53 protein-coding genes, 1 rRNA gene and 2 pseudogenes (1 of these 56 running past the window's edge) are annotated in these 55,499 nt (G+C 70.2%); 37 read left to right on the top strand and 19 right to left on the bottom strand.

Going from position 1 to position 55,499, the window contains the following annotated elements:
- From DAERI_RS20380 to pcaB, 19 genes are all read left to right on the top strand, one after another.
- Positions 1-474: the end of an ABC transporter substrate-binding protein gene (locus DAERI_RS20380; RefSeq protein ID WP_103131279.1), read on the top strand. Its footprint begins 774 nt before the window's first position; only the last 474 of its 1,248 coding nucleotides appear in the window; its start codon lies off the left edge, out of view; its stop codon occupies positions 472-474.
- 70 nt (positions 475-544) lie between these two features.
- Entirely contained in the window at positions 545-1,486 is a 942-nt protein-coding gene (locus tag DAERI_RS20375) for a carbohydrate ABC transporter permease (protein ID WP_201262795.1), read from the top strand.
- On the top strand, positions 1,483-2,307 hold the full coding sequence (locus DAERI_RS20370; RefSeq protein ID WP_103131278.1) for a carbohydrate ABC transporter permease: 825 nt from the start codon (positions 1,483-1,485) through the stop codon (positions 2,305-2,307). The genes DAERI_RS20375 and DAERI_RS20370 overlap by 4 nt, the downstream gene beginning before the upstream one ends.
- A gap of 165 nt (positions 2,308-2,472) precedes the next feature.
- Entirely contained in the window at positions 2,473-3,474 is a 1,002-nt protein-coding gene (locus DAERI_RS20365) for a sugar phosphate isomerase/epimerase family protein (protein WP_103131277.1), read from the top strand.
- Complete coding sequence (locus DAERI_RS20360; RefSeq protein ID WP_103131276.1) at positions 3,467-3,844, top strand: C-glycoside deglycosidase beta subunit domain-containing protein; 378 nt, start codon at positions 3,467-3,469, stop codon at positions 3,842-3,844. Before DAERI_RS20365 ends, DAERI_RS20360 begins: the two co-directional genes overlap by 8 nt.
- Positions 3,844-5,391, top strand: a complete 1,548-nt coding sequence (locus DAERI_RS20355) for a GMC oxidoreductase (RefSeq protein ID WP_103131275.1) — start codon at positions 3,844-3,846, stop codon at positions 5,389-5,391. Before DAERI_RS20360 ends, DAERI_RS20355 begins: the two co-directional genes overlap by 1 nt.
- A gap of 103 nt (positions 5,392-5,494) precedes the next feature.
- Positions 5,495-6,526 (top strand): VOC family protein, encoded by a 1,032-nt coding sequence (locus DAERI_RS20350; RefSeq protein ID WP_103131274.1) that lies wholly within the window; start codon positions 5,495-5,497, stop codon positions 6,524-6,526.
- A 9-nt stretch (positions 6,527-6,535) separates the two neighbouring features.
- On the top strand, positions 6,536-7,294 hold the full coding sequence (locus tag DAERI_RS20345; RefSeq protein ID WP_103131273.1) for a cyclase family protein: 759 nt from the start codon (positions 6,536-6,538) through the stop codon (positions 7,292-7,294).
- 72 nt (positions 7,295-7,366) lie between these two features.
- Positions 7,367-8,368, top strand: a complete 1,002-nt coding sequence (locus DAERI_RS20340) for a fumarylacetoacetate hydrolase family protein (protein ID WP_103131272.1) — start codon at positions 7,367-7,369, stop codon at positions 8,366-8,368.
- 14 nt (positions 8,369-8,382) lie between these two features.
- Positions 8,383-9,540, top strand: a complete 1,158-nt coding sequence (locus DAERI_RS20335; RefSeq protein WP_103131271.1) for an alpha/beta hydrolase family protein — start codon at positions 8,383-8,385, stop codon at positions 9,538-9,540.
- Between the two features lie 14 nt (positions 9,541-9,554).
- The gene (locus DAERI_RS20330) at positions 9,555-10,682 is read left to right on the top strand and encodes an FAD-dependent oxidoreductase (protein WP_103131270.1); all 1,128 of its coding nucleotides are present in this window, start codon (positions 9,555-9,557) and stop codon (positions 10,680-10,682) included.
- Positions 10,679-11,698 (top strand): SMP-30/gluconolactonase/LRE family protein, encoded by a 1,020-nt coding sequence (locus DAERI_RS20325; protein WP_103131269.1) that lies wholly within the window; start codon positions 10,679-10,681, stop codon positions 11,696-11,698. The genes DAERI_RS20330 and DAERI_RS20325 overlap by 4 nt, the downstream gene beginning before the upstream one ends.
- Positions 11,691-12,461 (top strand): SDR family NAD(P)-dependent oxidoreductase, encoded by a 771-nt coding sequence (locus tag DAERI_RS20320; RefSeq protein WP_103131268.1) that lies wholly within the window; start codon positions 11,691-11,693, stop codon positions 12,459-12,461. Before DAERI_RS20325 ends, DAERI_RS20320 begins: the two co-directional genes overlap by 8 nt.
- The gene (locus DAERI_RS20315; protein WP_103131267.1) at positions 12,461-13,378 is read left to right on the top strand and encodes an NAD-dependent epimerase/dehydratase family protein; all 918 of its coding nucleotides are present in this window, start codon (positions 12,461-12,463) and stop codon (positions 13,376-13,378) included. The genes DAERI_RS20320 and DAERI_RS20315 overlap by 1 nt, the downstream gene beginning before the upstream one ends.
- 71 nt (positions 13,379-13,449) lie before the next feature.
- Complete coding sequence (locus tag DAERI_RS20310) at positions 13,450-14,193, top strand: IclR family transcriptional regulator (RefSeq protein ID WP_103131266.1); 744 nt, start codon at positions 13,450-13,452, stop codon at positions 14,191-14,193.
- A gap of 90 nt (positions 14,194-14,283) precedes the next feature.
- On the top strand, positions 14,284-15,444 hold the full coding sequence (gene pcaDC, locus DAERI_RS20305) for a bifunctional 3-oxoadipate enol-lactonase/4-carboxymuconolactone decarboxylase PcaDC (RefSeq protein WP_103131265.1): 1,161 nt from the start codon (positions 14,284-14,286) through the stop codon (positions 15,442-15,444).
- Positions 15,441-16,160, top strand: a complete 720-nt coding sequence (pcaH, locus tag DAERI_RS20300; RefSeq protein ID WP_103131264.1) for a protocatechuate 3,4-dioxygenase subunit beta — start codon at positions 15,441-15,443, stop codon at positions 16,158-16,160. The genes pcaDC and pcaH overlap by 4 nt, the downstream gene beginning before the upstream one ends.
- Positions 16,150-16,767 (top strand): protocatechuate 3,4-dioxygenase subunit alpha, encoded by a 618-nt coding sequence (pcaG, locus tag DAERI_RS20295; protein WP_103131263.1) that lies wholly within the window; start codon positions 16,150-16,152, stop codon positions 16,765-16,767. Before pcaH ends, pcaG begins: the two co-directional genes overlap by 11 nt.
- Positions 16,768-16,774: 7 nt before the next feature.
- Positions 16,775-18,121 carry a 3-carboxy-cis,cis-muconate cycloisomerase gene (pcaB, locus tag DAERI_RS20290; protein ID WP_103131262.1) on the top strand — a complete coding sequence of 449 codons (1,347 nt, stop codon included), beginning with the start codon at positions 16,775-16,777 and terminating at the stop codon, positions 18,119-18,121.
- A gap of 132 nt (positions 18,122-18,253) precedes the next feature.
- On the opposite strand, the gene DAERI_RS20285 is transcribed toward pcaB, so the two are convergent.
- Entirely contained in the window at positions 18,254-19,441 is a 1,188-nt protein-coding gene (locus DAERI_RS20285; RefSeq protein ID WP_103131261.1) for a 4-hydroxybenzoate 3-monooxygenase, read from the bottom strand.
- Positions 19,442-19,606: 165 nt separating this feature from the next.
- Here DAERI_RS20285 and DAERI_RS20280 point away from each other — a divergent pair, with 165 nt between their 5' ends.
- The 4 genes from DAERI_RS20280 to DAERI_RS20265 all read left to right on the top strand — a co-directional run bounded on the left by DAERI_RS20280 (position 19,607) and on the right by DAERI_RS20265 (position 24,363).
- A complete protein-coding gene (locus DAERI_RS20280; protein ID WP_103131260.1) occupies positions 19,607-20,446 on the top strand; it encodes an IclR family transcriptional regulator in 840 nt (279 codons plus the stop codon).
- Positions 20,447-21,402: 956 nt separating this feature from the next.
- Positions 21,403-21,939 carry a TetR/AcrR family transcriptional regulator gene (locus DAERI_RS20275; protein WP_103131259.1) on the top strand — a complete coding sequence of 179 codons (537 nt, stop codon included), beginning with the start codon at positions 21,403-21,405 and terminating at the stop codon, positions 21,937-21,939.
- A gap of 100 nt (positions 21,940-22,039) precedes the next feature.
- A complete protein-coding gene (locus DAERI_RS20270) occupies positions 22,040-23,506 on the top strand; it encodes an FAD-dependent oxidoreductase (RefSeq protein WP_103131258.1) in 1,467 nt (488 codons plus the stop codon).
- Positions 23,503-24,363, top strand: a complete 861-nt coding sequence (locus DAERI_RS20265) for an alpha/beta fold hydrolase (protein ID WP_103131257.1) — start codon at positions 23,503-23,505, stop codon at positions 24,361-24,363. Before DAERI_RS20270 ends, DAERI_RS20265 begins: the two co-directional genes overlap by 4 nt.
- A 22-nt stretch (positions 24,364-24,385) precedes the next feature.
- Here the strand turns inward: DAERI_RS20265 and DAERI_RS20260 are convergent, their stop codons facing one another.
- Entirely contained in the window at positions 24,386-24,733 is a 348-nt protein-coding gene (locus DAERI_RS20260) for a hypothetical protein (RefSeq protein ID WP_133162089.1), read from the bottom strand.
- Positions 24,734-25,399: 666 nt separating this feature from the next.
- Here DAERI_RS20260 and DAERI_RS20255 point away from each other — a divergent pair.
- Positions 25,400-26,632: an LCP family protein gene (locus DAERI_RS20255; protein ID WP_165794308.1), complete on the top strand. Its 1,233-nt coding sequence runs from the start codon at positions 25,400-25,402 to the stop codon at positions 26,630-26,632.
- 99 nt (positions 26,633-26,731) lie between these two features.
- On the opposite strand, the gene DAERI_RS20250 is transcribed toward DAERI_RS20255, so the two are convergent.
- Positions 26,732-26,938 (bottom strand): Y-family DNA polymerase, encoded by a 207-nt coding sequence (locus DAERI_RS20250; protein ID WP_103131254.1) that lies wholly within the window; start codon positions 26,936-26,938, stop codon positions 26,732-26,734.
- A 66-nt stretch (positions 26,939-27,004) separates the two neighbouring features.
- Between DAERI_RS20250 and DAERI_RS20245 the strand changes: the two are divergent.
- Positions 27,005-27,419: pseudogene (locus tag DAERI_RS20245) on the top strand (transposase); the annotation flags it as partial.
- 1 nt (position 27,420) lies between these two features.
- Positions 27,421-27,525, top strand: a pseudogene (locus DAERI_RS22945) (IS3 family transposase); the annotation flags it as partial.
- A 458-nt stretch (positions 27,526-27,983) separates the two neighbouring features.
- Here DAERI_RS22945 and DAERI_RS22495 read toward each other — a convergent pair.
- Complete coding sequence (locus tag DAERI_RS22495; protein WP_165794306.1) at positions 27,984-28,145, bottom strand: hypothetical protein; 162 nt, start codon at positions 28,143-28,145, stop codon at positions 27,984-27,986.
- Positions 28,146-28,216: 71 nt separating this feature from the next.
- Here DAERI_RS22495 and DAERI_RS20240 point away from each other — a divergent pair, with 71 nt between their 5' ends.
- Positions 28,217-28,780 carry a hypothetical protein gene (locus DAERI_RS20240; protein ID WP_103131253.1) on the top strand — a complete coding sequence of 188 codons (564 nt, stop codon included), beginning with the start codon at positions 28,217-28,219 and terminating at the stop codon, positions 28,778-28,780.
- Positions 28,781-28,870: 90 nt separating this feature from the next.
- Here DAERI_RS20240 and DAERI_RS20235 read toward each other — a convergent pair whose 3' ends face one another.
- On the bottom strand, positions 28,871-29,788 hold the full coding sequence (locus DAERI_RS20235; protein WP_103131252.1) for a diacylglycerol/lipid kinase family protein: 918 nt from the start codon (positions 29,786-29,788) through the stop codon (positions 28,871-28,873).
- Between the two features lie 113 nt (positions 29,789-29,901).
- On the opposite strand from DAERI_RS20235, the gene DAERI_RS20230 reads away from it, so the two are divergent.
- On the top strand, positions 29,902-30,840 hold the full coding sequence (locus DAERI_RS20230; protein WP_165794307.1) for an NAD(P)-dependent alcohol dehydrogenase: 939 nt from the start codon (positions 29,902-29,904) through the stop codon (positions 30,838-30,840).
- A gap of 91 nt (positions 30,841-30,931) precedes the next feature.
- Positions 30,932-31,555: an NAD(P)-dependent oxidoreductase gene (locus tag DAERI_RS20225; RefSeq protein WP_103131250.1), complete on the top strand. Its 624-nt coding sequence runs from the start codon at positions 30,932-30,934 to the stop codon at positions 31,553-31,555.
- A gap of 50 nt (positions 31,556-31,605) precedes the next feature.
- On the opposite strand, the gene DAERI_RS20220 is transcribed toward DAERI_RS20225, so the two are convergent.
- The 3 genes from DAERI_RS20220 to DAERI_RS20210 form a co-directional block, all read right to left on the bottom strand.
- A complete protein-coding gene (locus DAERI_RS20220) occupies positions 31,606-32,673 on the bottom strand; it encodes an aldose epimerase family protein (RefSeq protein ID WP_103131249.1) in 1,068 nt (355 codons plus the stop codon).
- A 43-nt stretch (positions 32,674-32,716) separates the two neighbouring features.
- Positions 32,717-33,736, bottom strand: a complete 1,020-nt coding sequence (locus tag DAERI_RS20215) for an aldo/keto reductase (RefSeq protein ID WP_103131248.1) — start codon at positions 33,734-33,736, stop codon at positions 32,717-32,719.
- A gap of 491 nt (positions 33,737-34,227) precedes the next feature.
- A complete protein-coding gene (locus tag DAERI_RS20210) occupies positions 34,228-34,938 on the bottom strand; it encodes a hypothetical protein (RefSeq protein ID WP_103131247.1) in 711 nt (236 codons plus the stop codon).
- Between the two features lie 341 nt (positions 34,939-35,279).
- Here DAERI_RS20210 and DAERI_RS20205 point away from each other — a divergent pair, with 341 nt between their 5' ends.
- Positions 35,280-36,164 carry an intradiol ring-cleavage dioxygenase gene (locus DAERI_RS20205; protein WP_103131246.1) on the top strand — a complete coding sequence of 295 codons (885 nt, stop codon included), beginning with the start codon at positions 35,280-35,282 and terminating at the stop codon, positions 36,162-36,164.
- Positions 36,165-36,186: 22 nt separating this feature from the next.
- A complete protein-coding gene (locus tag DAERI_RS20200) occupies positions 36,187-36,360 on the top strand; it encodes a twin-arginine translocase TatA/TatE family subunit (protein ID WP_103131245.1) in 174 nt (57 codons plus the stop codon).
- 39 nt (positions 36,361-36,399) lie between these two features.
- Here DAERI_RS20200 and DAERI_RS20195 read toward each other — a convergent pair whose 3' ends face one another.
- The 4 genes from DAERI_RS20195 to cphA all read right to left on the bottom strand — a co-directional run bounded on the left by DAERI_RS20195 (position 36,400) and on the right by cphA (position 41,938).
- Positions 36,400-36,888 (bottom strand): response regulator, encoded by a 489-nt coding sequence (locus DAERI_RS20195; RefSeq protein ID WP_103131286.1) that lies wholly within the window; start codon positions 36,886-36,888, stop codon positions 36,400-36,402.
- Between the two features lie 518 nt (positions 36,889-37,406).
- Positions 37,407-38,258 carry a cyanophycinase gene (locus DAERI_RS20190; protein ID WP_103131244.1) on the bottom strand — a complete coding sequence of 284 codons (852 nt, stop codon included), beginning with the start codon at positions 38,256-38,258 and terminating at the stop codon, positions 37,407-37,409.
- On the bottom strand, positions 38,239-39,132 hold the full coding sequence (locus DAERI_RS20185; RefSeq protein WP_103131243.1) for an isoaspartyl peptidase/L-asparaginase family protein: 894 nt from the start codon (positions 39,130-39,132) through the stop codon (positions 38,239-38,241). The genes DAERI_RS20190 and DAERI_RS20185 overlap by 20 nt, the downstream gene beginning before the upstream one ends.
- Positions 39,125-41,938 (bottom strand): cyanophycin synthetase, encoded by a 2,814-nt coding sequence (gene cphA, locus DAERI_RS20180; RefSeq protein ID WP_103131242.1) that lies wholly within the window; start codon positions 41,936-41,938, stop codon positions 39,125-39,127. Before cphA ends, DAERI_RS20185 begins: the two co-directional genes overlap by 8 nt.
- A gap of 382 nt (positions 41,939-42,320) precedes the next feature.
- On the opposite strand from cphA, the gene DAERI_RS20175 reads away from it, so the two are divergent.
- Positions 42,321-44,792, top strand: coding sequence for an ExeM/NucH family extracellular endonuclease (locus DAERI_RS20175; RefSeq protein ID WP_235610486.1), 2,472 nt, complete (start codon positions 42,321-42,323; stop codon positions 44,790-44,792).
- A gap of 60 nt (positions 44,793-44,852) precedes the next feature.
- Here DAERI_RS20175 and DAERI_RS20170 read toward each other — a convergent pair whose 3' ends face one another.
- The gene (locus DAERI_RS20170; RefSeq protein ID WP_103131240.1) at positions 44,853-45,362 is read right to left on the bottom strand and encodes a hypothetical protein; all 510 of its coding nucleotides are present in this window, start codon (positions 45,360-45,362) and stop codon (positions 44,853-44,855) included.
- 374 nt (positions 45,363-45,736) lie between these two features.
- Between DAERI_RS20170 and DAERI_RS20165 the strand changes: the two genes are divergently transcribed.
- Positions 45,737-45,964, top strand: a complete 228-nt coding sequence (locus DAERI_RS20165; RefSeq protein WP_103131239.1) for a KGG domain-containing protein — start codon at positions 45,737-45,739, stop codon at positions 45,962-45,964.
- A 351-nt stretch (positions 45,965-46,315) separates the two neighbouring features.
- Here DAERI_RS20165 and DAERI_RS20160 read toward each other — a convergent pair whose 3' ends face one another.
- Positions 46,316-48,823 (bottom strand): heavy metal translocating P-type ATPase, encoded by a 2,508-nt coding sequence (locus DAERI_RS20160; RefSeq protein WP_103131238.1) that lies wholly within the window; start codon positions 48,821-48,823, stop codon positions 46,316-46,318.
- A gap of 270 nt (positions 48,824-49,093) precedes the next feature.
- Here DAERI_RS20160 and DAERI_RS20155 point away from each other — a divergent pair, with 270 nt between their 5' ends.
- From DAERI_RS20155 to DAERI_RS20140, 4 genes are all read left to right on the top strand, one after another.
- Positions 49,094-49,432 (top strand): ArsR/SmtB family transcription factor, encoded by a 339-nt coding sequence (locus DAERI_RS20155; protein ID WP_103131237.1) that lies wholly within the window; start codon positions 49,094-49,096, stop codon positions 49,430-49,432.
- A 28-nt stretch (positions 49,433-49,460) separates the two neighbouring features.
- Entirely contained in the window at positions 49,461-50,375 is a 915-nt protein-coding gene (locus tag DAERI_RS20150) for a cation diffusion facilitator family transporter (protein WP_103131236.1), read from the top strand.
- Between the two features lie 254 nt (positions 50,376-50,629).
- Complete coding sequence (locus DAERI_RS20145; RefSeq protein ID WP_103131235.1) at positions 50,630-50,839, top strand: CopZ family metallochaperone; 210 nt, start codon at positions 50,630-50,632, stop codon at positions 50,837-50,839.
- Positions 50,839-51,171: a metal-sensitive transcriptional regulator gene (locus DAERI_RS20140; RefSeq protein ID WP_103131234.1), complete on the top strand. Its 333-nt coding sequence runs from the start codon at positions 50,839-50,841 to the stop codon at positions 51,169-51,171. Before DAERI_RS20145 ends, DAERI_RS20140 begins: the two co-directional genes overlap by 1 nt.
- Positions 51,172-51,401: 230 nt before the next feature.
- Here the strand turns inward: DAERI_RS20140 and DAERI_RS20135 are convergent, their stop codons facing one another.
- From DAERI_RS20135 to rrf, 5 genes are all read right to left on the bottom strand, one after another.
- A complete protein-coding gene (locus DAERI_RS20135; RefSeq protein WP_235610485.1) occupies positions 51,402-51,878 on the bottom strand; it encodes a hypothetical protein in 477 nt (158 codons plus the stop codon).
- Entirely contained in the window at positions 51,866-53,041 is a 1,176-nt protein-coding gene (locus DAERI_RS20130; protein ID WP_103131233.1) for a DUF1501 domain-containing protein, read from the bottom strand. The genes DAERI_RS20135 and DAERI_RS20130 overlap by 13 nt, the downstream gene beginning before the upstream one ends.
- A 16-nt stretch (positions 53,042-53,057) precedes the next feature.
- A complete protein-coding gene (locus DAERI_RS20125) occupies positions 53,058-54,338 on the bottom strand; it encodes a DUF1800 domain-containing protein (RefSeq protein ID WP_103131232.1) in 1,281 nt (426 codons plus the stop codon).
- Between the two features lie 9 nt (positions 54,339-54,347).
- Positions 54,348-55,115, bottom strand: coding sequence for a LolA-like protein (locus tag DAERI_RS20120; RefSeq protein ID WP_103131231.1), 768 nt, complete (start codon positions 55,113-55,115; stop codon positions 54,348-54,350).
- 209 nt (positions 55,116-55,324) lie between these two features.
- Positions 55,325-55,441, bottom strand: a 5S ribosomal RNA gene (gene rrf, locus DAERI_RS20115).
- Positions 55,442-55,499: the final 58 nt, after the last annotated feature.

Here is a 55,499-nt window from a genome sequence, read left to right as displayed (position 1 = left end):
AGCGGCCAGGCCCTCGCCTTCGTGATTCCCACGGGCGCCATCTCGGCCCTCAAGAGCATCAACCCGAAGCTGAACCTGGGCGCCTTCGTGCTCCCCGGGCCGACCGCCGCCAGCACGGTCCTCGCCGTGTCGCCGACGGACGCCATCGCCGTCTCCAAGAACTCAAAGAACCTCCCGGCGGCGCTCGCCTTCGCGGACTTCATCGCCACGGGCGGGGGCTCGGAACTCTACACCAAGGTGACGGGGGACATCTCCACCCGGCAGGCCGCCACCGGCCAGAACCTGCCCCCCGAACTGAGCGGGATTGCGACCGCCCTGCGGAACAAGTCGCGCATCGCCCCCCTCATCCAGATCGAGTGGAGCAACCCCCAGGTGTACACCACCCTGGGTGAAGGCGTTCAGGGTTTGCTGACCGGGCAACTCACGGTGGACGCGCTACTCGCCCGCCTGGACGCGGCCTGGAACCGCAAGTAAGACGAGGGGGCGGCGACTGGCCGCCTCCGACCCTCTCCCGGACGAGGTTCGGCCCACCGGAGGACTCCCCGTGACCAGCCACCACTCCCGCAATATCCCAGGGGTTGCCCACCCGGCCACCGGGCGGAAACGCCCGAATCCCCCCCGTCACGTGCCGCCCTGGGCCTGGGCCGTCCCCGCAGTGGTCCTGGTCTTCCTGGCCCGCTACGTCGCGGCCGTCGCGGGCGGCTGGTACGCCTTCACCGACTGGAACGGGCTGACGCCGACCGCCACCTTCACCGGCCTGGAGAACTTCCGCCAGATCTTCACCGACCAGGGGGCCCGCACCGCCCTGCTGAACACCGTCAAGTTCGCCGCGTGCTTCGTGGTGCTGACGAATCTGGTCGGGTTGTTCCTGGCCGTCGCCCTCAATCAACACCTGCGGACTCGCTACCTGCTGCGGACCGCCTTCTTCGCCCCGGTGGTGATGAGCCAGCTCGCCACGGCCTTTATCTGGCGCTTCCTGTTCGACTACTCCGGGCCGATCAACGGGGCGCTGGACGTGCTGGGGCTGGGCGCCCTCAAGAAGACCTGGCTCGCCAACCCCACCTGGTCCTTCTGGGCGGTGGTCGTGGTGCTGGTCTGGCAGTTCTCCGGGCTGGCGATGGTGATTTTGCTGGCGGGCCTCCAAGGCATCCCGCAGGAGGTCGAGGAGGCCGCCGAGATCGACGGGGCGTCCTCCTGGCAACGCCTCGTGCGCGTCACGCTGCCGCTGCTGGCCCCGGCCCTCGCCATCAGCATCCAGCTCTCGGTGATCTCGGGGCTGGCGATCTTCGATCAGGTCATGGCGCTGACGAACGGCGGGCCGCTGGGGGCGACCGAGACGCTGGCGACTCAGGTGTATAAGCAGACGTTCGTGTTCGGGCGCTACGGCTACGGCACGGCGCTCGCCCTGCTGCTGACGGTGCTGATCGCTGCGGCGGCCATTATCCAGCAACTCACCACCCGCGCTGCCGAGCGGAGGAACGCATGAGAAGCCGCAAGAACAGGCTTTTGACCCGCGAGATCGGGCTGTGGCTCCTCGCCCTGATCTGGGCCATTCCCTTCCTCTTCCTGATCGTGATCTCGGTCAAGCCCACCGCCGAACTGTTCACCTCGGCCCTGCAACTCCCCAGCCGCATCGACCTGAGCAGCTACGCCGGGGCGTGGCAGAGCGGGCACCTGGGCTCGGCGCTCGTGAGCAGCCTGATCATCACGGGCGGGAGCGTGCTGGGGATCGTGGCCCTGAGTTCCACCGCGGCCTACACTCTCGCGCGGCGGGAGGGAAACATCGCGGTCATCATGGGCCTGCTCTTCCTGATCGGCATCGTGCTGCCCTCGCAACTGGGCCTGATCCCGATCTACTCGCTGTTCAAGCGGCTGCACCTGCTGGGCACCTACACCGGGCTGATCCTGCTGAACGTCTCCACCTGGCTGCCGCTGGCGATCTTCCTGTACACCGGCTTCCTGCGCCAGCTCTCCCACGAGTACGAGGAGGCCGCGCAGATCGACGGCGCGAGCGTCTGGTACACCTTCCTGCACGTGGTCTTCCCGCTGCTGAGGCCCGTGACGGGCACCGTGGCGATCCTCTCCGGCCTGCTGATCTGGAACGACTTCTTCAACCCGCTGGTGTTCCTGAGCGGCACCGGGAAGACGCCCCTGCCGGTGGCGGTGTACTCCTTCGTGGGCAACTACGCGACCCAGTGGAACTACGTGTTCGCGGCGGTGGCGATTGCCCTGGTCCCCGCGCTGCTGTTCTTCATCTTCGCGCAGCGGCAACTGATTCAGGGGTTCTCGGGTGGGGTGAAGGGGTAGAGGAGCACCTCGGGTAAGAGAAGCTCCGTTTTTCTGGAGCGCCATGCCCGCTCACCCCCTCTGCTGCGCAGCTCTACGAGTCCCAGCCTCCCCCCTCAAGGGGGAGGGGCAGAAACAGGACGCTCTTTATCCCCGTCGTCATTCACTAGCAGAAAGGGAGGAACCATGACCCAGCCACAGATCAAACGCGGCGTCAGTCTCTACAGCTTCCAGGAAGAATTCTTCCTGCGGAAGATGACCCTCGAAGACTGCGTGGCCGCCTGCGCCAGCATGGGCGCTTACGGCATCGAGTCGCTGGCCGAACAGATGATGCCGGGCTTCCCCAACCTGGACGACGCCTTCTATGACGGCTGGCACGCCATGATGGCGAAGTACGGCACCGTGTCCGTCTGCCACGATATGTTCCTCGACACGAAGAAGTTCAGGGGCCGCCTGATGACGCTGGACGAGCAGGTCGAGTCCTTTGTGCGCGACATCCGGCACGCGAGCCGCCTGGGCTGCACGGTGATCCGGGTGCTGAACTTCGTGTCGCCGGAGCTGATGGAGAAGGTGCTGCCCCACGCCGAGCAGTCCAACATGCGGCTGGGGCTGGAGATTCACGCACCCATGCACTTCGAGCATCCCTGGGTGCTGCGGCACATCGAGTTCATGGACCGGCTGGGGTCGCCGCTGCTGGGTTTCATCCCCGACATGGGCATCTTCACCAAGCACTTCCCGCCCGTGATGGCCGAGCGGCTCATCCGGCAGGGCGCCACGCCGCACATCATCGAGTACATCCGGGAGCAGTACGACCGCCGGGTGCTGGCCGAGTACGTGGTGGGCGACGTGCGGAACATGGGCGGCAACCCGGTGGACATCCGCGCCGCCGAGATGCTGCGGCACAACAACTGGTCGAACCCGAGGCGGCTCCTCGAACACATGGACCGCATCTTCCACGTCCACGCCAAGTTCTACGAGATGGACGAGCAGGACCGGGAAACCAGCCTGGGGTACGAGGAAGTCATTCCCGTGTTGAAAGAGGGCGGCTACAGCGGCTACCTCGCCAGCGAGTACGAGGGGAACCGGCACATCCAGGACGCCTTCGAGGTCGACAGCGTGGAGCAGGTGCGCCGTCACCAGCGGATGCTCGCCCGCCTGATCGGGGAGCGGGAGGTCGCCCATGTTTGACAAGTACATCGTCGTGGAGGACAGCCTGAAGCGCGTTCCCGGCGGCGTGCAGTTCGGCGTCCGGCTGCCGTACTACCGGGGGCTGGGCCTCTCGATGGTCGAGACGATGGACGTGACGGTGGACGGCGAGCGCGTGCCGGAGGAAAACCTGACGGTCACGCTGGGGGACAGGACGGTCCCATTTGCCAGGCGCGACGACGAGACCGACACCATCTGGAATTTCGGGGAGATCGCTACCGTCACGGCGCGGCTCCCGCACGAGCTGGGACCGGGCGAGCATCAGGTCGGGGTGAACTTCGGGCTGCGAATCTCGTATTTCCCCGTCCCGATGGTCGGGCAGGACGCCAAGACGCTGAAGCTGGTGGACTGATGACGCCTCGCCAGGAAATCGACGTGCTGATCGTCGGGAGTGGGCCTATAGGGGCTACCTTTGCCCGGGTGCTGGCGGAACGCTCCCCTCAAACCAGCGTGCTCCTGATCGACGCGGGACCGCAGCTCACCCCCCGCCCCGGCCTGCACGTCAAGAACATCCCCGACCCCGCCGAGCGCGAGCGGGCACAGGTGCGCTCCCAGGGGCCGACTCAGTACGTCTACGGCACCCCGACGCCCGCCCAGCGGGCCGAGGCGGGGGAGGAGGCTCACGAAGGAGCGCCCACGCGGCCCGGTCTGCTCGCCCGCCCCGGCACCTTCCTGCTGGGCAGCCCGGAAATGCCCGCCGCCGCCCTGTCCACCAACGTGGGCGGCATGGGCGCGCACTGGACCTGTGCCTGCCCCCCGCCCGGGAATACGGAGCGCATCGGCTTTATCCCCGAGGAGGAATGGCAGGCGGCCTTCGACGAGGCCAACCGGCTCCTCGGCGTGACCCAGCAGGCCTATCCCGAAACCGACGCGGCGCGGGCGATCCGGCAGGCGCTGATGGGGGCGTTCGGGGAGAGGTTGTCCCCCGAGCGGCCCGTTCAGCCGATGCCCCTCGCGGCACGAACGGAAGGCGGCGAGCGGCGCTGGGCGGGCGTTGATGTGGTGCTGGGGCCGCTGGCAGAGGAGGGACACGGCACGGGCTTCACCCTGCACTCGGAGACACTCTGCCACAGGCTGACCGTGGACGGCGACCGGGTCACGGGTGCAGTCCTCGAACATCTCCCCACCGGAGAGCGGTACGAGGTGCGGGCGCGGGTGGTCGTGGTCGCCGCCGACTCGCTGCGGACCCCGCAACTGCTGTGGGCGTCGGGCATCCGGCCCCCGGCGCTGGGGCATTACCTCAATGACCAGCCGCAGGTGCTCGGCGCGGTGCAACTGAACCCGGCGCTCCTGCCCGAGAACGCGGGGCGGGCAGCGGGCGGCGTGTCCTGGGTGCCGTTCCACTCGCCCAGTCACCCCTACCACGGTCAGGTGATGGAGCTGGAAGCTTCCCCCATCCCCATTCCGGTGGAGCATGATACCGGCACCCCCGTCGTCGGCCTGGGCTGGTTCTGCGCGAAGGAAGTCCGGTACGAGGACCACATCGCCTTTTCCGAGAGCGAGACGGACTACCTGGGGCTCCCCCGCATGACCGTTCACCACACCCTGACGCCCGCCGACGAGGCCGTGATTGAGCAGGCCAAGGCTGAAGTGGAACTCGCCATCCGCGCCCTGGGCCGTCCCCTCACGAACGACCGCCCGTTCCTGCTGCCGTCCGGCAGTTCCCTGCACTACCAGGGCACCGTCCGCATGGGCGAGCAAGACGACGGGCAGTCCGTGTGCGACAGCCATTCGCGGGTCTGGGGCTACCGGAACCTCTTCGTGGGAGGCAATGGCGTGATCCCCACCTCGACCGCCTGCAACCCCACGATCACCAGCGTCGCCCTCGCCGTGCGGGCATGCGACGGGATCGCCGCGCTGCTGGCCGGGCGTGCAGGGGAGCCTGTGGTGGCGGGGTGACCGGGCAAGAGGGGTTGCGCCCGGCCCCCTCACGTGCCATATTTGATCAAACATCAAAAGCCGGGTAATGTTGTCGGGGAGTGCCCCACCGGAGAGGACCTTTATGATCCAGTTGCTGTCCCACCTTGCCCACCTGGAGATCACCACGCCCGACCTCGACGCCTCGGTACGCTTTTACGAGGAGCAGATGGGAATGCGGGAAGTCGAGCGCGACGGCGACTCCGTGTTCCTGCGCTGCTGGGGTGACTACTACACCTACAGCCTGGTCGTGACACGGGGCGAGCAGCCTGGCCTCGCGCACATGGCGTGGCGCACGAGCAGCCCGGAGGCGTTGGAGGAGGCCGTGCGCCGCATCGAGGCCAGCGGCGTGCAGGGCGAGTGGCGCGACGCCCAGCACCGCCACGGGCGGGCCTACCGCTTCACCGGCCCCTACGGGCACGTCATGGAACTGTTCTGGGAGGTCGAGAAGCACAGGGCCGAAGGCCAGCACCGGTCCCAGTACCCTGACCGCCCGTCCCGCCGCACCAACCACGGGGTCGCCCCCCGCTTCCTCGACCACGTGACGGTGGCGGCCAGCGACGTGAGGGGCTTTGCGAAGTGGTACCGCGAGACGCTGGGCTTCCGCATCATGGCCTACACCTCGCTGGACGAGGCGCCGGTCACGGTGTTCGCCGTGCTGACCACCAACGAGAAGTCGCACGACCTCGGCGTGGTGCTCGACGGCTCGGGGGTGCCCGGGCGGGTGAACCACATCGCCTTCTGGGTGGACACGCGCGAGGAGCACCTCGTCGCCGCCGACGTGCTGCTGGAGGGCGGGACCGCCATCGAGTACGGCCCCTCGATTCACGGGATCGGGGAGCAGACCTACCTGTACTTCCGCGAGCCCAGCGGCCTGCGGGTGGAGCTGAACACCGGGGGCTACCGCAACTACGTGCCCGACTGGGAGCCCCACGACTGGAAACCCTCGCAGGGGTCCAACAGCCTGTACCGCAACTCCTCCATGCCGCACTCCATGACCGAGAGCTTCCCGCCCGCCCCCGGCCCCAGCGCCACCGAGGAAGGGGCTCTCCCCGGCACCGAGGACGACCTCGCCGCCGCGATCCAGAACCCCTACGCCCGGCAGGGACGCGGCTGAGCCTCCCCCATGCGCATCATCGACCTGTCCGTCCCCATCCAGCCCTCCCCGCCCGGCGTGCCCGAGTTCCAGCGGGTCAGCATCACGTACAGTGGCAATGCCCAGGGCGGCGCCGAGATCGAACAGATGTTCGGCGTGCCCCGAGAGCTGCTGCGGAATGGCGAGGGCTGGGCGACCGAGACCTTCACGAACTTCGGCACCCACTCCAGCACCCACGTGGACGCGCCGCTGCACTACAACTCCACGATTGGGGGCGAGCCCGCGCAGAGCATCGACCAGCTCCCGCTGGAGTGGTTCTTCGCGCCCGGCGTGGCGCTCGACTTCCGGCACAAGGCGGACGGGGAAGTGGTCACCGTCGAGGACCTGATCGCGGAACTCTCCCGCATCGGCCACACGTTGAAGGAACGGGACATCGTGCTGATCCGCACCGGGCGCGACGAGTTCTACGGCCAGCCGGACTACTGGCTGCGCGGGCCCGGCGTGAGCGCGGACGCGACCCGCTGGCTGTTCGCCCAGGGCGTCCGGGTGATGGGCATCGACGCCTGGGGCTGGGACGCGCCCCTGGACCGGCAGGCGGCGGCGGCCCGCGAGGGGAACGCCCCCGGCGTCTTCTGGGCCGCCCATCAGGTGGACCTCCCGTATTCGCAGATCGAGCGGCTCGCCAACCTGGGCGCCCTGCCCCCCAGCGGGTTCCAGGTGGCCTGCTTCCCGCTGCGGCTGGTCGGGGGGAGCGCCGCGCCCGCCCGGGTCGTCGCCATCCTGAACTGATTCCCCTCGCCTCCGGGGCCGCTGGCCGTCTGTCCGGACGCCGCGGCCCCTCCCTTCCCCCTGGAGATCCCCATGCGTATCGCCCGAATCTCTCTCCCCACGCCCGACGGGCCACAGGCGCGGATCGTCGTCCAGGCGACCGACGAATCCCCCCTCGTGGACGTGCGCCGCCACTACGGGCTCACCTTGCAGCGGCGCGGCGCCACCCCCCAGGCCGCCCTCGACGTGGCCGGTCAGGTCGTCCCGGGCAGTCTCGCCGCCGCCCTGACCCACGGCGACCTCTTTCTCGACGCCCTGCGCGCGGCCAGCGAGGACACCAGCGGGGACGCGGTGGCCGGGGAAGGTCCCCTCCTCTCCCCCATCGACCCGGCCTCTTTTCGGGACTTCCTCGCCTTCGAGGAGCACATCGTCAACGCCGCCCACCGCAGCGGCGGCACCGTCGATCCGGTGGTCTACGAGATTCCCATCTCCTACCTGGGGAGTGCGCCCGCCTTCATCGGCCCGGAGGCGACGATGCCCTGGCCGACGTACGCGCGGTCGCGGATGGACTACGAACTCGAACTCGGCATCGTGATCGCGCGGGGGGGGCGCAACATCCTCCCCGGGGAGGCGGACGCGCACATCCTGGGCTTTACCGTCCTGAACGACTTCTCCGCGCGGGACATCCAGCTTCGGGAGATGGGGGGGCGCCTGGGGCCGTCGAAGGGCAAGCATTTCGCCTCAGCCTGCGGCCCGGTCATCGTCACGCCCGACGAACTCGACCCGCACCACCTGACCATGACGGCCCGGGTGAACGGCGAGGTCTGGTCGCGGGGCAGCACCTCCACCCTGATGTGGAGCGTGCAGGAGATGGTGGCGTGGGCCAGCGCCAGCGAGCCGCTCTTGGCGGGCTCCCTGCTGGGGAGCGGCACCGTGGGGCGCGGCTGCGGCATGGAACTGGGGCGGGAGGTCCGGCCCGGGGACGTGGTGGAACTCGACATCGAGGGCATCGGCGTGCTGCGCAACACGGTCGGCCACCCCGACGGGCAGGGCTGGACCCCCACCCGCCGACCAGCCGTTCTGACCGGAGACTGACCCCGAGGAGACCCATGTTCGAATACTTCCCCAAGAACTACGTCTGGAACCTCGCCCTTAACTTGGCGATGGAGATGGGCGCCAAGATCGGCGAACTCGACGAGATGTGCCGCCCCCTGCTCGAAGTCTCCCAGCGCGGCGACGACGAGGGCACCCGGCTCTTCCTCCAGTCCTGGGAACGGATGGGGGACAAGCTGATCGGGCAGGCGCGGGAGGACGAGGCGAACGGTAGGCTGATCAGCGCCGGGAACAAGTTGGGGCGCGCCGCCATCTACCTGCTGATCGCCGAACGGATGCAGGCCAGGGATTATGAGCCGAGGAAGGCGCTGTACGCCAAGTTTCAGGACTGCTTTCAAAGGGGCGTGAAGCTGGCCCACGAGAACTGCGAGCGGGTCGAGATTCCGTATGAGGGGGCGCACCTCGCCGGGCTGTACGTCCGGGCCGAGGGCGTCTCGGGTCCCGCCCCCATCCTCGTGCAGGTCAACGGTCTGGACAGCACCAAGGAGATGCTCTACCGGGTGGGGCTGCCGGGGCACCTCGCCAAGCGCGGCATCTCGTCGCTGTGTCTCGATCAGCCCGGCACCGGGGAAGCCCTGCGCCTGCACGGCCTGACCGCCCGCTACGACTCCGAGGCGTGGGCGAGTAAGGTCGTGGACTATCTGGAAACCCGGGAGGACATCGACCCGAAGCGGATCGGGTTGCAGGGCGTCTCGCTGGGTGGATACTACGCGCCGCGTGCGGTGGCCTTCGAGCCCCGTTTCGCTCTCGGCGCGGTGTGGGGCGCGAATCACAACTGGGGCGAGGTGCAACTGGCCCGGCTCAACCGCGAGGGGGAGCGGCCCGTCCCCCACTACTGGGAGCATGTGCAGTGGGTGTGGGGCACGGGCAGCATGGACGAGTTTATGGCGCTGATTCCCAAGATCACGCTGGACGGGGTCCTCGACCGCATCCGCGTCCCCTTCCTCGTCACGCACGGGGAGCAGGATCGCCAGATTCCTCTGAAGTACGCCCACCAGACCTACGAGGGGTTGACGAACAGCCCGGACCGGGAACTCAAAATCTTCACCGACAAAGAAGGCGGGGTCCAGCACAGCAGCGTGGACAACAGCGCCTACGGGCTGGACTACATCTCGGACTGGGTGGCCGAGCGGCTGGGCGGACACACCGCCTGAAAGGAGAGGACAGCATGAGCGAGGTCAGGCAGGTCCTGATCGTGGGCGGGGGCATCGCCGGGCTGGTGGCAGCCTCGATGCTGCGCGACCGGGGCATCGACGTGGACATGGTGGAGATGAACAAGGCCTGGAATGCCTACGGTGTCGGCATCATCCAGCAGGGCAACGTGGTGCGGGCGATGGCGCAGGCGGGGTTACTCGACCGCTACCTGAGTGCCGGGTTCCCCTTCGAGGACGTGGAGTTCTACAGCCCCGACGGGGTGAGGCGGGCCCGCATCCCGGGTGAGCGCCTGGCCGGGGCTGAGTACCCCGCCAACATGGGCGTGCGCCGCTCCACCCTGCACGAGACGCTGAAGGAGGCCGCGCTGGAGAAGGGCACGAACGTGCGGTTGGGTGTAACGGTCGAGGACTTCGACCAGCACCCGGACCACGTGGACGTGACCTTCACCGACGGCGAGGCGGGGCGCTACGACCTCGTGATCGGGGCGGACGGGGCGTACTCGAAGGTCAGGAAGCTCCTCTTTGGCGATAAATACCGCCCGCAGTTCGTGGGCCAGTCGGTGTGGCGGCACAACTTCCCGCGCACGCCGGACAACGACGCGCTCCAAACCTTCCGGGACACCCAGGGCAACTCGGCGGGCCTGGTGCCGCTCTCCGAGAACCTGATGTACCTGTACGTGACGACCAGGGAGCCGGGCAACCCCTTCCACCCGAAGGAGGAACTGGCGAACCTGATGCGCGACCGCCTGAAGAACTTCGTGGGCCGCATCGCCGAGTTGCGGGGGCAAATCAGCGACCCCGCGGAGGTGGTGTACCGCCCGATGGAGGTGACCTTTATCGACGAGGACTGGTTCAGGGGGCGCGTGCTGCTGATCGGGGACGCCGCGCACACCACGACGCCGCATATGGGGCAGGGGGCGGGCATGGCGATTGAGGACGCCGTGGTGCTGAGTACCCTGCTCGAAAAGGACCAGCCCCTGTCGCAGACGCTGCGGGAGTTCATGGACCGCCGCTACGCCCGCGCCAAGTACGTGCAGGACCAGTCGCTCCTGATCTGCCGGGCGGAGATGGCGAACGACCCGACCTTCAACCACCCCAAGGTCATCGGGGAGATGCTGCACTACACCGCCCAACCGATATGAGCAATCCCCTGAAGGGCTGGCAGGTACGGCGGGGGGACATCCGCTTCCTCGGCCATGATTTGCAACGCCCCGAGTGCATCCTGGCCGAGCGGGATGGCACGGTCTGGACGGCGGACGGGCGGGGCGGCGTGATGCGGCTGGGCACGGACGGCGGGCAGCAACTGATCGTGCCGCCGTCCGCAGCCGTGACCTCACAGGAGTTCGAGACACGCTACGTGCAGTCCCAGGGCTCCCTCCCCAACGGGCTGGCCTTCACCCGGGGGGGAGACTTCATCATCGCCAACTGGGGCACGGACGCCATCGAGATCATGTCCCGCTCGGGAGAGGTGCGGACAATCTGCTCGGAGATTGACGGGCAGCCGCTGGGGAAGGCGAACTTCCCGTTGCGGGACTCGAAAGGGCGGGTCTGGTTCAGCGTGACCACCCGCGAGCAGCCCTGGACGAAGCAGCTCAACTCCCGGGCCAACGACGGGTATGTGGCCCTGCTGGACGAACAGGGAGCGCGTATTGTCGCCGACGGCTTTTGCGGCACGAACGAGATTCGCTTTGACCGGAACGAGGAATGGCTGTACGTGGTGGAGAGCACCGGGCGGCGGATTTCACGCCTGCGGGTTCGGCCCGACGGCTCCCTGACGGACCGGGAGGTGTACGGCCCCTCCGACCTCGGCGGCCACCCGGACGGCTTCGCCTTCGACGCGTACGGCAACCTGTGGATCACCCTGATCTTCGCGGATCGGCTGGTGGCCCTGACGCCCGAAGGAGAACTGCTGACCCTGCTGGACGATGGCGACGCGGAGGCGAATGCCGCCTACGAGCAGGCGTTCGCCGCCCGCAACGTGACGCCCGGGGTGATGGCGGCCAACTGCGGCGCCCTCTGCCCCTGGATGGCGAGCCTGACCTTCGGCGGCCCCGACCTGCGGACGGTGTACCTGGGCAGCCTGCGGGGCACGGCCATTCCCTTCTTTCGCAGCCCGGTTCCCGGGGCGCCGATGATCCATTGGGGCGGGCGTGGCTGACCTCTTCAGCCTGCGGGGGCAGGTCGCCCTGATCACAGGCGGATCGAGCGGGATCGGCCGGGCCACCGCGCGGGCGATGGGGGAAGCGGGCGCGGCGGTGGTGGTGTCCTCCGAGAATGGGGCGGCTTGCCGGGAAGCGGCGCAGGAACTTCAAGATCAGGGTGTCAGGGCGCAGGCTGTCCCCTGCGACGTGCAGGACCGAGACCAATTGGCCGCACTCGTCGCCGAAACGGTCCGCCAGTTCGGGGGGCTGGACGCCGTGGTCCACGCCGCGGGAGTCGCCCCGCACTCCGGGCCGATGGGGGAAGCCTCCCAGGACGAGTGGGACCTCACCATGCAGGTGAACCTGGGGGCGGCGTGGCACCTCTCCACGCTGGTGAGGGAGCACCTGATGGTCAGAGGCGGCAGCCTCACCCTCATCTCCAGCATCGCGGGGGTGCGCGGCAACCGCTCGCTGGGGGTGTACGGGGTGTCCAAGGCGGGGCTCACGCAGCTCGCCCGCAACCTCGCGGTGGAGTGGGGGCCGCAGAACATCCGGGTGAACAGCATCTCGCCGGGCCTGATCCGCACGGCCTTCGCCCGCCCGATGCTGGAGCGGCCCGGGGTGATGGAACGCCGCCTCGCCCTCACGCCGCTCCGCCGGGTGGGGGAAGTCCACGAGGTCGCGGGCGTGGCGGTCATGCTGGCCTCCCGCGCCGGGGCCTTTATCACCGGGCAGAACATCGTCGTGGACGGCGGCACGACCATCGGGGACGGGAGCTGATGACGCGGTATCTGGTGACGGGAGCGGCGGGGTTCGTGGGCCGCAATCTCGTGGATGCCCTGCTGGAACGGCTGACGCCGGGGGACGAGCTGACCCTGCTCGACCGGGAGGTGGGGGCCCGTCACCCCCGGGTTCGGGCCGTCGAGGGGGACCTGAGCGAGGAGGCGGTGTTGGAGGCCGTGCTGGCGGAGCGTCCGGGGGTGGTCTTCCATCTGGCGAGCGTGCCGGGCGCCCTCGCGGAGCGGGAGTACGCGCTGGGACGGCGGGTGAATGTGGACGCCACGCTCGACCTGTTCGGGGGGCTGGCGGACCGAACCCGTCCTCCCACCGTCGTCTATGCCAGCAGCGTGGCCGTCTACGGCACCCTCGGTGCGGCGCCCGTGGACGCGCGGACTCCGCTCCAGCCGCAACTCAGCTACGGCACCCACAAGCGGATGATGGAACTCGCGCTGGAGGACTTCTCCCGGCGGGGAGAGCTGCGGGGCGTGGCCCTGCGGCTGCCCGGGATCGTGGCCCGCCCGGGGCTGGCCTCCGGGTTCGGCTCGGCGTTCATGAGTGACGTGATCCGCTCGCTGGCCGCGGGGGAGCCGTATATCTGCCCGGTGTCGCCGGGCGCGACCGCGTGGTGGATGTCGGCCTCCCGCGCGGCCGGGAACCTCCTGCACGCGGCGTCGCTGGCCACGCCGGGAACGCTGACGCTGCCCGCGCTGCACCTCTCCGTAGGGCAGGTCGTCGCGGCCCTGGGCGGGCTGTTCGGGGCCGACCGTCCGGCGCTCGTGACGTACCGGCCCGACGAGGGCACCGAGGCCGTCTTTGGCCGCTCCCCTCCCCTGCACACCCCGGAGGCCGAGGCGCTGGGGTTCAGGCACGACGGCACTGCGGCGGGGCTCGTTCAGGCGGCCCTGAGGGCGCACTGAGGGGGCGATCCGGGACCCCCGGCGCGGCGGCCGTCTGGCCTCCCCGCCCCCTCTTTCCCTACACTGCCCCCATGCTGGGCACCATCGAGCACGCGGGGCAGGTGCTCGCCCTCTTTACCGCCGAGCACCCGGAGTGGGGCGTGAGCGAGGTCTCGCGGGCCCTGGGCCTGGGGAAGACCCGCTCGCACGCCCTGCTGAGCAGTCTCGCGCATGTGGGCCTGCTGCACCGAATGCAGACCGGGCGCTACCGGCTGGGCTTCCGCGTCCTGGCGCTCTCGCGGGTGCTGCTCGCGCACACGCCCTGGCGCGAGGTGGCCGCCGAGGAAATGCGGGTTCTGGCCGCCCGCGTCGGCGGCAGGGTGGGGCTGGCGGCCTTCGACGGCCTGGAGCTGGTGACGCTCGCCGGGGTGCCCGGGGACGGGCCGCGGGAAAGGGTCGCGCCCCTGGACACCGCCGCGGGACGGGTCATGCTCGCCCACCGCTCCCCCCGCACCGTTCAGGCTGTGCTGGCCGCCCACCCCGGTGAAGCGCCCACGTCCTCGCCGGAGGGGCTCGCCGCCAGCCTCAAGGCGGTCCGGCAGCAGGGCTTCGCGGTCCTCGTGGACGGGCCGGACGGCCAGCGGTGGGGGGTCGCCGCGCCCATCCGCAACCATACCGGGGAAGTGATCGCGGCCCTGAACCTGTCGGTGGCCGCCCCGCATTTCGCCCGGGACGGCGCCGCCCTCCAGCGGGAGGTGGTGGCCTCCGCCGCGCTGGTCAGCGCCCGGATCGGCTACGACGGGCCGCCACGCCGCGCGGGCCGGGATTCCGAATAACGGAACAGGCCCCTTGCCCCCGGGGCCGAAAGCCGGGAAGCTGGGGACGATCCGTTCAGCCCGGTTGCCCCTCACCGCCAGGAGTTCTCTTTGACGTTCCTCCCCGTTGGTCCCCTCACCCTGCACGTGCGAGCCTCCGGCGCCGGGGCCCCGCCCCCCCTGGTCCTCCTCAACCCCATCGGCAGCGACCTGCGCGTGTGGGACGGGGTGGCGAGGGAACTGGAAACCTCTTTTCACGTCATCCAGTACGACCTGCGCGGCCAGGGCCTCTCGGACGCGCCCGGGGGCGAGTACCGCCTGGAGGACCACGTGACGGACCTCCTCGGCCTGCTTGGCGCGCTGGGCCTGGAGCGGGCGTCGCTGGCGGGCTGCTCGCTGGGTGGGGTGATCGCCCAGGCGTTCGCGCTCGCCCATCCGCAGAGGGTGGAGCGGCTCGCGCTGCTGGACACGCTGCCGCAGATCGGGACCCCCGGGAGCTGGCAGGCCCGCATCGAGCAGGTGGAAGCCGGGGGTCTTCCGGCACTCGCCCCCGCCCTCATCCGGCGCTGGTTCGCGCCCGACTTCTTCGGGGCGCAGCCCGCCGCCGCGCACGGGTACACGACCCTCCTCGCCCGCAGCCCCCAGGCCGGATACCTGGGCAGTTGCGCCGCCCTGCGGGACGCCGACCTCACGGGGCAGATTCAGACCCTCCGGCTCCCCACGCTGGTCCTGTGTGGCGAGCACGACATCAGCACCCCCCCCGACGCCTGCCGCGCCCTGGCCGACCAGATGGGCGCCCGCTTCGAGCTCATCCGCGGCGCCGCGCACCTGCCGATGGTGGAGCGCCCGGGGGAAGTGGCCCGGCTTCTCCGGGAGTTCCTCACCGGGGAGTCGAGCCCGGACCGGTACGAGCAGGGGATGGCTGTCCGGCGCCGGGTCCTGGGGGACGCGCACGTGGACCGGGCGAGTAGGAACGTCACCGACCTCGACCGCGACTTCCAGACCTTCATCACCGAGTACGCCTGGGGAGGCCCCTGGTCCCGCCCCGGCCTCGACCCGCGCACCCGTCACCTGCTCACCCTCGCCGTGCTGACCGCCCTTCCCCGCGAGCACGAGCTGGAGATGCACATCCGCGCCACGCGCAACACGGGCGTGACCCCGGAGGACCTGCGCGAGGTGTTCCTCCAGGTCGCCGTGTACGCGGGGGTGCCCGTCGCCAACCGCGCCTTCCAGATCGCCAAGCGAGTTCTCGCCGAAAGGAGCGACCCATGACCCAGTCGCCGCCCAAATCCCAGGGAAGCGTCCACGCGCCGCACCTCTACCCGCCGTACACCAGCAGCGTGAGGCGGGCCCCGCACGAGCGGCTGATCCCGCTGCCCGCCGCCCTGGAGGGTCTGCACGGCCCGGTCTTCGGCGCGGGCCGCCTGCGCCCGGACGACCATGACACCACCCGCAACGCCCGGGTGAACGGCGAACCGCTGGGGGAGCGGATCATCGTGCGCGGACGGCTCCTCGACGGCAGCGGGCGGCCCATTCGCGGGGCGCTGATCGAGACGTGGCAGGCGAACGCCGCCGGGCGCTACGTCCACGGGCGGGATGAGCACGACGCGCCGCTCGACCCCAACTTCACGGGCACGGCCCGGATGCTGACGGGCGGGAACGGCGAGTACGAACTCATCTCCATCCGCCCCGGCGCCTACCCCTGGGGCAACCACCCCAACGCCTGGCGGCCCGCCCACATCCACTTCAGCGTGTTCGGCACCAACTTCACCCAGCGGCTCGTGTCGCAGATGTACTTTCCGGGTGATCCCCTCCTCGCCCACGACCCGATCTACCAGGGCATTCCCGACGAGAAGGGGCGGCAACGGCTGATCAGCCGCTTCGACCTGAACCTCACGCGGCCCGGGTGGGCGCTGGGCTACCGCTTCGACATCGTGCTCGGCGGCGGCGCGCAGACCCCCTTCGAGGAGCCCGGCCATGACGAGTGAGCCCCGCGCGCCCCTCTCCCCGCAGGACTCGAACATCCCGGAAGGGGCCTTCGGGCCCACGCCCAGCCAGACCGTCGGGCCGTACTTCCACCAGGGGCTGGTGGACTTCCAGGGGCTGACCGGCCTCCTGGGGGACCGGACGGTGGAGCCCGGCAGCGACGTTCCCGGCGAGCGCATCACCCTGACGGGGCGGGTGCTGGACGGGGACGGCCGGCCCGTCGAGGACGCCCTGATCGAGCTGTGGCAGGCGGACGCGGGCGGGACGTACGCGCGGAGCGCCGACGCCCCGTTCCCCGGGTACAGCCGCACCCACACCCGAACCCCGGGCCACAGCTACCGCGTCCACACGGTCAAACCGGGCTCGGCGGGCCCCGGCCTCGCCCCCCGGCTGAACGTGTGGCTGGGGATGCGTGGCCTCCTCACCCACCTGCTCACCGCCGTGTATTTCAGCGACGAGGACAACAGCGCCGATCCCCTCCTCGCCCTGGTGCCCGGGGAGCGCCGCCACACCCTGATCGCCCGGCGGGAGGACACACCGGACGGCGCCGTCTACCGCTTCGACATCCGCCTGCAGGGCGAGGACGAGACGGTCTTCTTCGCCCCGTGAGGCCCCGATGCCCCTGACCCCCGCCGACTCGGCCCTCTTCGGCTCCCTCTTCTCCCAGCCGGAGGTCGCGGCGCTCTTCACGGACGAGGCGTACGTGCGCCGGTTGCTGGCGGTGGAGGGCGCGCTCGCCACCGCGCAGGGGCGGCTGGGGATCATCCCCGCCGGGTCCGCCCGGGCGATCCTGGCGCTGACTGGAACCTTTGCTCCCGACCTTGACGCCCTCCGAGGGGGACTGCTCGCGGACGGCGTGCCGGTGAGCGCGCTGCTCGCCCAGCTTCGCCCGGCGCTTCCCTCCGCCGCGCGGGACCACCTGCACTTCGGCGCGACCACCCAGGACATCGTGGACACGGCGTTCGTGCTGACGGCCCGCGAGGCGCTCCGGGTGCTGCGCCGTGATCTGCTCGCGGCGGGCGACCGGCTGGCGGCACTCGCCCAGGGGTATGCGGGGACGCTCATGCCGGGCCGCACCCACTCGCAGCAGGCGCTGCCCGTGACCTTCGGCCTCAAGGCCGCCGGGTGGCTCACGCCCCTCACCCGGCACCTGGAGCGGTTGCGGGAACTGGAGGCCCGGCTGTACGTGGTGAGTTTCGGGGGGGCGGCGGGAACGCTCGCCGCGCTGGGGTCCCGCGGGCTGGAGGTGGCGGACGCCCTGGCCGCCGAACTGGGTTTGGCGGCTCCCCCCACCCCCTGGCACACCCAGCGGGACACGGTCTTCGAACTGACCGCCTGGCTCGCGGGCGTGGGGACCAGCCTGGGCAAGCTCGCCCAGGACGTGATCCTGCTCGCCCAGAGTGAGGTCGGCGAGGTGCGTGAGGGGGGCGGAGGCGGGGGGTCGAGCACCATGCCGCAGAAGCACAACCCCATCACCTCGGAGGTGATCCTGGCCGCGGCGAGCACGAACGCCGGACTGCTGGCCGCCGTCACGCGCAGCGGCGTGCAGGAGCACGAACGCGGCACTCACGGCTGGCAGGTGGAGTGGCTCACTGTGCCGCAGATGCTCGGCCTGACCGGGGCGGCCCTCTCCCATACTCGCCGCCTGCTGGACGGTCTGGAGGTGCACGCGGAACGGATGGCGCGAAATGTCCAGGACTCACGCGGCCTGATGCTCGCCGAGGCCCTGAGTTTCGCCCTGGCCGCGGTCCTGCCGAAGGAGGAGGCGAAAGCCCTGATCTGGGCGGCGGTCCCGCGGGCGCTTGCCGGTGAGGGCCACCTGGTCGCCCTCGTTCGGGAGCGGCTGGGACCCCGGGGGGACCGGGTGGACTGGGCGGCCCTCACCGAGGAACACACGCTGGGCTGCACCACCGAACTGATCATCCGTGCCGTCAGCCACTACCGGCACGTCCGCCGCCCCTAGCCCAGTTCCCTTCGGAGGAAGCGGCCTGGTTCAACCTGCTCGTCACCGGGTCTTCCCCGCCGAACCCGGCGCCGGGGAACGGGGAAGCACAGGCTTCCGCGTTCGTGCCGGTGGGCGGCGGAGATGGCCACCTCAGTCCAGGGGCAATCCGACGTAGTTCTCAGCGAGAGCGGTCGCGGCGGCCCGCGAATGCACGACGTAGTCGAGGTCGGCGAGCCGGATGCGGTGCTCGAAGGGGCTCTCGGCGGGGTTGGTGTGCAGCAGGGTCGTCATGTACCAGGAGAAGCGTTCCGCCTTCCAGATGCGGCGCAGGCAGGTCTCGGTGTAGCGGTCCAGCCCGTCCTGCCGCCCGGTGCGGTAGAAGCAGTCCAGCCCGCGGGACAGGTACACCGCGTCGGCCACCGCCAGATTGAGCCCTTTCGCGCCGGTGGGCGGAACGATATGCGCGGCGTCCCCGGCGATGAAGAGCCGCCCGTGCTGCATGCGGTCACACACGAAGGAGCGCATGCCGATCACGCCCTTCTGGAAGATGCGCCCCTCCGTGAGCGTCCAGCCGTCCACCGTCTCCAGCCGCCGGTGCAGTTCGGACCAGATCCGTTCATCCGGGTACTCCGCCACGTCGTCGGTCGGGCCGCACTGGATGTACAGCCGCTGAATCTCGGGCGAGCGGGTGCTGAGCAGCGCGAACCCCCGCTCGTGCCGGGCGTAGATCAGTTCATGGTGCGAGGGGGGCGCCTCCACCAGGATGCCCAGCCAGCCGAAGGGGTAGAGGTGCCCATACTCGGTCCGGCCCTCGATGGACTGCCGCGAGAGTCCCTGCGAACCGTCGACACCCGCGATGAAGTCGCAGTGCAGGACCTGCGGCTCGCCGTCCCGGGTGGTGTAGGTGAGCCGGGGGCGGTCGGTGGTCAGGTCGTGCAGCCCCACGTCCCGCACCCCGAAGTGGAGCTCTCCCCCATCCGCGAGCCGGGCGGCGACGAGGTCCTTGAGCACCTCGTGCTGCGGGTAGACGGTGACGCGTTTGCCGCCGGTGAGGTCCTCGAAATCCAGGTGGTGGCTCTCACCGGCGAAGCGCAGGGTGATGCCGCGGTGGAAGTGGCCCTCGCGCCGCATCCGCTCCCCCAGGCCGAGGTCCTGCATCAGGTCCACGGTCCACTGTTCCAGCACGCCCGCGCGGATGGTGCCCTCGACCTCTTCACGAGTACGGGTTTCCAGGATGACGCTCTTGATGCCCTGGCGGTGCAGCAGGTGCGCGAGGAAGAGGCCAGCGGGACCGGCGCCGATGATGCCGACCTGGGTGCGGCGGGGTGGGGTGGACATGAGGCCTCCTTCCCCGGCCACAGGGCTGGGGCGCGGTGCGGGACGTGGGGGGGAACCGCCGCGGTTGAGTGAGCCTCACTGTGCGGGATCGGGGCGCCGGGCGCAAGGCGGGTATCCCGGTATAGTGGAAGGAGACTTCGAGAGGGGCGCTTCCGGGGGGACGGGATGCTGGGAACGTTCGAGAAGGCCAGGGCCATCCTGGACCTGTACACCACGGAACGGCCGGAGTGGGGCGTCAGCGAGGTGGCGCGGCAGTTAGGGATGCCGACCTCCAGCGCGCACGTCCTGCTCGCCTCGCTGGCGGGGCTGGGGGTGCTGCACCGCACGGTGGCGGGGCGTTACCGGCTGGGGTTCAAGCTGCTCGCGCTGAGTCAGGTGCTGCTGGCGAACACGCCCTGGCGGGAGGTCGCGCAGGAGGAGATGAACCGCCTGGCGTGGGCTTTCGGGGAGACCCTGCACCTCGCGGCCCTGGACGGGGGCCAGGTCGTGCTGGTCGCGGGGGTGCAGGGCCATCTCCCCGGCAGTGTTCGTCTGCCCCGGGTGGGAACGGTCCTTCCCGCCTCTACCAGCGCGAGTGGCCAGGTGCTGCTGGCCCACCGGCCCCGGGAGGTGGTGGAGGCGGTGCTGGACGCGGCGGGACACCCGTTGACCTGGGACGTGCTGGCAGAGGCGCTGGAGCAGGTCCGCACGGGCGGGTACGCCCGGGAGATAGGCGAGCACTGCCCGGACGGCGGTTCCCTGGCCGCCCCGGTGCGCAACCACAACGGCGAGGTGATTGCCGCGCTGGCCTTCAGTGTGCCCGCTGACCGCTTCCACGACCGGGAAGGGCACTTGCGGGCGGCCCTGGTGCGGGCCTGCGCCGAGGTTTCCCTGCGAATCGGGTATCACCCGGAACTGTCCGGAGAGGGCCTGCTGGTGTGGAGCTCGGTGGGGGGGCGCGAGAAACTGCACCCCGCGCCCCGGCGCTCGGGGGCAAGACGCCGCCCGGGATCCCAAACCCGTTGAGGAAACCTCGGGTGCTCTGCATCAATTTCAAGTGCAGGCCTCCTGGTCACGGGGCCAGCGGCTCACTCCACCGGTCTGACGCTGACCTGCCCGCCTTGCAGCACGTAGGCCAGCCGAGCCGCTGCGCCCTGTGGGAAGCGGTACGACTCGATTCGGTGGTCGTACCATTCTCGCCAGCGGGGGTCCAGCCGTGGGGCCAAGCAGTCGGGCGGCGTGGTGTTCGGCGCCGGGGGCGGCGCACCCCGGGAGCCGTCCCTCCTGGCCCTGGCGCGGCCGGTCGCGCCCACCGAGGTGTTCCGCTTCGCGGCGCCCTGCGCGCAGCCCGGCGAGCTTTCCGCGGGCGTGGGGACCGGGTTCCATCACCAGGTACGCCAGGAGCGCGAGCGCTTTGCGGGACGTGACGCCCACAGGCCCACCGTCCACCCGAACCTTTGGGGTCCCAGCAGGCGGACGGCGAGGCATGCCATGGGCCCCTCACCTTACATGGTTGTGGCGGGTTGTTGGCGTCCAAAAAGCGGGAGTCTTGGAAAGACAGGGAGCCTGACGTTCAGGCCGCCTGCTGTACCGTTGCCCGCCACCTCTCGAAGGCCGCCCATTGCTGAAAGCGACGGTGGCGAGCAGGGACAGTTGAGCGGGCGGGGTGGGTCGCGGTGAGTACACGCACGGCCAAGTGCAGGCGTCGTGGGCCAGGCTCGCCCCCTTCGTGCCGGAGCTGGTCTTCGATGAGGGTGCCGAGCGAAGGCGGCGTTCTACTCCGCGCGCAAGAGTCCGTAGGGCTTGAGTTTGGGGGATGCGGCCTGCTTCGGCACCGCGGAGAGGTATGGGCCGTATGGGCTGACCGCGGAGCAGGGCTGGGCGAGAGTTCCCGACCTTCCTTAGTTCATGAAGGTGTGAGGGAGGCGGGGGTCCTCGAGCGCCCCCTTGACTTCGCCTTGTTAGTAAGTACAAACTAACTTATGACCCGCTCCACCCCTGGCTCCACGCCTCCCGCCCGGCAGTCGGGCGAGGAGCGGCGCGCGGCCGTGATTGAGGCGGCCATCGAGGAGTTCGCCGGGCGCGGGTACGCCGGGGGTTCGACGGAGACCATCGCCCGGCGCGTGGGGATCTCGCAGCCCTACGTCTTTCGCCTCTTCGGGACCAAGCGGGAGTTGTTCCTGGCGGCCGTGGACGCGGTCTTCTCCCACGTCCAGCGGGTCTTCACCGTCGCCGCCCAGTCCACCCAGGGGGACAAAATGGACGCGATGGGACTCGCCTACGAGGGGCTGCGCTCGCGGCGCCACGAGTTGCTGCTGCTGCTCCAGGCCTTCAGCGCCAGCGGGGAGGACGAGATCCGCCAGGAGGTCCGCCGCCGCTACCGGGCGCTGTTTGAGGAGGTGCGCGCCCTGTCCGGGGCCTCGCACACGCAGGTCCAGAACTTCTTCGCGTCTGGCATGCTGATCACCATCGCCTCGGTCCTCGACCTCCCGGAACTGCTGGTCTGGGAGGACCCCTGAGCTTCTTTTTCCCTTTTTGTTAGTGATTACTTACAAACTTCTCCAGGTCCAGCCTTCCGTCGTGTCCATCTTCGCCCCCCCTCACCCCAAGGAGCCGCCCATGACTGACCTCGCCACTGCTGGCCGACACGCCCTCGTCATCGGGGGAAGCATGGCGGGCCTGCTGGCCGCCCGCGTTCTGAGTGAGCACTACGGCGACGTGACGGTGCTCGACCGCGACGTGTTCCCGGAAGCGCCCGATCACCGGGCGGGCGTGCCGCAGTCCCATCACGCGCACGGCCTGCTGCCCCGCGGGCACGAGATTCTGGCCGAGCTGTTCCCCGGCCTGCTCGCCTCCCTGGCCCAGGCGGGCGCCTTTCATACCCGGGAAGGCATCCCGGTCTTGCAGGTCACGCCCGCCGGGAGACTCCCGGCCGCGCCGCTGAGGGGGCAGGGCGAGTACCTCGCCTTCAGCCGCTTCCTGCTGGAGTGGCAGGTGCGGCAGTGGCTGCGCGAGCACACGAACGTCCGCTTTCTTCCGGCCACCGAGGTCACCCGGCTGGTGGGCCGCGAGGACGGGACGGGCGTGTCCGGCGTGCAGGTGCGCTACCGGGATGGGCGGGAGGGCCCCGAGGTCCTGCACGCCGATCTGGTGGTCGAGGCGAGCGGGCGGACCTCGAAGCTGGGCGGCTGGCTTCAGGATCTCGGGTACGGGGCGGTGCCCGAGGAGAGCGTCACCTCCGACATCGGGTACGCCTCGCGCTTCTACCGGCGCCCCGAGGGCTTCCCCGCCCCCTGGCACGGACTCATCATCAACGGGCGCCCGCCGCACAACCCGCGGGCGGGCCTGATCCTGCCGGTCGAGGACGGGCGCTGGCACGTGACCCTGGGCGGCTTCGCGGGGCACCACCCCCCCACCGACGAGGCGGGCTTCCTGGCCTGGGCCCGCGACCTGCCCGACCCCGGCCTGTACGAGGCGATCCGCGTCGCCGAGCCCCTGACCCCCATCCGCGGCTACCGCACGCCCACGAACACCTGGCGGCACTTCGAGCGCCTCCCGCGCTGGCCGCGCGGCCTGATCGCCCTGGGGGACGCCGTGTGCCACTACAACCCCATCTACGGGCAGGGCATGAGCGCGGCGGCCGTGAGTGCCGCGGCCCTGGAGACGAGCCTGAGGACGGGTGGGCCGGACTTCGAGCACGCCTTTCAGAAGGCGCTCGCCCGGGTCGTCGCCGCGCCCTGGCAGGTCGCCACGGGCGAGGACCTGCGCTGGCCGGGAGTCAAGCTCACCGGGGCGAGCGCGGGGCCGGGCCTGCGCCTGCGGCACGCCTACGGAAACCTGGTGCTGGGGCAGGCCGTGCGGGACGAGGTGGTGGCGGGCGCCTTTGTGGACATGATCATGAACCTCCGGCCACCATCGGTCCTCGCGCGCCCGGCCATCCTGGCGCGGGTCCTGGGGGGCAGCCTCGCCCGCGCGCTGGGCGGGACGGTTCAGGACGCGGAGCCCGCCCTCTCCCCGGAGGTGGTCTCGCTCCTGCGCACCCGCCCCGCCGGAGCACCCTTCCACGCCCCCAGGAGGATCACGTGACGCCCTCCACCCCGGACCTCGACACCCAGGTCTCCCACCATTTCGCCGAGAACAGCGGCGTCCGCCTGCACTACGTCACCCTGGGCGAGGGTCCGCTGATCGTGATGCTGCACGGCTTCCCGGACTTCTGGTACACCTGGCGTCATCAGATGCCCGCGCTCGCCGGGGCGTACCGAGTCGCCGCCCCCGACCTGCGGGGCTACAACCTCAGCGACCAGCCCAAAGGGGGCGAGCCCTACGCCATGCGGCACCTGCTGGGCGACGTGGCGGCCATCATCCGGGACCTCGGCGAGGAGCGGGCCATCCTGGTGGGACACGACTGGGGCGGGGCGATTGCCTGGCAGTTCGCCATGCACTTCCCGGAGATGGTCGAGCGCCTGGTGATCCTGAACCTGCCGCACCCGCAGGGCCTGGCGCGCGAACTGGCCCGCAATCCCGAGCAGCAGCGAAACAGCGAGTACGCGCGCGCCTTTCAGGAGGAGGGCGCGCACGAGCGGCTCGACCTGGAGCGATTGACCGGCTGGGTGAGGGACGACATGGCCCGCGAACGCTACCGGGAGGCTCTGGGCCGCTCGGACTTCGAGGCGCTCCTGCACTACTACAAGCAGAACTACCCGCGCCCGCCGTACCGGGAACCCCGGGGCCCGGTCGTCAAGGTTCAGGCCCCCACCCTGGTCATCCACGGGCTGGACGACGAGGCCCTGCTGCCGGGGGGCCTGAACGACACCTGGCAGTGGGTGGAACGCGACCTCACGCTGGTCACGCTGCCGGGCGCGGGCCACTTCGTGCAGCACGACGCGGCGGAGGCCGTCACGCGGGTGCTGACGAACTGGCTGGCCCGGGGCCCCCTCCCCTGAGGGCGCGGGGCACCGTCGGTGCTCAGGGCAGGGAGCCGGTCAGCCCAACCAGGCGGTGTACAGGGGTGATTCCGTGCAGGTGGACCGCCAGGACCGCGGCGGGCAGCTCGGCGGCTCGTGGCAACCGGACGCGCCCCGCCCACTCCGGGTGGGGCGCGACCATTTGCATCAGGTCCAGCCGCCGCTCGTGCCAGCCCCCGAGTTGCCGGTCGAGGAGGACCAGGTGCCGCTCCAGGTCCTCCCGGATCGGCCCGTCCTCGGCCACCCGAAGCCGCTCCTCCTGCGCCCGCATTTCCAGCTCCTGCCGCCGCCGTGAGAGCAGCAGTCGGACCCGCTCGTCGTGCGCCTTAGGCAAGGAAGAAGGCGTCACTCCCCCCATTCTGCGCTCCCCGAGGTGAGCAGTGCGAGCACGGCAGGGACGTTACCACGTCCCAGGAACCCAGACCGCTCGCCAACCATGAGGACTCCTCCCCCCCCCATCCCGCCGTGTCCCTCTCCACGAAGCGCCCCTGAGGCGGCGGTGCGGTCCTGAGAACGAGTCCGCCCAAGGTGCCGTCCACCCTGGCCGATCCCCCGGCTCGTACGCTCATCGACCGAACACGGCAACGGGTTACTGCTGAGTCCACCGCTCTCCCTGAATGGCCCGACCTCTCGCCGCCATAGGAGCATCCGGCAACGCCAGCAATGGGCGAATGACCATCGAGCTGGGACGGGGCCTGAGAAGACGGCCCGGTTCACCGCGAACCTGCGCGGGACTTTCAACGGTGAGCGCACGCTTGGCCCTGATGACCCGCGAACACGGCCTTGGCCCCTGGCGAACCCCTTCCCCGACCCACCACTCCGCACTACCCCCGACGCCGTTCTGCCCTCCCCCTCTTCCCGGCGGGTGGCTGGAGAGGACCCGTCCCCAAGCAGGCGGTCCCGCTTTTGGTACCCTTCGGACAGCTCTTCCTTAAGCCGGAGGTCGAAGGGACCGCACGCTGTGGTCCTGCCTGCCTCACCTGCTCCACCGGCCGCGTCCGCCACGAGGATGAAGATGCCCCCAGTTCCGCTCCTGCTGCGCCCATGGGTCCTCACCGTCGTCGGGTTCCTCGCCCTCGCCCTGCTGCTCTCCGCCGCCAGTCGGGCCGCTCCCCCTCAGGCCCACGGCTTCACACCCGCGCCACGCCCCCCGACCCGGGCGGTCAATTACCTGATCGCGGGCGTCGCGCCCGACTACCGCGCGCACCACGTCCGCGCGCCCGAGACCTTCCGCGGCAACACCGACAGCATGTTGCTGGTGCAACTCGATCCCGTGACCAATACCGTGCGCACCCTGAGCTTGCCACGTGACACCCGCGTGTGGCTGCCCGGCCTGGGCTGGCGCAAACTCAACGCCGCCCTCCCCAAGCTCGGCCCGAACGGTATGGTCCGCGCCGTCGAGACCCTCACCGGCCTGAAGGTGCAGGCGTACGTGCTCGTCAACCTGAACGGCGTGCGTCACCTGACCGACGCCCTGGGTGGCGTGGACCTCTATGTTCCGCAGGACATGAGGTACGACGACCGGGCCGCGGGATTGCACATTCGCCTGAAGAAGGGCTGGCGGCACCTGTCGGGCCAGCAGGCCGAGCAGTTCGTGCGCTTTCGGCACGACGCCATGGGGGACATCGGGCGCGCGCAGCGACAGCAGACCTTCGTGAAGGCGCTGGCCCGCCGACTGCTCACCCCATCCGGAGCGGTCCGGCTGAGCGCCCTTCCCCGATTGCTTCAGAGTGACGTGCGGACGAATGCTCGTCCCCTTGACATCAGCGCGGCCCTCGGCATCGCCCTGCACTGGCCGCGCGTGGAGACGTTCTTGCTGCCCGGGCGTTTTCAGACGGTCAACCGCGTGAGCTACTGGAGTGTGAACGTCGCGGCCGCGCGGCGCACCCTGGCGAACTTCGGCCGGGCGCTCCCGTCCACCCCGGCCGCGCGTGACGTGCGCACCCTGCGGGTGGCGCTGGTCGCCACGGGGGGCACCTCAGCGCAACTGGCGAACGCGAGGGCGCGGCTGTGGCGGGCGGGCTACCGGAACGTGTTCGTAAGTCGGCGCGAGGTGCCGCCCGGGCGGGCGAGCGCGGTGCTGTCGAATGCCAGCGTGAGCGAGGCGGGGCGGGTGCGCCGTGATCTGGGGTTCGGGGAGGCGCGCGTCTCCGGGCAGGGGTCGGTGTTTGCGGACGTGACGGTGTGGGTGGGGTGGGACGCGACCCCAGCCGCGACACTGGGCGCGGGGAAGCTGAAGTCGCCCTGAGGTGTGCCACCGCGAGGAAAGGGCCTGCGGCGGTGAGGGGCCGCCGCTCCCGGGAGTTCTGTGGGCCCCAACCCCAGCGCCCTCTTCGCCCCATCGCCCTCACGCTCCGGCCCGGGGACTGAGGTTAACGGCGCTCACGCCCAGGGGGCGAACCCAGTACCCGGCGGTCAGCTCGGGCGTCAACACCACGCCCCTTCGGCCCAGCACGATGACGGCGACGGGTTTCTCCCTCAGCTCCGGCTGGTCGCGCACCTCGACCGAGACGTAGAAGGCGTTCATGTCCACGTGCACGACGAGGCGGGTCATAGGAGCAGTGCGGGTGACCCGACACGGTGTGGGGGGAGCTAAGCCTGGAAGAGAGGAGGCGCCCTCATGACCAACCGCAGAACGCACAGCGCCGAGTTCGGGCGAGACGCTGTTCAGCTCGCCCGAACCAGCGGCAACGTCACGGGCACTGCCCGCGACCTGGGCCTCAACGTGTCCCTGCTGCGCAAGCGGAGGAACGCCCAGCCGGAGAAGGGGGAGTCAGCTTTTCCTGGACAGGGGAAGCAGGTCCTGACCCCAGGGCAGCAGGAGATCAGGCGGCTCCGCCAAGAGAACGAGATTCTGCGGCAGGAGCGAGAAATCCCGAAAAAAGCGGCGGCCTTCTTTACCAAAGGGGCCACCCGCTGAGGTACCGGTTCATTGACGCTCACCGGGAGCAGTACCGCCTGGACGTGATGTGCCGGGTGCTGGAAGTCTCGGTGAGTGGGACCACCACTGGCGAAGAAGGCCGATCTCGAAACGCATTTGAGAGCCGTGCCGCTGCACGACGGGCCGTGTTCGAGTTCATCGAGATGTTCTACAACCGCCAGCGTCGTCACTCAACACTTGGGAACTTGACACCCCAGGAGGCTCGAACGCCAAGCTACAGCCGCTTAGCTTCAACTACGCACTACCGGGACAGGCCCGCGGTTCAGCCTTCCCACCCTTGCACACTCCCCCTACGTCGCAGGGTGACCGAAGGCGCCCCCCGGATTGAGGCCGCCCAAGTGGTTACAGCAGGAAGCCATCCGGACCAGAAGGCCATCACCGCCCCCTGACACGGGACCCCTACAGTTCCCGTAGTTCAACCCTGCACCAGAAACCTGTCGTGGCCGCTTCCCCTTCTTCCTGGCACCTTGATTCCTTTGGCCTTGGGCGGGTCCTGTTCATCCGCACGGCGGACGGCAACCGGGCCCTGATGGCTGTAGCTCTCCTGGCGCATCACACCTCCTGCATAGAGGCGGCCTGGGCCTACGGCACCCCCCACAGGTGCACCCGCTGACGCTGGTGACCCTGGCCGGACGCGGCGCCCCGTCCGAAGGCGTCATCAGTTACGCCTATTGCGGCGTCCCTCCTTCGCGCCGCACTTGCTGATCCGCACCGCCGCGTACTTGTAGTGCGGCTGCTTGCTCACCGGGTCCCACTCACTCAGGGTGAGCTCGTTCGCGGGGCGGGAGCGGCTGGGGTCGTCCCAGGGCAACGTCGTCACCTATGCCCACACGGGCGTGCTGTGGCGGGTGACCCGCCGGTGAGGAGACCAGCTATGAACAGGAGGGCGGCATGACCGCACCCAACCTCCCCCAGCCCCTCGCCACCGAACTCGATCCGGCGACCTGGGACGAATTCCTGAACCGCTCGGAACGCTGGTTCGGCCAGGTGCCAGCCGCGCAGGCGTCCTTTCGCAAGCTTGCCGAGGACGTGCTGGACCAGCTCCACGGGCCGCACCTCCGGCAACTGATCGGGGAGGTCGTGGACACCGCCCGCCGCCATGAGGCGCAGGTGGACGAGCTGTACCGCGCGATCGGGGGGAAGCCGCCGAGCCCCGGGCTGCTGAGCGTGGGCGGGCAACTCCTCTCCAAGGGCCAGGAGGCGCTGGGGGCGCTGCAAGGGCTGGCAACCGGCGCGCAGGGCTGGTGGGACGACCTGCATCAACTGTTCCTGGCGAGCCTGAACGCCATCCGTGCCTTCTCGGCGGCGGAGCAACTGGGCTACGCGCTGGGCATCCGCGAGATCGTGGACCTCACCTTCCCGATCTCGCTGGAGAAGTTCAAGCACCACCGGATGCTTCAGGAGATCACCAACGAACTTGTGCCGCTCGCCATCCTGTACCGCATGGGGGTGTAGGCAGCGGCTGGGGACAGAGGACGGGCGCTCCTTGGGCGGTTGCAGACGGGGCGCTTCAGGTCGGCACAGAGGGATGGTTTGGGGCCACCCTCACACCCTCCCCGCGTCGAACCCGGCGGGCACCCGCACGCGCAGGGCGGCGGCCTCCACCGAGAGGTCGAGGGTGGTGAGGGGCATCACCTCGCCGTCCACGCTGGCCCAGCGCGGGCCCCCCCTCGTCTGCACGGTCAGGCGCGGGGCGGAGAACTGGAGGGCGGGCCGCCCCAGCGTCCAGCCCACCCCCGCCCGCAGCAGTTGGATGAGCCTGCCCTTGCCAAACACGAGCACGTCGAGCTGCCGGTCGGCCACCGAGGCGTGGGGCGCGGCGCGCAGCGGCCCGGCCACGTACCGACCATTCGCCACGAGCAGTTGGTGAGTCCGCAGCCGCAGGGTGCCCCCCGGCGACGTGAGGGTGAGGTCGAGGGCGTGGTGCCTCCCGAGCACCTGGGTCCCCACGACCGGCCAGGCGAGCAGGCCCAGGCGCCGCTTGAGGGCGGGGGTCAGGACGCGGGCGATCTCGGCGGAGAGGCCCAGGGCCACGCTGTTGAGAAAGGGCCGCCCGTTGAGCAGCCCCACGTCCACCGCCGCCGTCTCGCCCCCGGCGATCACCCGCGCGGCGCCGGCCAGGTCGAGGGGCACGCCCACGCTGCGGGCGAAGGTGTTGCCGGTCCCCAGTGGCAGGACGCCCAGGGCCGTCCCCGTCCGCGCCAGGACCCCGGCGGCGTGCGAGAGCGTGCCGTCGCCGCCCCCCACGATCACGCAGGGGGCGCCCCGCGCCACCTCGGCCCGCAGGATGAGTTCCGCCTCGTGCGGGCCGCGCACGGGGAGTGGGGTCACGCGCAGGCCCTCGGCCGCCAGCGCCTCAGTCGCCGCCGCCAGCGAGGCCGCGCCCCGCCGCGACCGCAGGTTCACGAGCAGCTTGGGGGCGGGGTCCGGCCCGGTGGACCTGTCCTGGAAGGCGCGGGGCATGACTCACTATGCCGCCCGAGCTTGGCAGGAAGAAACCGGGACGGCCCGCGCACATGAACGCACGGCCCGCCCCTCCTCACGCCCGGGAGTCCCGGCCCGTTCTAAGGTGCCCCATGCTGGCGGCGCGTGTTCATTCCTTCGGCGGTCCCGAGGTCCTGCGGCTGGAGGAGGTTCCCTGGCCGCACCCGGACGGGGACGAGGTTCTGATCCGGGTCCAGGCGAGCAGCGTGAACGGCACCGACCTGGGCCTGCGGCGGGGCGGCGGGCCGATCTCACTCGTCGTGCGGCGGCCCTTCACCGCGGGTTTGGACGTGGCCGGGGAGGTCGTGGGGCTGGGGCCGCGAGTGACGGCTTTCGACCTCGGGGACCGGGTGTATTCGCTGCTGGGGCACAGTGGCGGCGGGGCCGCCGAGTACGTTACCGTGCGGCAGTCGCGGGTGGCGCTCGCCCCGCAGGGCATCTCCCCCGCCGAGGCCGCCGCCGTGCCGCTCTCCGGTCTGACGGCCCTTCAGGCGCTACGGGGCGGGGCGCAGTTGCACCGGCGACGCGGGGCACGGGTGCTGGTGATCGGCGCCGCGGGTGGCATCGGCTCGTTCGGGGTGCAGCTCGCCCGGCACTATGGGGCCACGGTCACGGGCACGGCCCGCCCGGAGAAGCACGCCTTCGTCCGGGAGCTGGGCGCGGAGGAGGTCTTGGACCCCGGCAGCGTGGACTTCTCCGGGCGGACCTGGGATGTCATCTTCGACACGCCGCCCGCGCTGCGCTTCTCGCAGGTTCGGGGGGCATTGGCGCCGGACGGAGTGTACGTCTCGACGCGCCCCTTTCCCACCCGTCCCGGGGACGTGCGGGCCATGCTGGGGGGGGCGGGGCCGCGCTTCGCCGGGGTCCAGACGAGGGAGCGGTCGCAGGACCTCGCCTTCCTCGCCCGGCTGATCGAAGGGGGCGAGCTGCGCGTGCCGCTTGACCGGGCCTTCCCGCTGGAGCAGATCGTGGGCGCCCACCGCTACGCCGAGAGCGGTGAGGCGCGGGGCAAGGTCGTCGTGACGGTGTAGTGTTCCCCCATACGGACAGGGGGACGGGTCACTTGTCAAGCTGCGGCCAGAGAGCCGCATTCCCATCCACTCCATTCCCCAAAGGAGAGCCATGAACCTCGCCATTCTCGGCGGCACGGGCCGCACCGGACGCCTGCTGATCGACCTCGCCCTCCTGCGGGGGGACACCGTGCGGGTCCTGGCCCGCGACCCGGGCCGACTCCACCGGCACGAGGAGCGCCTGATCGAGGTGCAGGGCGACGCCCGCGACCCGGAGGCGGTGGGCCGCGTGATCGCGGGGACGGACGCCGTCCTCAGCGCCCTGGGGCCCGTGCGCGGCGGCCCGCCCGACACCATGACGCTCGCCGCCCGCAACCTCACCACCGTGATGCCGGGAGCGGGGGTGCGGCGCCTGATCACCCTCACCGGCGCGGGCGTGCCGCACGAGGGGGACCGGCCCGGACCCATCGACCGGGTCTTCCGCGTGCTGCTGCGCCTCACCCAGCCGGACGTGCTGAAGGACTCGCTGAACCACGCCGACCTGATCCGCGCCTCCACGCTCGACTGGACGATCGTGCGGGTTCCCCGCCTGACCGACGGCCCCGCCGCTCCCACACGCGCCGGGCTGGTCGGCGATATTCGCCCGTTTATCACGCGCGCGAGCGTCGCCGAGTTCATGCTCGATCAGGTGGGCAGCGACCAGTACGTGCGCCAGGCCCCGGCGATCAGCAACTGAGGGCGGGGGAGTCTCGGAAGTCTCCCCCACCCCGCCCGGCCTCCCTCCGCTCAGCGCGCCGAGAAGGCGTAGACCGTGCGCGACGTGAAGGTTTCACCCGGCCTCAGCACCGTGGACGGAAAGTTCGGGTGGTTGGGCGAGTCCGGGAAGTGCTGCGTCTCCAGGCACAGGGCCCAGCGGTGGCCGTACACCCGCCCGCCCTTGCCCACGATGCTCCCGTCCAGGAAGTTGCCCGAGTAGAACTGCATCCCCGGCTGATCGGTGGACACCTCGACCCGCCGCCCGGACTCGGGATCGCGGACCTGGGCGACGGAGCGCAGGCCCTCTCCTCCCAACACGAAGTTGTGGTCGTACCCACCTGCGAAGCGCAGTTGCTCGTTCGGCTCGTCTACCCGCGCGCCGATGGGCGTCGGCTGCCGGAAGTCGAAGGGCGTGCCCTCCACCGGCAGGAGTTCCCCCGTCGGGATCAGCGTCCCGTCAATGGGCGTGATGTGGTCGGCCCGCAGGGTGAGTTCGTGCCCCAGAATGTCCCGCCCCGCGTCCCCGCCCAGGTTCCAGTACGTGTGGTTCGTCAGGTTGAGGATGGTGGGCGCGTCGGCCCTCGCCTCGTAGTCGATCTGGAGCGCGTTGTCCCCCGTGAGGGTGTACGTGACCCGGACGGAGAGGTTGCCCGGGTACCCCTCCTCGCCGTCCGGGCTGAGGTAGGTGAGTTCGAGGGCGGGTCCGTCTGCGAGGGGACGGCCGGTCCAGAGGCGCTGGTTGAAGCCCCGCGTGCCGCCGTGGAGCGAGTTGGGGCCGTTGTTGACCGGAAGCTGATAGGTCTGCCCGTCGAGGGTGAAGCGGCCCCCCGCGATCCGGTTGCCGTACCGCCCGATCAGCGCGCCGAAGTAAGGCGAGGTCTCCAGGCTGAAATACGGCTCGGCGTGGTCGTGGCCGAGGACGATATCGCCGGGGTTCCCGTTTCGGTCGGGCGTGAGGAGGCGTACCACGACGCCCCCGTAATCCATGATGTCGGCCTGAATGCCGCTTGGGTTCCGCAGCGTGTAGAGGGTGATCGGCTGCCCATCGGGAGTCATGCCCCAGGGCTGCGACGTGACTGGCTGTTGGGTGTCCGTCATAGGTTCTCGTTCGATTCTTGCGCAAGGAACGGAAATCTCCTCCTCACATCTCCAACTCGGTTCTCGCGCGCTCCCAGTCGCTGACGCGGGTGATCTCGTCCAGGTCCTCTGGCGTCAGTTGCAGCTCCAGCGTGCCGAGAAGTTCCCCGAGCTGCGTGGTGTTGTTCGCCCCGATGATCGGCGAGGTCATCTGGGGCTGGGCGAGGAGCCACGCGAGCGCGACCTGCGCGGGTTTGGCCCCGTGCCGCCCCGCCACCGCCTCCAATGTCTCCACGATGTCGAAGTTCCGGTCGCTGAAGCGCCGCCGCGCGTTCTCGTCGGCGCGCACGCTCTCGGGCAGGGGCTGGCCGCGCCGGTACTTGCCCGTCAGCATCCCGCCGCCCAGCGGGCTCCACGGGATGATGCCGATGTCGTACGCCTCGCAGACCCGCATCAGTTCCCGCTCGAAGTTCGCCCGGGTCGGCGAGAGCAGGCTGTACTCGGGCTGGATGCTGACGTAGGACTCCAACCCCTTCTTGTCGCTCGTCCACAGCGCCTGCATCAGCCGCCACGCGGAGTAGTTGGAGCAGCCGATGTAGCGCACGTATCCGCGCCGCACAAGTTCGGTGAAGGCCTCCAGCGTCTCCTCGATGGGCGTCTGGTTGTCCACCCAGTGGGCTTGGTACAGGTCGATATGGTCCACCTGAAGGCGGCGCAGGCTGTCCTCGCACGCCTGCATGATCCAGCGCCGGGACAGGCCCTCGCGCTGGTGGATGCTCTTTCTCCCGTCACGGCCGAACTCGCCCATCGGGCCGCGCACCTTGGTGGCGATCACGATGTCCTGGCGGTTCCCGCGCGACTTCATCCAGCGCCCGATGATCTCCTCGGAGACGCCGCCGGGGTTGCCCTGGGTCCAGGTCGTGTAGATGTCGGCGGTGTCGATGAAGTTGCCGCCCGCCTCGTAATAGGCGTCCATGATGCCCTGGGAAGTCTCTTCGTCGGCGCTCCAGCCGAACTGCATGGAGCCCAGGCCGATGGGAAAGAGATGCAGGCCGCTGCGGCCCAGTCTGCGGTACGTGGTCATGGGAAGGTCCTCCTGGGGCTGGGCTTCGTGGCCGCTGCGTGGTGGAGAAGGTCTCTTCCCCACAGCCCCCCTACCCTTCACCCCGGGCGGGGCGGGGAGGTGAGCCTGGCCTCCACCCGCCGTTAAGGGAGGGCGGGGGAGCGGTTTTCTGCCCTGGCCAGGATTGCGCCTGGTGTGTCTGACCCGGATGATGCAAGCCTCCACCGTGGAGAATGACGTGTGGGACAGAAATCAAAGCTCCTCCCCCTTGAGGGGGGAGGCTGGGTGGGGGTGAACGGGCATGGCGTCACCAGGCCAATCAGAATCCCCGAGTATCCCTCTTTACAGGGTCGTCTGTAGGGCAGGCGCCGCCTGCCACCCCTCTTCCACAGGGGGAGAGGGGGCAAAAGGACGATTCCACTGTACATTTGCCATCCAGCCAAAGAGGCAACGGAAGCAGGTGCGGGCTTCTATTGCCTCTCTTGGAGACGTTTCGTTGTCGTGGGCCTTGTTTACCTGGTCTGCGCGTCGGGGCGGGCCGGAATGGCGCTCAGGTCCACGATCAGCCGCTCGCCCGGGCGCTCGACCACCGCGAACTTGGCCTGGCGGGCGGCCTGCTGGAGGGCCGCATCCTGCGTCCCGGCGGTCGTCCCCAGCCGGATGGTCTGGAGGGCTCGTCCGCCGCTCAGGGGGTTGGCCGAGTAGAAGGTGACGGCGGTGGCGCCGCGCAGGGCCGGGCCGAGCGCGTTGGGAACGCCCTGCCGGTCCTGCGGGCCGCCGTTTCCGCCGGGGGCGCGGTCGCCAGCGTGCCCGTTCATGGGGGCGCCGGGCTGGTCCGGGCCGGGCGGCATCCCTCCCGGCCCGCCCGCCGGGGGCTGCCGGTTCTGGGCGTCCCCCAGGTTCACCACGCGCTTCCCGAAGGGGGTGGTCACGACCGCGTAGGTGGCCCCGGCGGGCGCGTTCTGGAACAGTCCGCCGCCCATCTGCGGGCCTCCCTGCGCGGAAACTGAGCGGGTCTGGAGCAGTCGACCGCCACCCAGCGGATCGCCCTGGTAGTACGCCACCTGCACACTCTGGGGGGCACGCTGCTGGGGCGCGGCCTGCTGCTGCCCCGCCGGGGAGGGCGCGGCCCGCTGGGCGGTCGTGGGCGTGGCGGCAAAGGCACTCGCGCCGAGGAAGGTGGCGGCGAGCAGGGGCGTCAGGATATTGAGTCGGGTTCGCATGGTCGGGCTCCTTCGGTGGGCGTGACGCTCACCTGGGCGGAGTCTGGGGGAGGGGTGTTCAGCCCCCGGGTAGGAGTTGTTCAGAAGTTGTAAGCGCGGGAGGAGCGGGGGCGCCCGCACCCATGCGCCAGCAGTTCGCCTTGAGGACTACGGAGTACGGCCGCCCCTTCCCACGGGCGCCCGTCGTCATTCCTCTCCCCCGCAGCGGAGGGACGCGCCCCGCCTTCCCAGACCCCGCGTCCGGGCCGTAAACAAGTTCTGAACATCCCCTCCCTACTCTCCGGGGCAAGAAGCGGCAAAGGCGGGAACCCTCGCCCCCCCGCGTCCCAGGAGGACCAGCCATGAGCGAACAGCGCATCATCACGCCCTACCCCGCCGACGACCACGACCACCACGACGACCTCAACAACCTCGGCCTGACGGCGGATGTCAACATGATGACCCGCTCGGTGGTGGACCGCCGCCGGGTGCTGGGCCTGGGCCTGCTGGGCATCGGGCTGCTGGTGAGCTGCGGCGCGAGCGGCCTCGCCGCAGTCGGAACGAGTACCGGGACCGGGACGAGCAGCGGCGCGGGAACGGCAGCCTGTCCCACCGCCATCCCCACCGAGACGGCGGGACCGTATCCCGCCGACGGCTCGGCGGCGTCGGGCCAGTCGCTCAACGTGCTGACCCGCTCGGGGATCGTGCGCCCCGACCTGCGGACCAGCCTGGGGACCGGCCACACCGCCGAGGGGGTGCCCCTGAAGGTCGTCCTCAAGCTCGTGAATGTGAACGCGAGTTGCGCTCCCCTGGCGGGCTACGCGGTCTACCTGTGGCACTGCGACCGCGACGGCAACTACTCGATGTACAGCGCGGATACCGTCAGTGAGGATTACCTGCGGGGCGTGCAGGCGGGGGGCGCGGACGGCACCGTCACCTTCCAGACCATCTTCCCCGGCTGCTACTCGGGCCGCTGGCCGCACATCCACTTCGAGGTCTACCCCACCCTCGCCTCGGCGACCTCGGCGAAGAACAAGATTCAGACCTCTCAGCTCGCGCTGCCGGAGGCCACCTGCCGCGAGGTCTACGCCACGGCGGGGTACTCGGCCAGCGTGGGCAACCTGAACCGCACCTCGCTGGGCCGCGACAACATCTTCAGCGACGGCTACAGCACCCAGCTCCCGACGATCACGGGGAGCGCGGCCTCGGGCTACACCGCCACCCTGACCGTGGGCCTCGCCCGCTGAACCCCGCCTGCCCGGAGGCCCCATGAACATTGGACCGATGGAACTTCTTCTCGTCGTGATCGTCGCCGCGCTGATTTTCGGGCCGGGGAAGCTGCCGGAACTCGGCAAGAGTCTGGGGCAGGGCATCCGCGAGTTCCGCCGCGGCACGCGCGAGTTGAAACGCGACCTCGACCTGAACCCGGACGAGCGGGGCTGACCCCCACGGCCCTGGGCCTCACCGCCGCGCGGCCCGCCGTCACCCGGGCGGGCCGGGTTCCTGGGCCGGGCGGCGCGCCGTGAGGATCATGGATACGACCTCACCGACCTGGCGAACGAACTCGGCGGGGTCGAGGGGTTTGACGAGGTAGGCGTCGGCTGCCCCGCAGCAGGCGCGGTCCTCGGGGCGGCCAGAGGTCGTGAGCATGGCGACGCGGGTTCGGCGCAGCGCCGGGTCGTCCCGGATGGCCCGCAGCACGTCCTCGCCATCCAGGCCCAGCATCTTGAGGTCGAGCAGCACCAGCGCGGGCAGCCCGGGCGGCCTCCCGGCGTGGCGCCCCACCCCACGCAGGAAGTCGAGGGCCTCCTGCCCGTCCCCCACCGTACTCACGTGCCCGCGTAGGCCGCAGCCGGTCAGGGCGAGCAGCGTGAGTTCCACGTCGAGTTCGTTGTCGTCCACCAGCAGGATGTGGGGCCGGAGCGGTGCCGGCGCGGACGGTGGACCCTTCAGGTCAAGCGGCGCAGTCATGAACACCTCGGGGGCGCAGGAGGACCAGGCGACTGGGTTGAACTTGATAGCCCAAGGGTAGCGGGAGGAGGGGAAGGCCCGGACGGGATGGGATAAAGGCCACCTTAACGTCACCTGCGCGCCCCCAAGAATGGGATGAAGAACCCTTCATTTTCAGGGGTAATGGGGAGCGGGTGGGCCAGTCCCTCCCCCGCTCTTCTCCTGCCGGTGAGGGCGGGGCGCAAAAGAGTCGCCCTGCTGGGCGTTAACAAAGTCTCCCAGGGCTGCGGAGTCCGACGCTTTCCCTCAGGATGACAAGGTCGCGGGGCCGCGCCCCAGGCCCACGAACAGACGGGGGAGGCGTACTCATACGAATTCGGGTTGAACAGGTCCAAAACCGGTTCAACCCGAGCGGAGCGAGCAGGAACGTTGAGGGGTGCCGGGACAGGAGTGATCGAAGCGGCGCTTTCCGGCTTCGAGAACGGATGGGACGGAAACCGTATCAGAGGCGCCTGCCTCCCCGGACCCTAACGGAGCCGTCAGTCGCCCGGCACGCCTTCCCGCAACGCCTCGGCGGGGACAGGCTTGCGTTTCCCCAGGTCAAAGGCGTCTCCCGCCGAGAGGACGTGCAGGCGCACGTCGTAGAGCGAGAGGGGCTCGTCCCGGCGCGCCTCGGCGATGTTGGAGTGGGTGATGCCCGCCCCGTCGGCCACGTACACGGCGCCGCTGCCGATCACGCGGAAGTGGCCGCCCTCCACCACGATGGCCGTGTCCTCGTCGATGCCGATGCCCAGCACGCGGGGATTTTGCGCCACCGCGCCCAGCAGGCGGCCCATCCGCCCGCGCTCGGCGAAGTGCTGGTCGATGATCACGCCGCGGATCAGGCCCAGCCCGGGCGCCATCGCCAGGTCGCCGATGCGGTAGGACTCCTTGCTGTGGCCCTTCACCAGCATGGTCTCGCACATCGCCGAGGCGCCCGCCGAGGTGCCCGCGATCACGCCGCCCGCCTCGTACACCTGGCGGATGCGGGCCTCCAGCGGCGTGTCCCCGATCTGGCTGGTGATGCGGAGCTGGTCGCCCCCGGTGAAGAACACGCCGGTCGCCCCGTCCAGCAGCCCCAGTTTGTCCTCGCCCAGCGCCTCGGTGCGGTCCTCGACGTACAGCTCGACGAGGTCGCCCACGCCCAGGCCCTCGAAGCCCCCCTGGTAGCCCTCGAAATAGCCCTCGGGCTCGTGGGAGGCGACGGTGGCGATCACGAGTCGTCCCCCCCTCACCCGGCGGGCGACCTCGCGCAGGATCTCGCGCCGCCCCTCCTTGGCCTCGTGCCCGCCGATGATGATCAGGGTGCCGCCCGGCTGGGCGCCGGGGTTGTCAGGGGTGTGCTTGGGCATTCGGTTCCTCCTCGGCTTTTCTCAGGTAGACGCGCGGCTCCCGCTGGCCGGAGTACTGGTAGGCGACGGGCATGTCCGGGCTGTTGTGCCACCAGCCGACGGTGCCGTCCGGCGCGAGGGCGATGCCGCCGCCGTCCCCGCCGACCCGCAGGCGCATGGCCTCCAGCACCTCGCGCAGCGCGTCGTCCGGGGTGCTTCCCGGCAGGCGGTGGATGAAGCGGGCGGCGGTCATCATCCGCGCGAGGCTCTCGCCCTGGCCGGTGAGGGCAATCGCCCCCACCCCGTCCTCGGCGTAGAAGCCGCAGCCAGGCTGCGGGGAGTCGCCCACCCGTCCGGCAGGCTGCCCGCTCAGGCCCCCGGTGGACGTTCCGGCAGCGAGGTGCCCCTGCGCGTCCAGGGCCACGCAGCCCACCGTGTCGTGACTTTCGACGGCCCCGCGCTGCTCGGGCGAGATCAGGTCCGCCGGGTCGCACAGCTCGGCTCCGTGCGCGGCGGCGAAGCGGTGGGCGCCCTCGCCGATCAGCAGGATTTCCTTCTCGCGCAGCAGGCGCCGGGCCACGCTGACGGGGTGGCGGACCCCGGAGAGCCCCGCGACTGCACCCACGTCAAGCGTCGCCCCGTCCATCAGGGCGGCGTCCATCTCGACCCCCCCGTCGGCATTCAGCGCCGCGCCGTATCCCGCGTTGAAGGTGGGGTCGTCCTCCAACACGCGGAGGGCGGCCTCGACCGCCTCCACCGCGCTGCCGCCGCCCTCCAGCACCCGGCGCCCGGCGTTCAGCGCGGCGAGGCACCCCGCGCGGCTCGCGGAGATCTTTTCGGGGGGAACGGGATGCGCGCCGCCGTGGACGATGATCGCCCAGCGGGGCTCAGTCATGGTAGGCCCCCTGGTGGGCGGGGTCCTCGGGGGTGCCTCCGGGCGGGAGGTGCGAGGAGTCGAAGTCGCGGATACGCCGCCAGGTCTCCTCGACCTCGGTGGCGAGGTAGATCAGGAGGTCGCCGGGCCGGGCCATCCGCAGCCCGTGGTCCACCGCCGCCCGCTCCGACAGGATGGTGGTGATGCGCCCCGGGTCAAGGCCCCCCGCGACGGCGCCCTCGGTCAGGATGCGCGCCCCTTCCCCGCTGGCCCGGCCCCGGCGCAACTCGTCCTCGCGCACGACGAGTTCGTCGAACATTCCGGCGGCGATCTCGCCCATCTGGCGGATGTCCTCGTCGCGGCGGTCGCCCGCCACGCCCATCACGCCGATCACGCGGCCCCGGGGGGGGCGGATGTGCCGCACGAGGTCACTCAGGTGCGCCAGCCCCGGCGGGTTGTGCGCGTAGTCGAGCATTACCCGGAAGGGGTGGCCGTCGTAGAGGTTCAGGCGGCCCGGGCTCTGCTCGTAGGAGGTGGAGAAGGTGCTCAGGGCGGTGCGGATGACGGGCAGCTCGACCCCCTGCGAGGCGGCGATGGCGACCGCCGCGAGCGCGTTCTGAACATTCACCTGCGCGTAGCCGCCCAGGGTCGCGGGGATGTCGCGGGCGCGCAGGACGGGCGTGCGCTGGCTGTCCTGGTACAGCACGATCTCGTCGCCCAGGACGGTGGCCTCGCGCAGCACGGCCAGGCCCCCCTGGGCGATGTGCGTCCGCAGGACCTCCGAGGCGTCAGGGCCGCCCTGCATGGAGAAGAGGGCGAGCCGTCCGCGCGCCTTTTTCCGCATCCGCAGGGTGAGCGGGTCGTCGGCGTTCAGCACGCTCGTGCCCGAGTCGGTCACGACCTCCACCACGAGGGACTTGACCCAGGCGAGGTCCTCCACCGTCTCGATGCCCTTCAGGCCCAGGTGGTCGGGCTGGATGTTCAGCACCGCGCCCACGTCGCAGCGGTCGAAGCCCAGCCCCTCGCGCAGGATGCCGCCGCGCGCGGTTTCGAGCACCGCGACCTCCACGTTGGGGTCGCTCAGGACGACCTTGGCGCTCTTCGGGCCGGTCGTGTCGCCGCTGAGAATCTGCTCGCCGTCGATATAGATGCCGTTGGAGGTCGTCAGGCCCACCAGCTTCCCGGCCTGGCGCAGGATGTGCGCCGTCATGCGCGAGGTCGTGCTCTTGCCGTTCGTGCCCGTGATGGAGATGATCGGCATGCGGCAGGGCGTCCCCTTGGGAAACAGCATGTTCAGCACGGGCGCGGCGACGTTGCGCGGCTGGCCCTCGGAGGGTTGCAGGTGCATGCGGAAGCCGGGCGCGGCGTTCACCTCCACGATGCCGCCGCCCGTCTCGTGGATGGACCGGGTGATGTCGGGCGAGATCATGTCGATCCCGGCCACATCCAGCCCAATGACCTGCGCCGCGCGCCGGGCGATGGTCTTGTTCTCGGGGTGGGTCACGTCGGTGCGGTCCACGGCGGTGCCCCCGGTGGACAGGTTGGCGGTGTCGCGCAGGGGGACGACTTCACCCGCTCCCGGCACACTTTCCATCGTTCGTCCCGACCGGGCGAGGAGGTCCAGAACGTGCCCGTCAATCTTGATCCGCGTCATCACGTTCTCGTGCCCGTCACCGCGGCGGGGGTCGCGGTTCACTTCCTCGACGAGTTCCTGAATCGTGCGCTGACCATCCCCCACCACGTGGGCGGGCACGCGCTCGGCGACCGCGATCACCTCGCCATTCACGACGAGGACCCGGTGGTCGTTGCCGGGGAAATACTGCTCGACGACCACGTCGCGGCTGTGCTGCCGGGCCTCCTCGAAGCCCTTTCGGACCTCCTCCTCGGTGGTCAGGTTCAGCGAGACGCCGCGCCCGTGGTTGCCGTCGAGCGGCTTGGTCACGACGGGGCCTTTCAGGCGGCGGGCAGCGCGCGCCGCCTCATCCGCCGTCTTCACGACCACGCCCTGCGGCACCGGCAGCCCGGCGCGGTCGAGGAGCTGCTTGGTGAGGTCCTTGTCGCTCGCGGTCATCGTGGCGATGTGGGGCGTCAGGCTGGTGATGCTGGCGCGGATCTGGCGCTGGTACTTGCCGTAGCCGAGCTGCACCAGGCTGTGGTCGTCCAGCCGGAGAAAGGGAATGCCCCGCCGCTCGGCCTCGCTCACGAGCGACTGGGTGGTCGGCCCCAGGGTAAAGCGCCTCGTCAGCCTCCGCAGCTCGGCGAGTTCGGCGGCGAAGTCGAAGGGCGAGTCCGGGTCGATGCCGCTCAGTCCGGCGGGCAGCAGCAGGTCCACGCCCTCCAGCCCCTGCAACTCCGGGGGCAGCAGGCTCTGCACCAGGCGCAGGGCGACGGCCCCCGCGATGAGGCCCACGCGCTCGTCGCGGTAGGCGTACAGGACGTTGTAGACGCCGGGCTGGCCCTTCACCGACCGCGTCTTGCCGTAGGTGACGCGCCCGCCCGCCAGGGTCTGGAGTTCGAGGGCGACGTGTTCGGTCACGTGGCCGAGCCAGGTGCCGCCCCGCAGGCGGCGGATGAAGCCCCCCGGCTCGCGGTAGCAGCAGCCGTGCGTCTGCAGCGACGGGAGCAGCTCCAGCAATCGGTCGGTGAAGCCGGGGAGTGTGTTCGACGGGTACTCCTCCAGCGCACCCAGGTCGAGCTGAAAGCGGATCATCGGCTCGTAGCCGTAGATGTTGGGGCCGCGGTACACCTGCTTGTCCAGGACTCGCTGGGGTGCAGAGGGGCGCGGCGAGCCTCTCGACTCGCCGGAAACGGATGGGTTGCTGCTCACGGTGGAGGCTCCTTGCTTGGGGGTTCAGGCCATGAATTGAACGTCCTCACGCTAGAGGCTGTTCCAGCACGCCGTTTACCGCTTTGAGCCCGAGGCTTTGGGAGATTTCTCATGCCTCCCTCAATTCGGCTAAAGACACGCTCAGCGTGGCGCCGGGAGGCGGCGGATTCCGTCAGAAGGGTGACAGGTGACTGAAGAGCAGATGACAAACGTTTGTTCTCCTCTTATCCTGGCCCGGGTTCCCACAACCTGTTTTCGCCCCTCGCCTCATCCCAAGGAGAACCATGCGTCTGTCCATCCTGGCCCTGTCCTGCTCGCTGCTGCTCGCCGCGTGCGACGCGGGCACCACCCCCCGGACCCCACCCCGCCCTCCTGCCCCGCCGTGACCGGCCCCGTCACGGGCATCCCCACCATTCAGGGAAGCGGCGCGGCCAGCCCCCTGGTGGGCCAGGGCGTGACCGTGCGCGGCGTGGTGACCGCCGATTACCAGACCGGCCTGGGCGGCTTCTACCTCCAGGACGCCAAGGGCGACAATGACCCCGCCACCAGCGACGGCCTGTTCGTGTTCACCGGCAGCGCGCCGCAGAATGTCGCGCCCGGCGACTTCGTGCAGTTCACGGGCGTGGTGCGGGAGTACAAGGCGAGCAGCGACAAGAAGGACGACACCGCCACGCAGCTCGACACGCTGAGCGACTTCACGAAGTGCGGGGGCGGCCTCGCCCTCAAGCCGGTGGAGGTGAAGGCCCCCTTCAACGACCTGGAGCGCTACGAGGGCATGCTCGTCACCTTCCCCGAGAAGCTGACGGTCACCGACAACTTCAGCTTCGGGCGTTACGGCGAGCTGGGCCTGGCGGCGGGCGGGCGGCTCTTCACCCCCACGAACGGCAACGTGAGCACGACGGCCGAGCAAAACGACGCCCGGCGGATCATCCTCGACGACGCGAGCAGCAAGCAGAACCCGGCGACCCTTCCCTACCTCGACACGAATAAAACACGCCGGACGGGCGACAGCGTGACGGGCCTGACCGGCGTGCTGCGTTACGGCAACGACGCCTTCAAAGTCGAGCCAACCGTGGCGCCGACCTTCGTGAACGAGAACCCGCGCCCGGAGCGCCCGAAGGATGTGGGCGGCACCCTGAAGGTGGCGGGCGCGAACGTGCTGAACTACTTCGTCACCTTCGGCCCCAATGACCGCGGCGCGAACAACGCCTACGAGTTCGGGCGCCAGAAGGCCAAGGTCGTCGCGGCGCTCAAGGGGCTCGACGCCGACATCGTCACGCTGATGGAGGTGCAGAACAACGGGGACACGGCGCTGCAAGACCTCGTGGGCGGGCTGAACGAGGCGTACGGCGCGAATACCTACGCGGCGATTCAGACCGGCGTGATCGGCACGGACGCGATCAAGGTCGCCATGATCTACAAGCCCGCCCGCGTGACGCCCGTTGGAAGTCCGCTGGTGGACGACAACGCGGACGGCGTCTACAGCCGCCCGCCCCTCGCGCAGACCTTCCAGGACAAGGGCACGGGCGGCGTGCTCACAGTCGTCGCCAACCACCTCAAGAGCAAGGGGAGCTGCCCCACGAGCGGCGATGTGGACACCGGCCAGGGCTGCTGGAATCAGCTCCGGGTCCAGCAGGCGCAGAAGCTGCTGGGCTTCGTGGACCGCCTGAAGACCCGCAGCGGCGACGCGGACGTGCTGCTGATGGGCGACTTCAACGCCTACGGCGACGAGGACCCCATCAAGGCCATCGTGGCGGGCGGCTTCGTGAGCGAGAACAAGCGCATTCCCGCCGAGGACCGCTACTCGTACCAGTTCGGCGGGCTGTTCGGCTACCTCGATCACGCGCTCGCCTCTACCAACCTCGACACGCAGGTCACGGGCATTACCGAGTGGCACATCAACGCCGACGAGCCCACCCTGATCGACTACAACGTGGAGTTCAAGAACAACCCCAACTGCACCAGCGGGAACCCGGCGGGCAGCTCCTGCACCTCCCCCGACCTCTACCAGCCCAACGCCTTCCGGGCGAGCGACCACGACCCCGTGCTGATCGGCCTGAACCTCACCCGCGACGAGGTGCGGCCAGCCCTGAGCGTGAGCGCGGGGGGCGCGACGAGCGCCACGGCGGGGCAGGCGTACACCCTCGGGATCAGCACGAACCCCACGCCGGACAGCCTGAAGGTGAACTGGGGCGACGGGAGCGCCGAGGAGACGCTGACGCCGACGGCCACGAGCGCCACCCATACCTTCGCCGCCGCCGGAGCGTACACCGTCACCGTGACGGCCACGGCGGGCACCCAGACGGTAACCGCGACCCTGAAGATCACCGTGAACCCGGTGCCCACGGGGGCGGGCAAGCTCGTCGTCAGCCAGGTGTTCGGCGGCGGCGGCAACTCGGGGTCGGTCTACAAGAACGACTTCATCGAGGTTTTCAACGCGGGGGACGCGCCCGTGAACCTCGCGGGCTACTCGGTGCAGTACGCGAGCGCGTCGGGCTCTGCCTGGCAGGTCACGCCCCTGACCGACTTCAACCTCGCCCCCGGGCAGTATTACCTCGTGCAGGAGGCGGCGGGCACGGGTGGCACGGCGGCCCTGCCCACCCCGGACGCGGCCGGAACCATCGCCATGGCGGGCGCAGCCGGTCAGGTCCTCCTCGCCGAGGGGACGGCGGCGGTCACGAGCAAGGCGGACGCGAACGTGCGCGACTACGTGGCCTACTCGGGCCTGACGAGCACCACGAGCGCCAGCCGCGCGAACGGGGGCTGCACCGACACGGACGCGAACACTGATTTTGCGGCGGGTGCGGTCGCCCCGCGGAACTCGGGGGCGGCGCTGAACGTTTGCCCGAAGTAACTTCCAGACATTCAGGAGGCAGGTGACCCGACTGAAGGTCACCTGCCCCTTCTCTTGCCGTCAGTGAACCGGCTTGATTTCCGACAGGGAGGTCGAACTCGATTCGATGCGCTGCTGCCGGAGCTTGCCGAGTTCCTGGGCATCGACGGCGTTGTCGGCCATCACGATGGTCTGGCACAGCAGCAGCAGGGAGGCGCTGATGCTGCCCGGGAGGGGACGGGTGCCCGAGGGGTCCAGCACCACGCCCCGGCCCCCATCCGTGAGGATCAGGACGGTGGGGCCGACGAGGAGTCCGGCGCTGGCCGGGGAGGCCCACGTCCTGGCCCGGCACGCCATGAGTTCCGCCCGCCAGCGGTCCGCGTCCCGGTCACCGGTGTCCGGGGAAGGCGGTGCCCACGCGATCAGGTCCCCGATCAGGTCGTGGACGGCCCCGCCCTCATCGTGGCCCAGCCGGGTGAGTGGCCCCAGCAGGGCGTCGCGGGTCGTCTCGCCCCGCTGCCAGGCCAGGGCGGCGCCCAGGAGGCCAGCGCCCTGGGGAGAGTCGGAAGGAAGGTCGGTCGGGCTGCTCATCTTGCACCTCCAGCGGATGGCCTCAGTTCTCGCGCTGTCCCCGAGGGTAGCCCAAGGCGGGCCTGCCGTGAAGGCCGGGCGGCCCCGATCCAGGGGCTGACGAGGAGCCAGGAGGTGGGCCTCGCCCGCGCGGCCGACTTTCTCCCTTCCCTCCCCGCGGGTGAGCGGGGGCACTGGTCCGCACCGGCACCCCAAGATGTGAAGTCGCCCAAGACCCTTTTATCTCCTTCTCGGCAGCAGCACAGATCGTGTGGGGTGGTCTTCACGGGCCTTTCGCGGATGAGCTTTGCGGGCACCGGACAATCAGCCTTGTCGGAAGACACCCGCCATGGGGCGTGCCCGAAGTCAGGACCAGGCAGGAAAGAGAGGAAGGTATGACCGGAAACAAGACGGACGTTCGCTCGGGGGGCAGCGCGCGGGGCTTTGCCAGGATGGACCCGGCCCGGCAGCGCGAGATCGCCAGCAAGGGGGGCAAGGCGGCGCACGCGAGCGGCCACGCCCACCAGTTCACCTCCGAGGAGGCCCGGGAGGCCGGGCGCAAGGGGGGACAGGCCTCCCACTCCGGGGGGCAGCGCGCCCGCAAGCCGCAGGTCACGCGGTAGGGCCCAGTTCATACCGCTGAGCGCGGCAGGCCAGAGAGGCTGGGGACGTGAATCTCCCCAGCCTTTTGCAGTTCCGGGAAGACCCGCAGTCAAACGCGCTCAGGGCGGCTTCCCCGCCCCCGGGCAGGACCGCGCGCCAGGACGGCCCAACCGGCAGCAGGCCGGGTTCTGCCAGATGCGCAGGACATACACGTGCCCCCGGGATAGCAGACGGAGAGCGGGGGCCTCCGGGTTCTCGGGACCTACCGGCTCAACGCCATCCCGTCCACGACGTACACCGACGGCAGCCACTCCCTCAAGGCCGCCTTCGACTGGGCCACGGCCCCCCGACCGGGAGGGCAAACCGGGAGGTCAGGCCCGCGCCGGGGTGGCGGCACCCGTGCGGGCGGGAACGGGGGCGGGGCGGACGGGCGGGCGGAAGGAGCGCAGCCGCAGCGCGTTGCTCAGCACGAAGACGCTGGAAAAGCCCATCGCCGCCGCCGCCAGCACCGGGCTGAGCAGCCACCCGAAAGCCGGATACAACGCGCCCGCCGCGACCGGGATCAGCACGACGTTGTACGCGAAGGCCCAGAACAGGTTGAGCCGGATGTTCCGCAGGGTCGCGCGGCTGAGGGCCAGGGCATTCGGCACCCCACGCAGGTCCCCGCTCATCAGGATCACGTCGGCGGTCTCGACGGCCACGTCCGTTCCGGTGCCGATGGCGAGGCCCACATCCGCCTGGGCGAGGGCCGGGGCGTCGTTGATGCCGTCCCCGACAAAGGCCACCTTGTTGCCCTTCGCCTGCAACGCCTTCACCGCGTCACTCTTGCCGCTGGGCAGCACCTCGGCCAGCACCTCGTCGATGCCGAGCTGTCGGGCGATGGCGTTCGCGGTGCGGGCGTTGTCCCCGGTGATCATGGCGACCCGGAGGCCCTGGCGATGGAGCGCCCTCACCGCCTCCGGGCTGCCCGCCTGGATGGGGTCGGCCACTGCAATCGCGGCGGCAAGCTGGCCGTCGATGGCCGCGTACAGCGGGCTCTTGCCCTCGTCCCCCAGCCGCTCGGCCTGGGCGGCGAAGGAGGCGACGCTCAGGCCGAGCCGTTCCATGAGGCGGTCGGCGCCGACCTGCACCAGATGGCCCCGCACCCGCGCCTCCAGCCCGTATCCGGGCACGGCCTCGAAGCTCTCCAGGGGAGGGAGAGCCACGCCTTCCCTCTTCGCCGCGTCCACGATGGCGCGGGCGATGGGGTGTTCGCTCTGTTCCTCCGCCGCCGCGACCAGCCCCAACACCTCCGCACGGTCGAAGCCGGGGGCGGTCACGAGGTCGGTGAGTTCGGGTTTGCCCTTGGTCAGGGTGCCGGTTTTGTCTACGGCGATCACGTTCACGCCCTGCAAGCCTTCGAGCGCCGAGCCGTTGCGGAAGAGCACGCCGAGTTCGGCGGCCTTGCCGGTGCCGACCATGATGCTCGTCGGGGTGGCGAGGCCCATCGCGCAGGGGCAGGCGATGATGAGCACGGCGACCGTGTTCACCAGCGCGAAGCTCAGCGCCTGCTGCCCACCCACCAGCAGCCAGACCAGGAAGGTCAGGGCGGCGATCCCGAGGACGATGGGGACGAAGACCGAGACGACCCTGTCCGCCAGACCCTGAATGGGAGGTTTGGAGCCCTGGGCCGTCTCGACCAGCCGGATGATCTGCGCAAGGGCCGTATCGGCGCCAATCCGGGTCGCCTTGAACTGGAAGGCGCCATTCTGGTTGATCGTCCCGCCGACCACGGGGGCACCTGCCTGCTTGGCGACCGGGACCGGTTCGCCGGTGATCATGCTCTCGTCGACAAAGGAGTTGCCGGAGACGACCTCGCCGTCCACCGGCACCTTCTCGCCGGGGCGCACCGAGATCAGGTCGCCGACCAGGACCTCGTCGACCGGGAGTTCGAGTTCCTGACCGCCACGGACGACACGTGCCGTTTTGGCCTGGAGGCCCAGCAGCTTCTTCATCGCCTCGCTGCTTCTTCCCTTGGCGACGGCCTCGAAATACTTGCCCAGCAGGATCAGGGTGACCACGACCGCCGAGGCCTCGTAGTAGACGTGGGCGGTGCCCTCGGGGAAGACCTGCGGGGCCAGGGTGGCGACGAGCGAGTAGAGGAAAGCCGCGGAGGTGCCGATCATCACCAGGGCGTTCATGTCGGGCGAGCGGTGGCGCAGGCTCTTCCAGCCCAGGCGGTAGAAGCGCAGCCCCGGGCCGAACTGCACGGGGGCGGCCAGCAGCAGCATGATCCAGCTCAGGGTGGACATGCTGACCCGCTCGTGCAGCCACTCGCCAAAGGACATGGAGAGCATCGGGAGCATCGCCAGGATCAGGAGGGGCACCGCGAAGAGGGCACTGAAGGCAATGGCCCGGCGCAGACCCCGCACCTCCCGATCGCGGGCCTCGCGTTCCTGGTCGCTGCGGTCCACGCCCGCCTGGCTTTCCAGCACGGCGTACCCAGCGTCCACCACCGCCGCCTTGAGCTGCCCCGGGCTGACGCTCGACGGCAGGTACCTCACGCTGGCCCGCTCGGTGGCGAGGTTCACCGAGGCGTCCAGCACCCCGTCCACCCGCCTCAGGGCGCGCTCCACCCGGCCCACGCAGCTCGCGCAGGTCATCCCCTGCACGCCCAGCTCCAGTTCGCTCACGACGGGCTCGTACCCGACATCCCTCACCTTGTCCAGCAGCGCCTGGGGGGTGGTCTTTTCCGGGTCGTAGGCCACCGTCGCCCGCTCGGTGGCGAGGTTCACAACAGCACTCTCGACCCCCTCGACCTTCTTCAGGCCCCGCTCGACGCGGCCCACGCAACTGGCGCAGGTCATGCCCCCCACCCCGAGTTCGATGGTCTTCGTCATGTCCTGCTGCTCCTTTCGGATAATCCCCCCGGGGGGGATACCAGTAAGACCACCATAGCTCCTCTCGATTCGAAGTGCAAGCAACGTTCTGGAAGGGGTTGGAAGCGGTGAATGGGGATGGCCGGAAGGAGTGGCGATGGCATTCTCGCCCTACCCACCCCAGGAGGGGCTGGACGGGGGGCACGAACCAAGACGGACGCAGGAGGCTTAAGGGTCACCCTGTTCCCATCTCGCAATCTGTATCCGTTTATTCGGATATAAGGATAAGAGATGCGAGATCAGGCCGTGACCCAGCCTCACGAACAAGACCTCCTGCGCGTGAGCGAGTTGTTCCGGGCGCTCTCCGAGCCCGTGCGGCTGCGGCTGCTCCTCCTGCTGCGTGACCAGGGGCGCACGGTGGGCGATCTGGTGGACGCCCTGGGGCTGCCGCAGAGCACCGTCTCGCGCCACCTCGCCGTCCTGCGCGGGGCCTCCCTCGTGCGGGGGGAGCGGCGCGGCACCCGCGTCACCTACCACCTCGCGGATGTACACGTGGCCCACATCGTGGGGGACGCCTTCCTGCACGCCCGGCACGAACGGCTCGGCCTGCCCGAACGGGACGCGCATTGACCTCTGCCCCCTTTCCCCAGGAGAACCCATGACCCACTCGCACGCCCACGGGCACTCCCACGCGCCCGCCCACTATGGCCGGGCCTTCGCCATCGGCATCACCCTCAACGTCGCCTTTGTGGCCGTGGAGCTGACCTCCGGGGTCCTGGCACGGTCCCTCGCCCTGATCGCGGACGCCGGGCACAACGCCTCGGACGTGCTGGGCCTGCTGATCTCGTGGGGGGCCTACGTCCTCTCGCGGCGCCGCCCCAGCCCCCGCTTCACGTATGGCCTGCGCCGCTCCTCCATCCTGGCGTCGCTGACCAACGCCGTCCTGCTGCTTGTCGCCGTGGGGGCGATCCTCCTGGAAGCCGCGCGCCGCCTCCAGGCCCCCGAGCCGGTCGAGGGCGGCCTGGTGATCGGCGTGGCGGCGGTCGGCATCGTGGTCAACGCGGTGACCGCGTACCTGTTCGCCTCAGGGAGCAGGCACGACCTGAACCTGCGGGGCGCCTACCTGCACATGGCCGCCGACGCGGCTGTCTCCCTGGGTGTGGTCGTCGCGGGGGCCCTGATCCTGCTGACCGGTTGGCTGTGGCTCGACCCGGCCATCAGCCTGATCGTCGCCGGGGTGATCACGGTCGGCACCTGGGGCCTGCTGCGGGACTCGGTCCGGCTGGCGCTGGACGCCGTGCCGGAGGGGGTGGACGCGGCGGGCATCCGCGCCTACCTGCGCGCCCTGCCCGGCGTGGCGGGGGTCCACGACCTGCACGTGTGGGGCCTGAGCACGAGTGAGACCGCCCTGACCGCCCACCTCGTGATGCCGCAGCCGCGCGTGGACCAGGCCTTCTACGCCGAGTTGCGCCGCGCCCTGCACGACCGGTTCGGGATCGAACACGCCACCTTCCAGATCGAGGCGGGGACGGGGGCGGGTTCATGCGCGCTCGCCCCGGACGAGGTGGTGTGACGCGGCAGCACGGGGACGGGGGCGTCGGGTGCCCCTGATCCTGCCAGCCGAAAGGTTCTCCCGGTGGTGGCCACGTGTTCTCCCCCGGTGTGAAGATCACCTCCTCACATCAGACTGTGCGGGCTGCCGTGGCACGACGAGAAACCCACCGGGGCAGGACGGCTCCTTCTATGTCCGCAAAACCTTGATCAGGCGCGCTTACAGGCCTAAACTAGTCGTAATCCCCCCAGGGGGGATAGAGAACGGAGGAGAGGATGAATACCACTGAACTGAACGTCACCGGCATGAGCTGCGGTCACTGCCAGAGCAGCGTGACCAAGGCCCTGAAGAGTGTTCCCGGCGTGACGGAGGCCCGGGTAGACCTGCAAACTGGGAAAGCCGTCGTGGAGGGCGACGCCAGCCCCCAGGAATTGGTCAGGGCCGTGGTCGAGGAGGGCTATGGCGCCCAGGTCGTGACCGGCTGATGACCAGGACCCCGCGCAAGGCGCCTCACGCCCCCACCGCCGAGGACGAGCACAAGCACCACCTGTGCATGCCCGAGGAGAGCCGCAAGAAGGCGGCGCGGCGCCTGGCGATTGCCCGCGGGCACCTGGAGAGCATCCAGCGCCAGCTCGACGATCCCCACGCCTACTGCATCGACGTGCTGCGCCAGCTCAGCGCGGTGCAGGGGGCGCTGTCCGGCGCGGCGGAGGTGGTGCTGCGCGGGCACCTGGAAGCGCACGTCGCCACCGCCGCCCTGCGCGGCGACGAGAGCGAGATCGTGGAAGAGCTGATGGAAGCGCTCAAGTACACCTGACTGGGGAACACGCTGGGCCGGGAGCCGCGCCGCTTCCGGCCCTCGTCTTGGAGCAGGTGAGCCGCCGAGCAGACCGCAGCGCCCACTCCGTCATCGTCATGGTGGGTGCCCTTTTGCAGGGGCGCGTCCGTCAGTTCCAACCCGCCAGGAAGAATGTTGGATGGGGAGACCACCACGTCTCCCCTTCTCGCACTCGGACGATGGGCGGTGGAAGAAGCCCCGCGCTCCAGCTATTTCCCAGGAGCGTACTGCGCCAGCCCCCCCGCCTTCTCGAACGAGGCCTGGAGGTCGGCGGCGGGCTGCGTGGGTTTGCTCTTCGGGTCGCCGGGCAGCGTCCGGGCGAAGACCTCCAGCACGTCCGGGTAGCTGTCCCCGTCGGCGTCGCCCCCTGCCTGCAACACGGAGAAGAGGACCTGGGGAAACTTCGAATGCTTCCCGGCCTCGGCGTCGGCGCGGAAGGCGGACCGCAGCGCCTCGCCGAAGGAGTTCCAGGGCGGACCTCCCGTGTCCTTGACATGGCAGTAGGTGCAAGCCATCACCCGGCGGTCGAGTTGCCACAGCGGGTTGTCCCGGTCGTAGTGGAACTGCACCACGGCCTGGTTGCGGTACTTCGGCATGGCGAGGGCGACGGGGGCGGCCAGGACGACGAGTCCCGCCAGGGCGCAGGCGAGCGCCTCCGTCCGTCCCAGCCGCTTCACCCCAGCCACGCAGGTCCCCCGAAGTCCCCGCCCAGGATGCCCCGCGCGTCGAGGTTCAGCCAGCGGGTCAGCGCCGCCGCGTACACGCCGCGGAAGTCCTGCCGGTACTTGATGTCGCCGTCCGACAGGTCCTCCAGGTCGGGGCTGTCGCCGTGGATGCCGCCCTTCACGCCCTTGCCGAAGGCGAACATCACGCTGCCCTTGCCGTGGTCGGTGCCCGCGCTGGCGTTCTCGGCCACCCGGCGCCCGAACTCGGAAAAGCCCATCACAACCACCCGGTCGGCGAGGCCCTGCGCCTCCAGGTCCGCCTGGAACGCGGCGAGGCCGGAGGCGAGGTGGCCCAGGAGTTCGTCCTGCTCAGCGCGCTGCCCGGCGTGGGTGTCGAAGCCGCCCAGCGAGACGTACAGCACCCGCTGGCCGGTTCCGGCGGCAATCAATCGGGCGGCGTCCTGAAGCTGCGCGGCGAACTGGCCCTCGGGGTATTTGGCGCCCGGGCGGTACTTGGAGACGTTTTGCTGCACCTTCTGCGTGTTCGTGAGCATCTGCCGGGTGGCCCGCTGGAGGTACGCCGCCTCGCCCGTGCGGGAGGTGTTCAGCATCGTCTGGAAGGCGCCGTCCAGCCCTGCCGGGAGCTTGACCTGGAAGTTGTCCACCCCGTCGATGCTGGGCAGGCTGAAGTCGGCGGCGCGCAGGGCCTGCGGGGTGGTGCCGCCGATGTTCGACGCGCAGAAGGGGTCGCCGATCTTCTCGGCGATGCGCCCGATCCAGCCCTCCGCCTGCGCCTGGGTGGGATCGGCGGTGTGCCAGATCGCCATGGAGGCGAAGTGGCTGCGGTTGGGGTTGGGGTAGCCCACATTCTCCATCCAGGCGAGGTGCCCGGCATCCCACAGGCCCATCAGCGGCTTGAGGGAGGGGTGCATCCCCAGGTCGGGCGTCAGGGTCAGCACGTCCTTCTTCGGGATGGCGATGTTGGGCCGCGCGGCGTAGTAGGCGCCGTTCGAGTAGGGGATGAGGGTGTTCAGGCCGTCGTTGCCGCCGGTCAGTTGAATCACCACGAGCGTCTTCGTCCCGCCCGCCTGCGCCGCCGCGCGGGCGAGGAAGCCGGGCATCCCGCTCGTCACGGCGACCGCCAGGGCGGAGTATTTCAGGAAGTCACGTCGGTCCAGGGTCATGGGTTACCTCGGGGGCTCAGGCGAGCTGGAACTCGGGGCTGATCAGGGTCAGGTAGGTGCGCTGCTTCGGATTCAGCCCGTCCAGCGCCGCCTGGAGGGGAGAACGCTCGGTGCCCAGCAGGGCGAGCGCGGTTGGGGGCTTCTCCAGCGTCGGCGCCTTGGCCCCCAGGGTGAGGGCGGCGGCGAGCTGCATGCGGGTGAGCAGGGCCGAGTCGTTGATCCACTCGCGGCCCCCATCCCAGCCCTTCACGGTGTCGGGTTGCAGCAGCAGTTGGCCCATCTTGCTCGCGGTCTGGACGAGGTTGAGCATCTGCTTGGCGTCCAGCCGCGGCTGGCCCAGCGTCCGCACGGCGCCCACGACGAATTCGACCGGGGAGCGGATGATGGCGGCGCGGCGGGTGTAGAAGACCTCGCTGGAGAGCAGTTCCTCCAGCACCGCGCGGACATTGCCGTTCGTGCGGCGCCAGGTCTCGGCGCTGGCGGCCACGGCCCCCTCGTCGGGCGTGTCAGCCACGAAGGCGCGGTGCAGCTTGCGGGACACGAAGGCGGCGGTCTGCGGGCGTGTGGCGGCGATCCGAACGATGTCCTCGCCGCTCAGGTTGCCGCTCTGGCCCAGGTAGGTCTTGCTCCCGGTGTCGTGGAGGTTGGGCCTCGAGACGAAGCGCGGCTCCTCCAGGAAATTCTTGTTGCCGCGCCCGCCCTCGTAGGTCCAGCCGGTCAGGGCCCGGGCGCCCTCATGCACGTCCTGCTCGGTGTAGTTGGGTTGAGCGGGCGTGCCGAGGCCGGTCGTGAAGAGTTCCAGCAGCTCGCGGCTGAAGTTCTCGTTGGGCTTGCCCTTCCGGTTCTGGTCGTTGTCGAGATACCGCAGCATGGCGGGGTGCCGCGCCACGTCGAGCGCGAAGGCCGCGAAATCGGTCGTGGCCGCGTGCCGCCGCAGCAGCGCGAGGTAGCCCGTCAGCATGGGGGCGTTCTTCACCTTGTCGGTGCCGATCACGAAGTGGTTGCTCCAGGTCAGCGCCAGTCGCTCGCGCAGCGGGTGCGGGCCGTAGAGCATCTCATACAGCCAGGCGCCGCGGGCGAGCTGCGCCGCCGCCCCGGGCCGGGTGCCCTGCGTGGGGTCGAAGGGGTTGCCGGGCGCGAGGTCCATGCCGAAACTCAGCGCCTCCCGGGCCACCTCGCGGGCGTCGCGGCCCACCAGGGCGCGAATCTGCGCGTCCGTCGCGCCGAAGGCAGTGCGCCGCAGGAAGTGCGCGGCGTCCTCGGGGGTCAACTTCCGGGTGTGGGGTTGCAGGCTCATCGGTTCTCCTTATCTGCCAGAGTCAGCGGTGGGCAGAAAAGTTCCCAGCGCCGTGGGATTCACCGCCCGCACGTTCGCCAGCACCTGGGTCAGCGCCGCGCCGGGCAGGTTGCCCACCAACCACACGAAGCGCCCCCCCACCCGGCGGGAGGCGACACCGGGGGCAGCGGCCACATCGCGGGCGGCTAGGACGAGCGCGAGCACATTCACCCCATCGGTGAGGGACACGTCCAACCGGCCATTCGCCCGGACGCGCACCCCCTCGGGCACGAAGCCGGGGGGCAGCCGCAGGCCGGGGAAGGCGGCCAGGACCGCCGCGCGCAGCCCCTCGGGAATCGCGGGCACCCGGACCTGAACCCGCGTGGGCTGGGCGTTCACCTTCAGGAAGGCCGCGCGCCGGGCGAGCGACCCGTCCGGCATCCGCTCCTCGAAGGCCAGGGGGATGTTCCAGGCCTGGTCGATCCACAGGGTCCAGCGGGCGGCCTGCCCCACCTTCGGCGTCAGCTCGAAACGGGTGGACTGGCGCCCCGCCACCGGCTCCGTTCCCGCCCGGCTGACGGTGAAGTTGCGCGCCAGCAGCGCCGGGCGGAAGGGGACGGCGGGCAGGGCGTTCGCCCGGCGGGTGGGCACGCCCCGCGGCGGAAAAAGGACCGTGACTTCCACTTGCCCCCGCGCCGCCACGCTGCGCGCCTGGCGCAGGGCGGCGCTTAGGTCATCGGCGTCAGCCGCACTCGCCCCACCTGCCAGCAGCAGGGCGGCCAGCAGGAGGCGCCTCACGGTGCACGCCCCCCGCGCATGGTCAGATCATCAAGCCTCATCTCTCCTGTGAGCCGGAAGAGAGGCAAAAAGTTCCAGGACCAGGCGGAGCGCGCCGTTCTCCCGACGGACTTCCCTAGAAACGCCGCCTTGCGGGCAAGCGAGAGGCATGAAAAAAGCCCCTCCGTGGTGGAAGGGCCCTGGGCTTCTGTATTGTTGAAAAAGAAAAACCCCCGCGCTGACCGACTGTTCCGGGACCCTGCGGTCCGAGTATCATAGGCGCAGCCGTGTTTCACGACCCAGTTCGGCATGGGATGGGGTGGTTCCGCGGCGCTGTGGGCACGGGGGTGTCTGCGTTAAAGGAAAAACGCACGACATCTGCGATGTCGGAGCAAAGAATAAGGG

Origin of the sequence: Deinococcus aerius (genome assembly GCF_002897375.1) — a bacterium.
Classification (GTDB): domain Bacteria; phylum Deinococcota; class Deinococci; order Deinococcales; family Deinococcaceae; genus Deinococcus; species Deinococcus aerius.
Note: the sequence above shows the minus strand (reverse complement) of the source record. Positions and strands in the feature narration are given on the sequence as shown.

Excerpts from the sequence above, each read along its gene's own strand:
- DAERI_RS20370 (WP_103131278.1), top strand. The coding sequence starts at position 1,483 with ATGAGAAGCCGCAAGAACAGGCTTTTGACCCGCGAGATCGGGCTGTGG.
- DAERI_RS20365 (WP_103131277.1), top strand. The coding sequence starts at position 2,473 with ATGACCCAGCCACAGATCAAACGCGGCGTCAGTCTCTACAGCTTCCAG.
- DAERI_RS20360 (WP_103131276.1), top strand. The coding sequence starts at position 3,467 with ATGTTTGACAAGTACATCGTCGTGGAGGACAGCCTGAAGCGCGTTCCC.
- DAERI_RS20355 (WP_103131275.1), top strand. The coding sequence starts at position 3,844 with ATGACGCCTCGCCAGGAAATCGACGTGCTGATCGTCGGGAGTGGGCCT.
- DAERI_RS20350 (WP_103131274.1), top strand. The coding sequence starts at position 5,495 with ATGATCCAGTTGCTGTCCCACCTTGCCCACCTGGAGATCACCACGCCC.
- DAERI_RS20345 (WP_103131273.1), top strand. The coding sequence starts at position 6,536 with ATGCGCATCATCGACCTGTCCGTCCCCATCCAGCCCTCCCCGCCCGGC.
- DAERI_RS20340 (WP_103131272.1), top strand. The coding sequence starts at position 7,367 with ATGCGTATCGCCCGAATCTCTCTCCCCACGCCCGACGGGCCACAGGCG.
- DAERI_RS20335 (WP_103131271.1), top strand. The coding sequence starts at position 8,383 with ATGTTCGAATACTTCCCCAAGAACTACGTCTGGAACCTCGCCCTTAAC.
- DAERI_RS20330 (WP_103131270.1), top strand. The coding sequence starts at position 9,555 with ATGAGCGAGGTCAGGCAGGTCCTGATCGTGGGCGGGGGCATCGCCGGG.
- DAERI_RS20325 (WP_103131269.1), top strand. The coding sequence starts at position 10,679 with ATGAGCAATCCCCTGAAGGGCTGGCAGGTACGGCGGGGGGACATCCGC.
- DAERI_RS20315 (WP_103131267.1), top strand. The coding sequence starts at position 12,461 with ATGACGCGGTATCTGGTGACGGGAGCGGCGGGGTTCGTGGGCCGCAAT.
- DAERI_RS20310 (WP_103131266.1), top strand. The coding sequence starts at position 13,450 with ATGCTGGGCACCATCGAGCACGCGGGGCAGGTGCTCGCCCTCTTTACC.
- pcaH (WP_103131264.1), top strand. The coding sequence starts at position 15,441 with ATGACCCAGTCGCCGCCCAAATCCCAGGGAAGCGTCCACGCGCCGCAC.
- pcaG (WP_103131263.1), top strand. The coding sequence starts at position 16,150 with ATGACGAGTGAGCCCCGCGCGCCCCTCTCCCCGCAGGACTCGAACATC.
- pcaB (WP_103131262.1), top strand. The coding sequence starts at position 16,775 with ATGCCCCTGACCCCCGCCGACTCGGCCCTCTTCGGCTCCCTCTTCTCC.
- DAERI_RS20285 (WP_103131261.1), bottom strand. The coding sequence starts at position 19,441 with ATGTCCACCCCACCCCGCCGCACCCAGGTCGGCATCATCGGCGCCGGT.
- DAERI_RS20280 (WP_103131260.1), top strand. The coding sequence starts at position 19,607 with ATGCTGGGAACGTTCGAGAAGGCCAGGGCCATCCTGGACCTGTACACC.
- DAERI_RS20275 (WP_103131259.1), top strand. The coding sequence starts at position 21,403 with ATGACCCGCTCCACCCCTGGCTCCACGCCTCCCGCCCGGCAGTCGGGC.
- DAERI_RS20270 (WP_103131258.1), top strand. The coding sequence starts at position 22,040 with ATGACTGACCTCGCCACTGCTGGCCGACACGCCCTCGTCATCGGGGGA.
- DAERI_RS20255 (WP_165794308.1), top strand. The coding sequence starts at position 25,400 with ATGCCCCCAGTTCCGCTCCTGCTGCGCCCATGGGTCCTCACCGTCGTC.
- DAERI_RS20250 (WP_103131254.1), bottom strand. The coding sequence starts at position 26,938 with ATGACCCGCCTCGTCGTGCACGTGGACATGAACGCCTTCTACGTCTCG.
- DAERI_RS20240 (WP_103131253.1), top strand. The coding sequence starts at position 28,217 with ATGACCGCACCCAACCTCCCCCAGCCCCTCGCCACCGAACTCGATCCG.
- DAERI_RS20235 (WP_103131252.1), bottom strand. The coding sequence starts at position 29,788 with ATGCCCCGCGCCTTCCAGGACAGGTCCACCGGGCCGGACCCCGCCCCC.
- DAERI_RS20230 (WP_165794307.1), top strand. The coding sequence starts at position 29,902 with ATGCTGGCGGCGCGTGTTCATTCCTTCGGCGGTCCCGAGGTCCTGCGG.
- DAERI_RS20225 (WP_103131250.1), top strand. The coding sequence starts at position 30,932 with ATGAACCTCGCCATTCTCGGCGGCACGGGCCGCACCGGACGCCTGCTG.
- DAERI_RS20220 (WP_103131249.1), bottom strand. The coding sequence starts at position 32,673 with ATGACGGACACCCAACAGCCAGTCACGTCGCAGCCCTGGGGCATGACT.
- DAERI_RS20215 (WP_103131248.1), bottom strand. The coding sequence starts at position 33,736 with ATGACCACGTACCGCAGACTGGGCCGCAGCGGCCTGCATCTCTTTCCC.
- DAERI_RS20210 (WP_103131247.1), bottom strand. The coding sequence starts at position 34,938 with ATGCGAACCCGACTCAATATCCTGACGCCCCTGCTCGCCGCCACCTTC.
- DAERI_RS20205 (WP_103131246.1), top strand. The coding sequence starts at position 35,280 with ATGAGCGAACAGCGCATCATCACGCCCTACCCCGCCGACGACCACGAC.
- DAERI_RS20200 (WP_103131245.1), top strand. The coding sequence starts at position 36,187 with ATGAACATTGGACCGATGGAACTTCTTCTCGTCGTGATCGTCGCCGCG.
- DAERI_RS20195 (WP_103131286.1), bottom strand. The coding sequence starts at position 36,888 with ATGACTGCGCCGCTTGACCTGAAGGGTCCACCGTCCGCGCCGGCACCG.
- DAERI_RS20190 (WP_103131244.1), bottom strand. The coding sequence starts at position 38,258 with ATGCCCAAGCACACCCCTGACAACCCCGGCGCCCAGCCGGGCGGCACC.
- DAERI_RS20185 (WP_103131243.1), bottom strand. The coding sequence starts at position 39,132 with ATGACTGAGCCCCGCTGGGCGATCATCGTCCACGGCGGCGCGCATCCC.
- DAERI_RS20170 (WP_103131240.1), bottom strand. The coding sequence starts at position 45,362 with ATGAGCAGCCCGACCGACCTTCCTTCCGACTCTCCCCAGGGCGCTGGC.
- DAERI_RS20165 (WP_103131239.1), top strand. The coding sequence starts at position 45,737 with ATGACCGGAAACAAGACGGACGTTCGCTCGGGGGGCAGCGCGCGGGGC.
- DAERI_RS20160 (WP_103131238.1), bottom strand. The coding sequence starts at position 48,823 with ATGACGAAGACCATCGAACTCGGGGTGGGGGGCATGACCTGCGCCAGT.
- DAERI_RS20155 (WP_103131237.1), top strand. The coding sequence starts at position 49,094 with ATGCGAGATCAGGCCGTGACCCAGCCTCACGAACAAGACCTCCTGCGC.
- DAERI_RS20150 (WP_103131236.1), top strand. The coding sequence starts at position 49,461 with ATGACCCACTCGCACGCCCACGGGCACTCCCACGCGCCCGCCCACTAT.
- DAERI_RS20145 (WP_103131235.1), top strand. The coding sequence starts at position 50,630 with ATGAATACCACTGAACTGAACGTCACCGGCATGAGCTGCGGTCACTGC.
- DAERI_RS20140 (WP_103131234.1), top strand. The coding sequence starts at position 50,839 with ATGACCAGGACCCCGCGCAAGGCGCCTCACGCCCCCACCGCCGAGGAC.
- DAERI_RS20130 (WP_103131233.1), bottom strand. The coding sequence starts at position 53,041 with ATGACCCTGGACCGACGTGACTTCCTGAAATACTCCGCCCTGGCGGTC.
- DAERI_RS20125 (WP_103131232.1), bottom strand. The coding sequence starts at position 54,338 with ATGAGCCTGCAACCCCACACCCGGAAGTTGACCCCCGAGGACGCCGCG.